Here is a 55,792-nt window from a genome sequence, read left to right on the forward strand (position 1 = left end):
AGGCGCCGGTGGTCTGGGCGGCCACCAGCACCCGCAGTCCGTCGGCGGCGGCCTGGGCGGATTCGGCGTCGGCCCGGGCCGCGCTGCTCAAGGATTGCAGGCGGCCGAAAAGGTCGAGCTCCCAGGCCACTGCCAGGCCCAGGTGATAGCGGCTGCCGGTGCGAATGTGCGAGCTCTGGTTGAGTGCCGCTTCCAGTTGATCGTCCGCCGAGCTGCCATAGCCGGCATCGGCGCTGAGGGCAGTTTGCGGTTGGCCCTGGGCGTCGGCTTCCTGCAGCCATGCGCGGGCTTGCAGCAGGTTCGCCGCCGCCACTTGCAGGTCCCGGTTGTGCATCAGCGCCTGCTCCACGGCGGCGTTCAGCGCCGGGTCGCGGTACAGGGTCCACCACTGGTCCGGGAGTGGGCTGTTGACGTTGGCGGCAGCAGGCAGGGCCGGGCTGGCCGCGGGCGCGCTCCAGCTGGCGCAGCCAGTGAGCGTCGCAAAAAACAAGGCCAGCAGCGACCGTCGATAGAGATCCATGGGGCGCACTCTTGTAAGGGGTGCGGCCACTCTAGAGAGCCGGCCAATCGACCGTCTAACGTGAACTTCCAATCATTTATCTTGAAATGGACATTCTATGGCCAAGGCCGAGGCGCGTGCTGACGCAAGAGTCTAGGGAAGGTGGGGGTTGTCAGTCAGGTGTTGATAATTATTCTCATTGGTGATTATGATATGTTATTACATATTTTTAAGCCCCCTCAGGAGCATCACCATGAAAGTGCTTTCATCCCTCAAAGAAGCCAAGAACCGTCACCGCGACTGCCAGATCGTCAAGCGTCGCGGGCGGATCTACGTGATCTGCAAATCCAACCCGCGCTTCAAGGCGCGCCAGGGCGGGGCGAAAAACAAGAACAAAGGCTGAGTCGTGATCGGGCCCCGGCATTGGCCTCTGGTTAATGAGCCCTTGGTCAATGCCCCGCGCGCCGCTTTCTCGGGGCACCGGCTTGTCGTATGTTTGCGGGCTCTTTCCGACATGGAGGTTTCCCGTGAGCAAATACCGGCCCCTTGGCGACTACTTCAACGCCCTGCGCACCGACTCAGTGACCCTGACCTTCACCGAGATCGAAAACATGCTGGGTTTCGAATTGCCGGACTACACCCAGACCCCGGCCGCCTGGATCAATGACCCCCAGCGGCCCCAGGCCAAGCAATGGCTGGACGCAGGCTTTCGTCGCGAGCGGGTGGATTTTACCCGCCGCGAAGTGTCATTTTTCCGGGCCCAGCCCGGGATACCGAGCCCGGAGGAAGCCGAGCGGGCAGCGGCCGAAGAGGACATCCGTGACCAGGCCCTGGCCGATGAACAGCAGCGTCAGATCGAACAGAACCCCAAGCTTTCTGCCACCGAGAAACAGCGCCTGATCCGCTCCCGTATCGGCCAGGACCTGTTTCGCCAGCGAGCGCTCCAGATCGAGCCGTGCTGTCGGCTGACCGGGGTGACCGCGAAAAACTTCCTCATCGCCAGCCATATCAAGCCCTGGAAAGACTGCAATAACGTCGAGCGTCTCGACGGCGATAACGGGCTGATGCTCGCCCCCCACGTCGACCGGTTATTTGACCGAGGCTGGATTTCGTTCGAAGACAGCGGCGAGTTGCGGGTGTCAGCCCAGGTCGCTGAAGTGCTGGAGGCCTGGCACTTGCCTGGCGACATCACGCCCATGCCGTTCAATCCCCGGCAGGCGGTTTACCTGGCCTACCACCGGCGCGAAGTGTTCAAGCCCTGAGGGCGTCCACAAAAAAGCCCTGGCACTGCAGGGCTTTTTTTTGTGGGCGCGCCGGTGGCCTCAACCGCCTTTGGCACTGACGATGCTCGCCACCTGGCGTGGCTGGCAGTTGAGGTAGGCCGAGGACTTCAGCCAGCGCTGGTCGGGGTACCAGGAAAACATGAACTGGCCGTCCTTGAGCTTGTCGATAACCTGGCGGGCCACTTGCGGGCGCACCGCCGGGCAGCCCTGGCTACGGCCGATGCGGCCCTGGCGCTGGCTCCAGAGCGGGTTCACGTAGTCGGCGGCATGAATCACGATGTCGCGATCACGGGCCCGGTCGTTGAACCCCGGCTCCAGGCCGTCCATGCGCAGCGAATAACCGTGGCTGCCTTCATAGCTTTCCTGGGTGCGGAACAGGCCCAGGCTGGACTGATAGCTGCCCAGGCGATTGGAAAACTGGGTGGCGAAATTTTCCCCGGACTTCTGCCCATGGGCCACCAGGTCGCGCAGCACCAGGGTCTTTTTACGCAGGTCGAAGATCCACAGGCGGCGTGCCGTGGACGGTTGCGAATAGTCGATGACGGCCAGGTGCCGGGCTTGGCGGGCGCCACTGTTGACCGCGCATTGCATGGCGCTCAGGGCGCTTTTCAGGGCCTGTGGATTGAGTTCCGGGGCGGCGTGGGCGAGGCTGTTGAACATCATCGGGCTTGGGCTGCCGACGGCGAACGCAGGGCTGCAGATGGCCCCCAGAATCGTCGCGGCCAGGCCCAGGCGGCGTAGAAAAATCAGCATGGGAAGCGGTCTGTATAGCGGTCGGTAAAAAGAGTCCCTACCATTGCGTTGGCTCCTGACATTCTGTGGTTCCCCCGCCAGCGCTTGCTACGCTTGGCCTGCTGGTTCGCGGCAACGGTTGCCGAGGTTGATCCGTCCTATGACGGCCATGGATTTGGAGTAAAGCAGTTGTTCAAAAAAACCGCATGTTACTTGAGCCTTTGCCTGCTCGCTGCGCCATTGGTCGCGACCGCCGACGAACCGACAGTCGATCCGACCAGCGCCGTGCAGTCGGCATTCACCCAGTTGTCCCTCGCGTGCCCGGCCCTGGCTGTGCAAATGGACGGGCCGACCCGAAGCCTGTTGCAGGCGTTTTACCAGCAGCACAATGATCTTGAAATCTGGTCCGCCGACGGCCGCGTGGCGGCCTTGCAGGCACAATTGCAGCAGTTGGCCGATGACGGCCTCGACCCGGCCAGCTACCCGTTGCCGGCCGATGCGGCGACGCCCGGCGCCTGGTGCGCCGAACTCGATACCAGCCGGCAATATCTCAAGGCCCTGCAGGACCTGCACTACGGCCGTTTGTCGCAGGCGCGTTTCGAGCCGCTGTGGCACGCCAGCCAGGCACCCGCCGAGCGTGAGGCCGAGCTGCTGGCGCTGGCTGCGCCGGGGCTTGCGGACCTTGCCAGCGCATTCCAGCAGGCACGCCCGGGCATCGAGCTTTATCAGCGCTTGCGCCAGCTGTATGCCGAGCAGCGCCAGCAGCCGCTGCCCCAGTGGCAGCCCCTGGCCAGCGGGCCGTTGTTGCGCCCGGATATGCAGGACGCGCGGGTTCCCGCGTTGGCCCAGCGGTTGTTGAGCGAGGGCTACCTGAGCAGCCCCCTGGCCACGGACGATAACGCCTATGGCCCGGAGCTGGTGAACGCGGTCAAGAGTTTCCAGCTCAACCATTCGCTGCAGGCCGACGGGGTGGTCGGGCAGGGCACCTTGAATGAGCTGAACATCAGCCCGGCCGTGCGCCGTGGGCAATTGCGGGTCAACCTTGAGCGGTTCCGCTGGCTGGCCCAGGACCTGGAGCCCGCCAGCCTGCTGGTGAACGTCGCCGCGGCGCAGTTGATCGTGTACCAGGGGGGCGTGCTGGTATGGCAGACCCGGACCCAGGTCGGACGGGCCGAGCGCCAGACACCGCTGCTCAAGTCCCGGGTCACGCGCCTGACCCTGAACCCGACCTGGACCGTGCCGCCGACCATTTTGCGTGAAGACAAGCTGCCGCAGATCCGTCGCGACCAGACCTTCCTCAGTCGGCAAAACCTGCAGGTGCTGGACAGCGAAGGGCACCCCCTGGCCGCGGACCAGATCGACTGGGACAACCCGGGCAATATCCTCTTGCGCCAGGACGCCGGGCCGCGCAACCCGCTGGGGAAAATGGCGGTGCGCTTTCCCAATCCGTTTTCGGTGTACTTGCACGACACCCCGAGCCAGGCGCTGTTCAGCAAAGGGCCGCGGGCCTTCAGCTCGGGCTGTGTGCGGGTCGAGCAGGTCATGCAGTTGCGTGATTGGCTGCTGAGCCCGGCCGAAAAGGCGCGTACCGATGAGTTGCTGGCAACCGGCCTGACTCACGAGTTCCGCCTGGCCAAGCCGATGCCGATCCTGCTCACCTATTGGACGGCGCAGGCCGACAGCTATGGCCAACTGCTGTATGCCCCGGATATCTACGGGCGGGATGCGGCGCTGCTGGCGGCCCTGGGCAGTAAACCCTGAGGGGGCAACTTGCGGAGCGGGGTTGATAACGGGTGTAATGTTGTTTTGGCATCATCCAGTCAATTCATCGCTTCGCAAGGAAACGGACATGAAACTATTTGCACCGACGCTTCTCCTTCTGGTTTGCGCGTCGGCCAGTGCCGCAACAGGGGAGTGGCAATCGGGTTGGGGTCAGGGCAAGACAGAGTTTTACGCGGGGGATGAAAGCACCAGTTACCTGAACTTTGCCTGTGACGCCGACGATGAAATGAGCCCGGTCAGCGGCTCGGCAACCATCGCCGGTCAATCGTTCTACTCCCACAACGACAAGGGCGGCTTCGATGTGATCGTCGACGGCGTCGAGTACAGCAACCCGTTCTACGTTGAGTGCAATGCGTGCTCGGGCTACTTCCCGGAGTTCTGGGCGGCCATGCGCAAGGCGAAAAAAATCGAGCTCAAGGCCGGCGCCCTGACCAGCTCGGTGCCGACCAAAGGCCTGAGCAAATTGCTCAAACCCTACAACTCGAAAGAAAACCCATGCGGCACCGGGGCCTGGTAACGCTCCCCCGAAGCTGATCAGCCCCGCCTAAGTGCGGGGCTTTTTATGGCTCGGCGTCGCACTCGACATCGCCCGCGCCCATATGCTCGAAACCGGTCAGCGTGATCAAGGTTGAGCCCTGTGAACCCTCACCCGGGAGCGATGCTGGCGACGACTCGATTTGCGCGCTCATGATGTTTTCCGGCAGGCCGTCCTCGGGTGTCGCGGAACCTTCGGTATCGGGCAAGCCAAAGGCCCGGCGCACCTGGGCGGCGTCGAGTGTGCCCTTGAGGGTCAGGGTCAGTTGCTGCAATTGGCCGTGTTCCCAGGTCAGCTCGACGTCCGTCGCCAGTGGGTGGACCCTGCTGGCCAGGCGCGGGGGAAACGCCGGGCCTTCGTCGTAGCGATCAGTGTCGTGGCACGGGTCGGTCGGCGCCTGATAATGGCTCAAGGCGCAATTGAAACGCGGGTCGCGATGGCCCAGGGTCTGCTCCAGGTAACAGCCCAACTCGCCAGAACTCATGCGTGGCCAGGCCAGCACATTGAGGTTCGGTGCCTGCAACTCGGCCGCCGGGGCCTGGCCGGAAAAGGCCAGTAGCAAGCCGAGAAGCGTAAGGCGGGGGTGACGGGTGAGCATTTTTCGGGTACCTGGACGGGGGGCTGGGCAGTGGCCAAAAGCAGGCGAGACGATACGCGAGTCCTGAGGGCTTGGTCAGGTCCCCGGAGACAAAAAGCGCATCGTCGCCCTTATCGAGGGCGTCGCCCTGGTTGCGCCGCCTGCGCCCCAGCGATCACCCAGGGTGAAGGCGCAGTTCGGAGTCGCTCAGCAATCCCTTGCGACTGCGCGGCTGCCTGCGGATTGAACCCGCGCCGGCTGGGGTTATTCGCTGAATTGGAAGTCGAGCCAGCGATCCAGTTCGTTGAGGGTGTGGTGAGGCCTGTCGGGGATTCTCTCGAGTTTTGCGGCGATGATGTCTCGGTTTGAATCGGACAGCTCATAGCCGCGGGTTCTAAGGAAGTAATCGATGTAGTCCTCTATTTCCAGTGCCTCGGTGGATGAAACGAACACCTTGCAGAGCGCGCCCTGGTATTGCTTGCCATCGTCACGATTGCCGCCCAACGCATCACCTCTAGGTTCTTGAAAGGGAAGTCGATTCCCTGTTTTAAGTATAGATCTGCCGCGAATTCGCCCAGGGCCCGGGCCCGTAAAAGTCGACGCTGGATCCGCCATTTCATAGGGGGCAAAGCCGTACCGGAAAATGGCTTAAGATCGGCGACCGCTGGAATCACTCCGCTCGACCAAAACAGGACGCGACATCTATGGACAAGGCCTTTTCTCAACTCGGCGAACGTTTGCACAACCGCCGGTTTTCGGTGGCGGACAACACCCAGGGGCTCTCCGGGGCCGGCACGGTGTTTCATTACCTGGTCGAGGGAAATGCCATTTCGAGCACTTACCAGGGCGGCCGGATCCGCCAGGGGCATCAGGTCGGACGGGTGACCGGGCCCGATACCTTTGAGCTTCTTTTTCATTGCCTGACGACGGAGGGCGAGATTCTGGCCGGCTGGTCCCGGGGTACGGTCGGCGTTGATCAGGCCGGGCGCACCACGCTGGCCTTCACCTGGGGTTGGTTGTCGGGTGCGACGGGGGGAGGGGAGTCGAGCTACGTTGAGCTGGTCCCCTGACGGCTGAGAAACGCCTGAACACTCAGGCGTCAGCAACCAGGGCGCACTCGGGGGAGTAGTGCATTTGTGCTATTCCCTACAGCAAAATCGCGGCCCTTGCGTTTGCCCCCAACGTAAACGAGAGCACCCTTTTCGAATGGTCGTCCAAAGACGTGCTGCTGGACGTCTACAAGGGCGGTGGCACGCCAGGTCAGTTGGGTAACGCGCTGCTGGATGCCGCCGGGATGTAACCGCTTGCGCCACAACAAAAAGCCCAGCTTATCGCTTAATGCCAGTCATTAAGGGCAAGCGCTGTCATGGTGGCGAGGGAGCTTGCTCCCGCTGGGTCGCGCAGCGGCCCCAAAAAGGCGACTGCTACGTTTCGGAGCCCCGGCCGGCCCCACGGGAGCAAGCTCCCTCGCCACAGGTAATGTTTCGTTCGCTCTAGCGCTTAACTGATCGGCATTAAGCGTATCGCTGGGCTTTTTGCATCCAGGGCCGGTGCTTGTGACTTCCGAGATGAACCCTCGGGCAGTGTGCCAGGCTCCCTTTTGCCCTCTGCAGGAGGATCCGCCAGCCGGCTTACTTCTTCTTGGCCTGGGCCTCTGCGGCAAGGCACTCAAGGGCAAACTGCTCGGTGTACGTCATCTGAATGGCGCTGGTTTCGCCCTTGACGGTCCTTTCGCCGTCCAGGATGTAGCGAATGCGCTTATCGGTCACGCCAATACGTTTCGCGATCCAGGAAGGTGTCTGCCCGATGCGCGAAATCAGCTTGTCGGCATAGTCGGTGGAGGGGTTATAGCGCTCTGCGTTGGGTGTCATGTGACGTCCGGATAAAGGTGGGTCTGTGATGCGTAGGTGGAGACGGGACACGGTGCGCCATTTTCCGGGTGATGTCGCGGTCTGAATGGAGTTGCGCCGTCGTTCGCCGTGCCTTCGCCGAACCGCGGCGGGAGATTGTTTTTCAGGTAAGGAGCGTAGTATTGGCGCCCGATTGAATAGGAGAACCGCTCTTGCGTCTGATTACCAATGTGGAAAAAGACTCGCAGTCGCACCTGTGTGAGTTGAAAAATCTGTTGTCCGCGTCCGAGCAAATCGTCATTTGCTCAGGCTGGATGAAGGCCTGTGGCTTGTCTCCATTGTTGAAGCACATGAGGGAAGCTATTGGTCGAGGAGCACATATGACGGTGTACACCAATCGTGAGCACACCGAGCGAGCCTGCATCAAGAGTCTGGCCAGTTTGACCGGACTTAAGCACGTCAATGTGCCGCGACCCACCTATCTCCATACAAAGCTTTATTACGGTCGAAGCGGCGACTCGTATCGCGCAATTCTCGGTTCGGCCAACGTCACCTCGGGTGGCCTATGGAAAAACGAAGAGCTTTCTTATTGCGTGAGCGGAAAGGTTACTGATGATGCCCATAGGCAACTAACGGCGTATCTCCAGGGCTTGACCGCATTGGAGTCAAGAGCGTGATGACGCCAATGGCTGCATATGCATAACGGCTTGCCACGAGCCTGCCCCCCACAGTGATGGCTGTGACCAATCAAAGATTTGGTTTTATGATGACCGCCTTTTGATCAGGATGATGACCACCGCCATGGCTAAGCGTAAACGCAAGACACTGCCGAAGGATTTCGATCAGTTGCTGGAGCAGGCCTCGCTTGCCGAGCTGATTGCCGTGTTCGAAGGGTGCGAGCTTGAAGCCACCGGCGGCTACAGCAAGAACACCGCGCTGGGCTTTTACAACTGCCCTGACGCACTGGCCCGCTGGCTGGTGGAGCAGGGCGCAGCTATTGATGCCCGCGACACTTACCAACGCACGCCCCTGCACCATCGCAGTACGAGTTGGATCGGTGGCGTCGATCTGCTGCTGGATCTGGGGGCCGATATCGAGGCCCAGGATTACCAGGGCGACACGCCGCTGCATGCTGCGGCCAAGAGCCACAAGGCCGAGGCCATTGCTGCCCTGATCCGCCGCGGCGCCAATGTCGAGGCCAGGAACCGGCAGGGGCACAGCGTGTTGCATATTGCCCTGGTCACTACGCGCAACGCCGATATCGAGGCGACCGCGAAAATCGCCGAGATTCTGTTGGCTGCAGGCCTGCAACGCGATGACCGCATGCTCGCCGAGGTGGAGCGCATCGGCCGTGAATTCGAGTTTCATCGGGCCTCCTTCAACCCGGACTACCTGGAGGCAACGCAAGCCGGCCTGGCCAGTCTTTATCGCCTGTTCGACGTCACTCCCGTGGCCTCGCGCAAGGTGCATGACGGTCAGTCGGCCATCGTGGTCACGGCCACCGGCTGGTTTGATCAGCATCAGCAATTGTGGGCGCTGCTGATTCCATCCTCCGGCGCGGCGGCGACAGTGCAGGGTGAGGTGATCCGCATCAGTGGCCGTATTTCCCAAGAGATTCACCACAACGGCTCGGCCAACTGGGATGGCGATTTCAAGGCGATGTTGACGGCCCTGGTGGGGCACCTGAGCAGTGCCGTGGCGTTGCCTGCTGCCGAGCTCGCCGAGGCTCGGGCGCTGGCTGCTGCGCTGCGCGGGGGGGACGATGACGCCGAGCAGACCGATCGTCTCTGTGAGCTGGCCGTGCACTGGGTGATTGCCAATCCGCAGCCATTGCCATTGGCGGCGCCTGCCTACAGCAGATAAGGGGGCTCGGGCGGGAATAGGGCCTCGGCGGCGGTTCTAGAACGATGTCGCGATGGCAACGGCCAATTGCCTGTCAGACATCAGGGGCGGCGGGAAGGACGAGCGATAGTAGCGAGAGGCTTGTTCAAACTGCGCCCCACGGATCTCTCCGTCTGAACCAATGAACGCGAGGGCGTCACTCTTTGCCGGCTTGAACAGCTCCGGGATGTACGAGGTGGCCCCTGTGGTGCCTGCAACCACCAAGAACGGAATCGCCGTGGTGATCATGAGAGCGGCCTGGAACGGGTTATTGTTTTCCGCCGCCAGGGCTTGAGTGCTGATGGACGCCAGCAGCGCGACTCCCAAAGGTTTCCATAAGTCCATTCCTCGATGCTTCCGTGTCGTCTGGTTGGGGGCGCCACGATAACAGAGTCGGGCGCTGGCCAGAAACACGGAGCCCGGCACATGGCCGGGCTGGTTGATCGGTGGGGCGCTAGGGCAATTTCACGCGGCCCCGCGCGATGGGCTCAGCCAAAAAGAGCGCGTTGCCATTGTTGTTCACCAATGATGGCGATAGGGCTGCCAGCCTCTCTCAACTCGACCGCTTTCATGATCTTTGTTCCATAGCTGCTATGGCGCCATTGGTCATTTCCAATGCTGCCAACGACCAGATAATGAATTTTCTGACTCACCGCGCCGCCGATGATGCCGCCACGCTCCTGCACCCGTAGCTGGCAGTCTTTTCGCGGCCCATAGGCCATGATTCCAGTGAACACGAACACTCTCCCATCCCAGGCCAGATCCGGTTCGGGGCGATTGAAGGGGAGGTCGTTGGGAGCATTGAAGGTTTGGTCACTGGCCTTCGGCTTTTCGGTACTCAGGCCGGAAAAGCTCTGCAGCAGCCCGATAAGCTCAAGGGATTCTTCGGCATCCAGCACGCCGTCCAGGAGCATGTTGGAGAGCCGTGAATACAGCAGGTTGATCACCGGGTCATCGAGGTGCACGAGGTTGGTTTCAAGCCAGTCCCTGAGGAACAACCCTTCAGCCGTTGAGACCACGCCGTCAGCGGCAAGACCTGCTGCCAGGCCGACGAGGGCGTCAGCTGAGCGCCTGTCTATCCGTGAACCATGGAAGTATTGGCTGCGTTCGAATTCGCTGTGAATGTCGGTCATGTGAACTCCTTTTCTGAATGTCGTGTCGTTGCGACGAAAATCCCTGTAGGGCCAAAACAGAAGCCTATCCAGCCTTGGCCGATGGCCGCCCAGGCGCTTGGTGCTTTCGGGAGTCGACCTGATTGCACCGTTCAATGTCGTCGGGTGATCAGCGGCTATCGGCTCATTTGGCGAGCTGGGATTTGAGCCGCTTCATTGACCAGCGCACCCTCTCTTCCGTACGAGGCGGGCCATCGGGCCATAGAGTGCTCCTTTGCAGCTCCATGTCCAAGGTCTCACCCTCAAAGCGCCCATTGAAGTTCTGAATGAAGGTGTACAGCGCTACCCCTTTTTTGTTGTTGACGACGGTGCGCGACTCGCCTTTCAACTCGTCACCTTTGCGGGTGTAAAGGGCTGGCGCACTGGGCGTTCCGTTATCCCGGGTGTAGTGCTCAAGTCGCTTCAAGACCACGTCCTGGGCGTCCAGGGTGCGCCACCATATGAAATGGCTATCGTCCTGAAACAGCACGTAGACCTGGTAGTCAAATCGATCAGGGACTTCTTTTTCCGCGTACCAGAGCCCATCCGGCACCGGGTGGCTTGGGGCGGCAGCGCAGCCCGAGAGCAGCAAGCCCATTGCGAGCAGGAAGACCAGTTTTTTCATAAAGTCCATTTCAATGTGTGTGGCGGTGAGCGGGTGGCTGGTGTTCAGCTCCGCGCCTGTTCCCGCTGCGGACGTTGAATCATATGAAGGCCTTGAGTGCGGAGCAATTGCCTTTGAGCGCCATGAAAACGCAACCTTTCGCCAACAATCATTCTCAGCAATAGGAAACGGCGGTCACAGCAGGACCGCCGCTTCCAATTCCGCCAAACCCATGCCTCGTCAGCCGGCGCGCATCAGGATCGCCCGCGCGCGGGCGATGACAGGGGCGTCGACCATAAGGCCATCCAGCACGAATACACCTTCGCCCGAGCGGGCGCTTTCGATAATGCGTCGTGCCCACTCGAGCTCTTCCTGATTGGGTTTCAGGGCTTGATGAATGACCTGCACTTGATGGGGGTGGATGCACAGCGCGCCGCCAAACCCCATGTCGCGGGCAGCCTGTACAGCGGCGTGCAACCCCAGGCTGTCGTGTATCGATGGGAATACCCCGTCCAGCGCCGGTTCCAGGCCGGCTGCTCGGGTGGCGAGCAGCACGGCGTAGCGGGCATGGCCGAGGATTGCTTCGGCGCCCTGAGTGCTCGGGCTCAGATTCAGGTCGAGGGCCAGGTCAAGGCTGCCGAATGACAAGCGCTCAACGCTGTTGGCTTCGGAGATTTCGCCGATTCTTGCCAGGCCTTTTGCACTTTCGATAATCGGCCAGATCGGCTTGCCCGTGCGGGCGGCGGCACTGACGTGCGCTGCGCTTTCGGCTTTGGGCAGCAGGATCCCGATGACCCCGGAGTGCTCCTGGCACAGCGCCAGGTCCGCTGCATGTGCCCAGTGCTCCGGTGCATTGACCCGTACCAGAATCTGCGCACCCGGCGTGTCCGCCAGGTAGCGCTGCAGGTGATGTCGGGCCTCGTTTTTGAGGTTTTCCTGCACGGCATCTTCCAAGTCGACAATGACCCGGTCTGCGCCACTGGCAATGGCTTTCGGGATACGTTCCGGGCGAGTCGCCGGTACAAACAACGCTGTTCGCACGATGGCAGTGCTCATGGGCGGTCTCCTTGGCTGAACTGAATCTCGCCCAATTGCGCAACACCGTCTTCATTGCCCGCCCAGACTTGCGCCTGGCCGCTGCCGGTCAAGCAGCCACCGACCTGGAACGTCTGCGGTGCAATCAGCGGGCGGACGCCACGGAAGGTGAACCGCTGCAGACGTGCATTCGGTTGTGCCCGGGTGAAGGCGCGCAAGCTGAGTGTGGCGATCAGGGGGCCGTGCACCACCAGCCCGGGATAACCTTCGGTTTCGGTGACGTAGGGCCAGTCGTAGTGAATCCGATGACCATTGAAGGTCACGGCCGAATAGCGGAACAGCAACGTCGGCGTGGGCTCCACCGACTCCTGCCATTGTCCTTCGGGAAGCCTTTGCGCCGTGCTCAGCCTGGGAGGTGTCGGCTCGCGGTAAACGATGTCCTGGTCATCCCGCAACGCAGGCTGGCCGTCCTGGAAGTATTCATGGCGCACCGTAACGAACAGCAGCGATCCGCTCCGGCCCAGTTTTTCCTCGACGCTGAGAAGAGTCGATACGCAGGTTGCTTGCGCCTCGACCCGCAACGGCTGATAAAACTCGATTCGGCTTCCGGCCCACATCCGATTGCGGTTGTGCGCCGGTGGCAAGAACCCGCCGAGTGCCGGATGACCGTCCCTGCCCAGCTCATTGGCCGGGACCGGCTCCTGAAAAAAGGCCCAGTGCCATAGGGGCGGCAGCGCGTCCCCCGGGCCGGGTGTCGGCTCGCCCAGGGTTGTGGCGATGCGTTTGACCAGGGTGTGACTGATGCGGTCGTGGGTTTCCTGGCGACGACCGATCCAGGCGGAAAAATTGGAGTTGTTCATCTTCATTGCTCCTGTCTGCTTTGCAGGCGAGGTCGGCCACAGGCTGGATCGCGCCGCAAAAGTCATGGGGGCCGCCGGGCGGCTGGGTGTCCGCAGCGCTCAGATCGCTCCGTCCATGCGCATCTGCTGGATGCGTTCGGCTGGCCATCCCAGTTCATTGAGGATCTGTATGGTGTGTTCTCCGAGCGCGGGCACGGCATCCATGCGCGGATCGAATGCGCTGTTGCTGGCCGGTGGCATCAGGCTGGGAATAACCCCGGCCGAGGTGCCGACTTCGCGCCAGCGGTTACGTGCCTTGAGCTGCGGATGATCCCAGACACTCTGCATGTCGTTGACCCGGGCATTGGCGATCTGGGCGTGGTCCAGTCGAGCAATCACGGCGGCGAAATCGAGGTCGGCAAATGCCGCGATGATCAGCTCACGCAACGCGTCGCGGTTGTCGACGCGTTTGAAGTTGGCCGAAAAGCGCGGGTCTTCTGCCAGCTCCGGCTGGAGCAGGACCCTGGCGCAAAACAGCTGCCATTCCCGCTCGTTCTGCAAGCCGAGCATCACGGTGCTGCCGTCGCCGATGGGGAAGGGGCCGTAGGGGTAAATCGTCGCATGGGCGGCGCCTGCGCGCGGTGGAGGGGCTGCGCCTGCAAAGGCGTAATACAGCGGATAGTTCATCCACTCGACCAGGCTTTCGAGCATCGACACATCGATATGGCTGCCTTTGCCGGTTCGCCCGCGTAACAGTAGCGCCGAGAGAATGCCGCTGTAGGCGTACATGCCCGCGGCAATGTCAGCGATCGAGCAGCCGGCCTTGGCCGTTTCCTGGGCGCCGGGGCCGCCCGTCACCGAGAGAAAGCCACCCTCGCTCTGGATGAGCAGGTCGTAGGCTTTTTTGTCCTGATACGGGCCGCCGATGCCATACCCGGAAATGTCACACACAATCAGCTGCGCAAAACGCGGGTGCAGCGCGTCGAACGACAACCCCATTCGCGCCGCCGCACCCGGTGCCAGGTTCTGGACCAGCACATCGGCACCGGCCAATAAATGGTCAAGGACGTCGCTGGCCGCGTCCTGTTTCAGATCCAGGGTCAGGCTTTCTTTGGAGCGGTTGGTCCAGACGAAATGCGAGGCCAAGCCGTTGACGCGCTGGTCATAACCACGGGCAAAGTCGCCGACGCCGGGGCGCTCGACCTTGATCACCCGCGCGCCAAGGTCGGCCAGTTGCCGGGTGCAGAACGGGGCGGCGATCGCATGTTCCAGGCTGACGACGGTGATGCCATCGAGGGGGCGGATGTGTTTGGGCTGACTCATGCTGTTTTGTCTCTCTTGTCATGATCTGCCGGTGCAGGCCATGACGGCGCCGCACCGGGCGTTGCACCAAGCATCAGAAGGAGCGCGGCAACTCCAGCAGGTGTTCGGCCACGTAGGACAGGATCAGGTTGGTGGAAATAGGCGCGACCTGGTACAGGCGGGTTTCGCGGAATTTGCGCTCGACGTCGTACTCGCAGGCAAAGCCGAAACCACCGTGGGTTTGCAGGCAGGCATTGGCTGCTTCCCAGGAGGCTTTCGCTGCCAGGTACTTGGCCATGTTGGCGCTGGCTCCGGCGTTGAGGCCGCGGTCATATTCTTCGCAGGCACGCCAGCGCATCAGGTCAGCCGCTTCGATTTCGATGTGCGCCTCGGCAATCGGGAATTGCACACCCTGGTTCTGCCCGATCGGGCGCCCGAACACCACGCGATCACGGGCATAGGCTGCAGCCTTCTCGATAAACCAGCGGCCATCGCCGATGCATTCGGCGGCGATCAGGGTGCGCTCGGCGTTAAGGCCGTCGAGGATGTAGCGAAAGCCTTGACCTTCTTCGCCAATCAGGCTGTCGGCGGGGATCTCGAGGTTGTCGAAGAACAACTCGTTGGTCTCGTGATTGACCATGTTGGCGATCGGCTGCACGGTCAAACCGTTGCCGATGGCTTCCCGCAGGTCAACCAGGAAAATCGACATGCCTTCGGACTTCTTCTTGACCTCGGCCAACGGTGTGGTGCGGGCCAGCAGGATCATCAAGTCGGAATGCTGAACGCGCGAGATCCAGACTTTCTGCCCATTGATCACATAGTTGTCACCGCGCTTGATGGCGGTGGTCTTGATCTTGGTGGTGTCGGTGCCGGTGGTGGGTTCGGTCACACCCATCGATTGCAGGCGCAGTTCACCGCTGGCGAGTTTTGGCAGGTAGTAACTTTTCTGTGCCTCGCTGCCGTTACGCAGCAGGGTGAACATGTTGTACATCTGCCCGTGAACCGTCCCGGAGTTGCCGCCGCAGCGGTTCACCTCCTCGAGAATCACCGAGGCTTCGGCCAGGCCCAGCCCGGACCCTCCGTACTCGGTGGGGATCATCGCGGCCAGCCACCCGGCGTCGGTCAGGGCTTTGACGAAAGCGTCGGGAAAGCCCTTTTCCTCATCGATCCTGCGCCAGTAAGCGGCATCGAATTCGGCGCACAGGGCGCGCACGCCCTCGCGGATGGCGTTGAGTTCTTCAGCGTTTGGGTCAGTCATTATTGTGCTCCTCGACGCCTCACGCACGGCGGTTGCCCTGCGTAAGGCCGTGCGGTTTACGGCGCTCAGATCGGGTTGAAACCCAGTGCCGCGCGAAAGCGGTTCTTGACGTAGTGGCCATCCCGGGGCGGCAGGACCCGAGGCGGGTTTTCGGCTTTGATCTTGATGGTCGCCAACTTGACGCCGTCGCGCGTGGCGAAGCGCTCGCGCAAAGCGTGAACGCCTGGCATCTCGCGGACCTCGTCGGTCCAGCCAAAACCGCAGGTCTTGGCGACCTGGTCGAGGTTGATACCGAAACCGGCGTGGCTGACTTGCATGCCGGTTTCGCCAAAGTGGCCGTTATCCAGCACGGCGATGGTCAGGTTGGCCGGGCGCTGCAGGGCGACGGTGGCGAGCGCACCGAACCCCATCAGTAATTCGCCGTCACCGGTGATAACGACGACCGACTTGTCGGGTTGGGCATTGGCCAGGCCCAGGCCAACGGTGATGGCGCTGCCCATGGCCGCCCAGAGGTAGTAATTGTGGTCATTGTCGCCGGCCGCCATGACGTCGTAGGACGCCGAACCCAGGCCGGTGACGACCAGCAGGTCCTTGCGGTCGGCCAGCAATGCCTTGACCACTTCGCGGCGGCACAAGCTGTGGTTTGCGCTTACTTGACCCATTTCTTTTCTCCAATCAGGCGCTGGCCGAGCAGCAGGGCAGTGGCGGAGTCGCCGTTGAACGCCATGCTCGCCGCGCCATGCAGCAGCGGCGCGACGTCCGCGGCAACGTCGGCGCGCCAGGTCAAGACGTTCATCAGCTTCAGAGCGGCTTCGGTGGCCTGGCCCATCGGGTTCTGCCAGGCGTTGAACTCGGCCCAGTCACCGCGCATGGTCACCACCATCAACAGCGGAAACCCCGCGCAATTCTGCAGCGCCAGGGTGTTGATGCAGTTGCCGACGCCGCTTGACTGCATCAGCAGTGCACCGCGTTCCCCGCCGAGCCAGGCGCCGGCGAGGTAGCCGATGCCTTCCTCTTCGGTGGTCAGGACCACGGCCTTGATGTCCGGGTCGGCATAGGACATGCGGATGGCCGCGGAGTGACCTGCGTCCGGGACGAAGACCACGTGTTTGACGTTGTGAGACTTGAGCACGCGGAACACGTCTTCCTGCCAGTCATGCCCCACGGTGGTTTCAGCTGCTGTTGTCATGCCAGTCTCCATGCAGTGCTGCTTTTGTGTTTTCACTCATTCTGGGAGAGCGGAGGGCGGGCGACGACTACCGTTTTTGTCTTTGAGATATGCCGGTTTTGTATAGCTCGTCGCGGCCCAAAGCCTGGGGCGATAGCTCTGTGGCATGGGCGCGCAGGGCAAAAACCCGGCATTGGCCGGGTTGCGTGGGGGCGGGGAGGCTTAGCGCAGGTTTTGGCAAAACCTGCCAATGGCGTCGCAGGCCTGGTGCAGCGACGCGTCATCCAGCGCATAGGCGATGCGAATGTAGGGGCCCAGGCCAAATGCGCTGCCCTGCACCACGGCGACGTTCGCCTCGTCGAGCAGGGCCAGGGCGACGTCCTCGTCGGTGCGCAAGGTTCGTCCGGCGGCCGTGGTGCGACCGATCAGGCCGGCACAGCAGGCGAACGCGTAGAAGGCTCCGCCCGGAGCCTCACAGGCAAGCCCCGGAATCTGATTGAGCCGTGACACCATCAGGTCCCGGCGCCGCTGGAAAACAGCCCGGCTCTGGTGGATGAAGTCCTTGGGGCCTGCCAATGCTGCCCGCGCGGCTTGCTGGGAAATCGAACTCGCGCCCGACGTCTGCTGGCCTTGCAGTTTCTCCATGGCGTGCAGCAGCCAGCGCGGCCCGGTGGCGAAGCCGATGCGCCAACCGGTCATGGCGTAGGCCTTGGAGACGCCATTCATGGTCAGCGTACGGGGCATGAGGCGCGGTTCTGCCTGGGCGAGGGTGACAAATGTCTGCTCGTCAAAGATCAGGTGTTCGTAAATATCATCAGCCAGTATCAGCACCTGCGGATTGGTCAGGAGCACCTGGGCCAAGGCCTCAAGCTCGACCCGGCTATAGACCGCACCCGTCGGATTGGAGGGTGAATTGAGGATCAGCCAGCGGGTTCGGTCCGTGATCGCCGCGGCCAGTGCCGCCGGGGTCAGTTTGAAGCCGGTCTCGGCGTTACAGATGACGATCCGGGCTTGGCCGCCGCACAACTCGACCATCTCCGGGTAACTGACCCAATAGGGCGCGGGCACGATGATCTCATCGCCTTCATTGAGGGTGGCGGCCAGGGCGTTGTAGATGACCTGCTTGCCGCCGCTGCAGATCAGGGTGTCCTGCCAGGTGACGTCGAGGCCATTTTCGCGGCGGAATTTATCGGCGACCGCTTCGCGCAACGAACGCACGCCCGCGACCTGGGTATAGCGGGTGTGACCCTCTTCGATGGCCTGGATGGCGGCTTGACGCACATGCTCTGGCGTATCGAAGTCCGGCTCGCCCGCGCACAGGGAAATGATCCTGGCGCCCTGTGCGCGACGTTCCGCCACACGGTCGATGATGCGATAGGTCGCCGACGGCTTGGCGCTGGCCAGGCGCTGGTTGAGGCGTTGCAGGTCGGCGCTCATGCGCGTGTTCTCCACGCGGTCAGGTTCATCAGTTCCAGCGTGGTGCTGCCTTCGATCAGCTTGGCCATCATCTCGGCTTCCTTGAGTGCGCGGGCTTCCCCTTCGGCCAGCGTACGGGCCGCATCGGCCTTGGGAATGATGATCACGCCGTCGTCATCGGCCACCACCAGGTCGCCGACGTCGACCAACGCCCCGTTGAAACTCAAAGGCTTGCCGACCGATGGCGCGCTGGCCTTGACGGTGCCCCTGACCGAGATGCCACGAGCGAACACCGGAAACTGGCGTTTTCTCAGCGCGGCTATATCGCGCACACCGCCGTCGATGACGAGGCCCACGATGCCTGCCGCTTCGGCCGCCACCGTGAGCACTTCACCCCAGTAACCGGCGATGAAACTACCGGTGCCAACCACCAGCACGCTGCCGCGCGGCGCACGCTCCATGGCCAGATGCAGGCTGAGGTTGTCACCCGGCGAACACTCCAGGGGATAGGCGGGGGCAGCGATGAAAGCACCGTCCCAGATGGGCCGGATGGCGCTGTCGACGGCGCAGGGCAAGTGGGAGGTCTCGTACAGCGTCGAACTGCCCAGGACTCGTGCCCGTTCGTGAAAATTCAGGGGGAGGGGGAGATCAGTCATCACACTTTCCTCTGCAAGCTGTGGTAACCCAAGGCAGCCCGGGCTTCTTTCAAGGTTTTTCCTTCGGCGATCAGGGTGCGGATCTCGGCCTCGATCGTTTCGATCTGACGGGCACAAGCCGCCACTTCTTCGGCCCGTGCCCGAGGCACGATCACGACGCCATTGGCATCGGCGATAACGAGGTCGCGCGCGCTGACACGCGCTGTGCCAATGGACACGGGCTGATTGACCGACTGCACCTGGACCCGGTCCTTGCCGGTGCGCATGAAACGGCCCTTGCTGAACATCGGATAACCGTCGCCCAGTGCCTTGCAGACGTCACGGCAGACACCGTCGATGACGGTGGCGGCGATCTGCCGTGTACCGGCGTACTGGGTCATGATGTCGCCCCAGACCGTGCAATCGGTGCGCCCGCCGTTGTCGATGACGACCACATCGCCCGGCGCGACCTCCTCGATAAAGTCGCCCACCGTGCCCGGCGGTGTGCTCGCCGAGACGTACTGCACGGTAAATGCCGGGCCGACAATGACCTGGCTGTAGTTGTCCAAAGGGGCGATGCCCAGGCATTGGCCGGGCAGGCCGAGTTTGTCCAGGGCATCGGAGACACCGGGGGTATCCAGCCCTTGAAACAGTGCCACCAGTGCCAGGTCGTCAGGGCTCATTGAGTGCGCTCCCCATGGATGGCTTCAAACTGGGTGTCATGCATCACTTCGGTCACTGAGCGGCCGCCTCGCACCGCCTCGACCATGCCGTCCTGGCGCTCGGCGATACGCTGACCCAGGTCGATGACCTGCTCGATATGTGCCTGGGGAATGAAGACCGTTCCGCAGGTGTCGGCGATGACGTAATCACCCTCACTGACCTTGACCCCGGCGACGGTGATGGTCACGGCGGCATCGATCTGCACAACCCGATTGCGCGCACTGATCATGGTGACCCCGCGCCCATACACCGGATATCCAATCGCTGCGCTGCCATCGATATCCCGGCTGCAGCCGTCGATCACCGTGCCTCGCACCTGCTTTGCGCTGGCCGCATTGGCCAGGATGTCGCCCCAGCAGGAAATACCCTCGATGCCGCCGGCAATCACCAGGATGCGGTCGTCGCTGTGGATCTGTTCAACCACGGGGGTGATCAGATGGACGGTGGGAGCCGTGTCAGATTTCGCCGCGAGCAACACGGTACTGGCGCGGCCGACGATTTTCGGGCACGGCCAAAGGGGGCGCAGCCCCACGGTTGCGCCGGGCAGGCCGAGAAAGTCGAGCGCGTCGGAAACCGTATTGGTGTCCAGCATTGCCAAGCGTTCGAGTACAGGAGGTGGTGTCATGGAGGAGCCCCTTGGTGACGGAGGCGTCCAGTGTCAGCGCGGCAGTTTGATAGGTATATTACTAATCACGGATCCATTACATACGTTAAACCTATGGAATTGCCATGATCAATTTTCGCTTGATTCGCCATCTGTGGTTGTTCCTGGCGGTGGCCGAGGAACAGAACTTCGGCCGCGCCGCCAAACGTCTGGGCATGTCGCAACCGCCGTTGAGTGAACAGATTCAGGTCCTGGAGCAGGCACTCAAAGTGACGCTGTTCGATCGTTCGCGCCGGGGCGCCAGGCTGACCCCGGTCGGTGCGGCGATTCTGCCGGCCGTGCGCAAGTTCGCCGAGCAACTGGAACGTCTGGAACTGGCGGTGGAAGAAGCGGTGGCGGGGCAGTCCGGGATGCTGACCATCGGGGCGATCTCCACGGCCATGTTCGATGTGTTGCCGGGTTTGATCGAGCAACTGAAAAGCCAATACCCGCACCTCTCGGTGTCGGTGCGGGAAATCGATAGCGTCGAGGCGATTCCGGCGCTGGAGGCGGGGGATATCGATCTGGCCTTTGCCCGCCTCGACGGTGATTTGGGCGCGGCGGTGCAGTCATTGCCGTTGACCGAGGATCGGCTGATGGTGGCGCTGCCCGGCGACCATCCGCTGGCATCACGCAAGCGCATCAGCTTGTCGAGCCTGGCCACCGAGCCGTTGGTGATGTTTTCGCGCAAGGTCAGCCCGGTGTACTTCGACAACCTGATTGCCACCTGCCGCGCCAGCGGTTTTTCTCCACGGGTGCTGCATGAGGTGCGCTCGGTGGCGTCGCAGATCGCGTTTGTCAGTTGCGGCCAGGGCATTGCGCTGGTGCCGGCGTCCCTTAAAAAGCTGGCGCCGGCCAATGTGGTGTTGCGGCCCTTGAGCCAGAAACTCAATGTGGTCACGACCGCCGTAGCCTGGAATGCGTTGCGCCCGAACCCGCTGGTGGAAGCCCTGGTCAGCCAGCTCAGGGCCAGGGACTGATACGTTTGGCCTATGGAAAGGTTCCTGAATCAGGAATGTACAGAAGCCTGCAACTCCCTTGAAATGTGCGGCCGGCTGGCGGCTGCACCGGCTTATACCTCAGTTTTTCGTTCAAGGAGCATCAACGTGTCCCCACCTGAACCCTTCACCCAACTGCGATTACCCATGGCGGTGGACGGTGTCCAGCTTGATATTTCCACCCTCTACCGGCCCGGCCCGTTGGCGCCGATAGTCTTCTTGCACGGCTTTGGCTCGACCAAGGAGGACTATGCCGACATCGTCCAGCACCGGGCTTTTGCCGGGCATCCGTTTGTCGCCTACGACGCACCGGGTTGCGGTGAAAGCACCTGCGAGGACCTGTCGAAAATTTCCATCCCGTTTCTGCTGCAGACCGCCACGCAGGTGCTGGCGCATTTCGCGATCGAGCGTTTCCATCTGGTGGGGCATTCGATGGGTGGGTTGACCGCGTTGATGCTGGCTCACCAGTTTCCGGAGCGTGTGCTGAGCTTTGTCGATATCGAAGGCAACATTGCCCCTGAAGACTGCTTCCTCAGCCGTCAGATCGTTGATTATCCGGCGGATGATCCCGAGGTGTTTTTCTCCGCGTTCATCGAGCGTACCCGCCAGGCCCCGGCGTACGCGAGCGCGCTGTATTCGGCCAGCCTGCGGCACAAGGTTCGAGCAGGAGCGGTGCGAGGGATTTTCCAGTCGATGGTCGATCTGTCCGATCAGGCCAACCTGATGGACAAGTTTCTCGGGCTGCACTGCCCGCGCCTGTTCATGTACGGAGAGCAAAACGCCGCATTGTCCTATCTGCCCCATATCCAGGCTCAGGGGGTGCGCTTGGCGCCCATCGCCGACTGTGGCCATTTCCCGATGTACTCCAACCCGATTGCGATGTGGCAACAGATCGCCGATTTTCATCACAGCCATTTCGGTTGATTACCGCTGCTGAAGGCGCTGTTGCCGAGGAGAAAAAGGGCCCATCAAAGGGCCCTGGCCAGGGTTGAGTTCAGATCCTTGCCGCGTGTGGCTTCGCGTAGCCCTTCAAGCCCGTGCGCTCTTCGATTTCACCTGTGCCGCTGATGTATCCGTATCGCGACAGGTTCGGCATCAACATGGCGGCAATAAAGGTGATGCTGACCACGGCGGCGACGTAGAAGAAGAAATACTCTTCGATACCCTGGGCGCGCAGCGACAGTGCGACGTATTCCGCGGTGCCGCCGAACGCGGCATTGCCCACGGCGTAGGGAAAACCCACACCCAGGGCGCGTACCGCCGGCGGGAACAGTTCCGCTTTGACGATGCCGGCGATAGGGGTGTAGAGCGACGCGATCGCCAAACCGCCGAAGACCAGCAAAAACGCGGTAAAGGGGTTGCTGACCGATTGCAGCGAGTAAAGCAGCGGGATCACCAGCAGCATGGCCAGGCCAGAGAACATCAGCATGTGCGTCTTGATGCCGACACGGTCCGCCAGCAGCCCGAAGAGCGGCTGGCAGAACATGAAACCAATCAGCGCCGCGGTCATGATGAAGCTCACGATCTGCGGGCTGAAACCGGCGGAGATCACCAGGAATTTCTGCATGTAGGTGGTGAAGGTATAAAAGTACAGCGACCCGCCAATGGTGAAGGCCACCACCAGCGCAACCGCGCGTTTGTGCTTGAACATGCCGCGCAGCGAGCCGGCGTCCTTGCGCTTCATGTCTTTCTGGTTGGCCGTTTCATGCATGGCCCGACGCAGGTAGACCACCACGATCGAACTCAGGGCACCGATGAAAAACGGGATGCGCCAGCCCCATTCACGCAGCTCTTCCCCTGTCAGGGTCTGCTGCAGAATGACCACGGTCATCAGGGCCAGCAGCTGTCCGGCGATGATGGTGAAGTATTGAAAGGAACCATAAAAACAGCGGCGACCGGGCGTCGCGATTTCACTGATGTAGGTGGCGCCTGTGCCGTATTCAGCCCCCACGGACAAGCCCTGGATCAACCTGGCTATCACCAGCATCACTGGTGCGGCGACCCCGATGGTTTCGTAGGTGGGCATGATCGCAATCAGCAAGGAGCCGGCGCACATCATGAATACCGAAATAATCATCGACACCTTGCGTCCGCGAGTGTCGGCAATCCAGCCAAAGATCCAGCCGCCGAGCGGGCGCATGAAAAAGCCGACCGCAAAGACACCGGCCGTGGCCAGGAGCTGGCTGGTGGTGTCACCTTTGGGGAAAAACGCAGCCGCAAAGTAAATGGCGGTGTAGGCGTAAATGAAAAAGTCGTACCACTCCACCAGATTGCCCGAGCAGGCACCCATGATGGCTTTGACGCGATTCGGCGTTTTTGCAAGATCGGTTCTTGGGGTGTGTGGGGTTGGCGCTGAAGGTGTTGCAGACATGCTATTCACCCTTTCTTCAAGGCGAGACCTGACCGGGCGCGCGAGGATACGTGCCGGACGTTGCTGGCTGGTGGTAGGGCGATGCGTTAGTGCAGGGGCACCCACCCACTGGCTGTCGAGACACCCGTAGGCAGGGAGTGGGACGTGGGAGAGGTAGCGGTAACGACGGCGTGAACAATCATGGCGTGAGTCCTCGAATCTTATTCTTGTAGTGGGTCGGTCACGCTGGGTGCCGACGTTGATTGCACGCTACCGCAGAGCGAGGAGGCTAATAAGCGGGGAGCCAGCCTAACTGATATAGCGAAATTCTATAGCTTGGCGTGCGGCCCCGGCAGGCCGGGGTATACAGCGCTCCTGCCGCCTGAACGTCCAAGGAGTGCGCGGGCTCCATGGCATTGCCGCGGGTGCCGATGGGATTACACTTACCTGACTGTCGACGCACGTGGCGTCGAGTCTGTCTTCGAATGGGCCAGTCATGGATGTCGTTCAACTCAAAACACTGATTCATGTCGCAGAGCTTGGAAGCCTGAGCAAGGCTTCCGACCGGCTCCACATTGCCCAACCGGCGTTGAGTCGACAAATCAGAATGCTGGAAAAAGAGCTCGGCACCTACTTGTTCGATCGGCACGGGCGCGGGATGGAAATTACCGACGCCGGCCGCGAGGTTCTGGCTCATGCCACGCGAATCATGGAGGAGATGGAGTCCATCCGCAGTTCAGTGCTGGGCGGCAAATCGTCGTTTCGCGGCACGGTGGTGATCGGCACCACGCCGACGGTTGCAGAGATCATCACCGTGCCACTGGTGCGCAAGATCAAGGACGCTCATCCGAATCTGGCGGTGCGATTTTCTTCGGCCTTCAGCGGCTACCTGCTGGACTGGATTCAACGCGGTGAGCTGGAGCTGGCGATTTCCTACGATCCACAACCGCTGCACACGCTGCGCATCGTGCCGGTGATGATGGAAAACCTGCTGCTGGTCGGTCCGGCCAGTGCGCACTTGCGGATTGATACGCCGGTCTCGTTTCAGTCCCTGGCCGAGCAACAACTGGTACTGCCCAGCCCACGCCACGGTCTTCGAGTGATTCTCGACACCTGCGCCCGTGACGTGGGGATCAAACTGAAGACCAGCGTCGAAGCCGATTCCTTCGGGGCCATGATTGAACTGGTGCGCAATGGCTTCGGCTTGACCGCGTTACCGTTGGCCTCGATTTACGCGCAGGTCGAGGCCGGTGTTCTCAGTGCTGCGCCCCTGGTCGACCCGATCCCCATGCGCAAGCTGGTGCAGGTATTTGCGGCAGACAGGCGGGTCAGCCCGGCCGCCAAATTTGTCGGCGAAGCGTTTATCGAGATCGCCGCCGACCTGGTCAACCGCAAGATCTGGGCCGGGCATCTGCTCTGAGTGATCTGCAGCCCTGCGCTATGGATCGCCCTTCTGCAGGGGCAGGGGTATTGATTGACTGCCGCGCTCTGTGCCCAGACACACCGAGCGCCAAGGCGTCTCTCTAACGGGTTCTCTGATAGCATTCGCCAGGTTTCAACCTACTCGTGAAGGTATGCAGGTGATGGCTATTCTCTATCCACCTCGATCTCTGCCGAAGAAAGAACGCTTCGACTACTGGAGTGAGGTGGTGTGTTCCACCTATGGCAAGACCACAAACCGCAGGTTGTCCGACACCCCCTTCGACGGTTGTCTCAGCGCCACCACCCTCGGTGATGTTTTACTGACGCACATCAGATCGGCCCCCATCGAGTACGAGCGCAAGCAGGTCGAGGTGGGGGATGACCATTTCTTTCTTTGCCTCACCCTGAGTACCGAAGCCGAGCTGGAGCAGCGCGGACGTCGGTCAGTGCAGGGACGCGGCGATATCGTGCTGTTCAACAGCGCCGAATCCTACCGGTGTCGTTTCCCCCGTGGAGACGACCAGATAGTCATTTCGATTCCCCGCGAGCGGCTGATCAATCACCTGCCCAGACCCGAAGCCCTGGTCAGTCGTACCCTTGCCAGCCATTCGGCCTTTGGCAGATTGGCGGGCAACATGATGGTTGAAGTGCTCAATGCGGGCTCCCAGCAACCACGGGCCGGCGAGCGGTTGAGCGGCGCGTTGCTGGAGGTGATTGCCACTGCCTTCGAAGGCGCATTCGACCCTACCGACATGGGGCACTCCAGCCGTCATGACGCACTATTGATGAAAGCGAAAGACTTTCTGCTGGCCAATCTGGATAACACGGCGCTGGACCTGGCGGCTATCGCCCACGCCATTCATGTCTCGCCGCGTGCCCTCAGCCGCCTGTTCGCGATGGAGGGGACCACCGCCACCCGCTGGCTGTGGCAACAACGACTTCTGGCCTGCCGGACGGCGCTGATGAAGGGGCCACAGCGCAGCATCAGTGAAGTTGCGCTGAGCTTCGGTTTCACCAACATGGCGCACTTCAGTCGCGCCTTCAGAGCCGCTTTTGGCGTCTCGCCAAGCGTGTTCTCGAAAAGTCGCTGACAGTCTGGCCGGCCAGACGCAGTGTGTGGCCCGTTCAGCAAAGCGCCCGGCGTCTCCCGTTGTCACTATGAATGCCATTGGATCGCCTGAATCTTCAGGCCTCCGCATGGTTGATGAGAGTGGGAGAGGGTCAATGAAAGCCTTGGTATTGAAACAGTCCGGTCGCCCCGCGCAGATGGTTCTAGAGGAGCGAAGCAAGCCTGTCGCACAACCTGGATTCACACTCGTGCGCATGCACGCCGCCACCGTGAACCCATTGTCCAGTCAGATTCGCGCAGGCCTCTACGACACGGTTCCGATGCCGATTGTGCTGAGCAACGATGGCGCCGGGATCGTCGAGCACAGCAGCCGTTTTCAACCCGGCACACGGGTGGCGATCTATGGTGGCAGCCAGCTCGGCATCAGTGAGGATGGCTTGCAGCAGGAATGGGTCCTGGTCGAGGACAAACGCATTATCGAATTGCCGGGGAGCCTCAGTCTCGATGAAGGCGCCGCGTTGCCGATCAATTACCTCACGGCTTATCAAGCGTTGCGCCGGGTGGGCCAATTGCAAGCGGGCCAGACCGTGCTCATTTCCGGCGCATCCGGTTCGCTGGGCAATGCGTTGATCCAGACCGCGCGGGCTTTGCAGGCAACGGTGATCGGTGTGGTTTCGTCTGCGCAGAAAGCATTGCGGGCCAAAGAGGCGGGCGCCCATCGGGTGATTGATCTGTCCTGCGAAAACCTGCTTGAAACCGTCCTGGCGCTGACCGATGGCCAAGGCGTCGATCTGGCATTCGATGGTGTGGGCGGCAGCTTGCTCGGACAGCTGGTGCGCTCCGTGGGTACTCGTGGGGCAGTGGTCTCAATCGGCTTCGCAGGTGGCACAACCGCCGAACTGGATCTCGTCGACGTGGTGGTCTATGAGAAGCGGCTGCTGGGCTATGACGCTCACCTGGAGACCGAAGACGATATCGATCACGCGCTGAAAGCGATCATGGCGTTTGTGGCCGATGGTCTGCTGCGTCCGCACATCGACAGCACCTTCGCTTTGGAACAGTTCGACCAGGCTTATGCCCGCCTGGAATCGCGCCAGGCCACCGGCACCGTTCTTCTTCGTCTCTGACCCAACCGCCCGCCCACAGGAACCTGACCATGAATGCTTCGGATGATAAAACCTTGAGGTTGCTGTTTCCCCAATGGCAGGGTGGCAACAATCCGCCCTATCACTTGGGTGCGCAGTTGTTGTCGTGGTTGGCGCCTGAACACAACGGACCGGTCGCCGAGGTGGCGGTAACCGTACCGAGCGACGAGCCGCTACTGATTGAGCAGGGCATTCGCGGGCGCAGTGCCTTACTGCGCCAGATGCACAGCGCCCGCGCGATCATCGATGAGCATGCACCGGACCGGATAGTCATACTCGGCGGCGATTGTCTGGTGGACCTTGCCCCATTTGCGTACCTCAATGAGCGCTACGGGGGGGACCTTGCCGTGCTCTGGGTCGATGCGCATCCCGACGTGTTGACACCTCGGGATTTCCCCAACGCCCATGCCATGGTGCTTGGCAATCTGCTGGGCGAAGGCGATGCGGACTTTGCTGGTGCGGTCAGGCGTCCGCTCAAACCGGCGAACGTGATGTATGCAGGGCTTATGGACACACTGCCCATGGAAACTGCGTTGATCGAGCGATTGGGCCTGCAGCATGCGAGCCCTGCACAACTGGCGCACAGCAGCGAGCCGGTGCTGCAGTGGTTCCGCGCAACTGGCGCTAGGCACCTGGCCATCCATCTTGATCTGGATGTGCTGGACCCCAACGGCTTTCGCTCACTGCTGTTCGCCAATCCGCAAGCGCCTGCTGGGGCTTTCGACGGGGTCGCCCAAGGCAGGATGCCGATCTCCCACGTTGTGCGCCTGCTGAGCGATATCGCCGGTGTTGCCGATGTCGTTGGCATCGGCATCGTCGAGCACTTGCCTTGGGATGCGCTTGCATTGAAAAACATGCTGGCGCGCCTTCCGCTGCTCGGCTCTGGGGTGTGATGCGGCCTACTTCACCACGCAAACCAAGGATTGATCGTTCTGCGCCTTTTTCAGGGCGCTCGTAGCTCAAGAACGCCTGCCGACTCTGGGCTATAAGGCGCTGGATCAAGATGAAAACCGGAGCGCAGCGAAGTGCTCCGGTAGCCTGTCGGCAAAAAGGGCGGGGCAGAGCAGCGTTCAAACCGCGCTGTGGGCGGCGATGTTGCAATATTGCCCTTTGAAATACAGCAATGGCTGCGTAGCAGCAGCTTGCTGCAGGTTTAACGCCTTCACTTCACCAATCACGATCAGGTGATCACCCGCGGCGTGTTCGGCGTGAATTTCGCAATCGAGCCAGTGCAGGCTACCGGCAAGGATCGGATTACCCAGCGGCGATTGCTGCCATTCGACCCCGTGCCACTTGTCCGTGCCTCGCCGAGCGAACTGATTGGAAATCCCGACCTGCTCACCCGACAGGATATTGACGACGAATCGACCTGCCTGGCGGATTTTGGGATAGCTGGCCGAGCTGGACATGACGCTGAACGACACCAGCGGCGGGCTCATCGACACGCTATAGAACGACTGGCAAGTGAAGCCAATCGGTTCGCCATCAAGGTGTGAAGTAATCACCGTGATACCGGATGCGTAGTGCCCAAGCGCTTCGCGAAAGTCCAATGGCTCGATAGCAGTGCCAGGAAGTGACATGGTAGATCCTAAATAGTGGGTGCAACTCGCAAGTGCCAAGGAAGGCCTGAAGCCGCTCGGTAATTCTTCCAGAGCGCTTCAAGCCTCCCTGTACACCCGCTCCGACTCTGGCTCAGTACTTGTTCGTGAGTTCTCTGCGGACAATTTCTGCGCCTGCACTTAAGGCATTCAGCTTACCCCGTGCGACTCGGCGAGATAACGGAGCCATGCCACAGTTGGTGCAAGGGTAGAGCTTGTCGGCGTCTACAAACTGAAGTGCTTTGCGGAGGGTATTGGCAACTTCTTCGGGTGTTTCAATGGTGTTGGATGCCACATCAATGGCCCCGACCATCACCTTTTTACCGCGAATGAGTTCGATGAGATCCATCGGCACATGCGAGTTGTGACATTCCAGTGAAACGATATCGATGCTGGATTTTTGCAACTTGGGGAAAGCCTCTTCATATTGTCGCCACTCTGACCCCAGAGTCTTTTTCCAATCGGTATTGGCTTTGATGCCATAGCCGTAGCAAATATGAACAGCCGTCTCACATTTGAGGCCTTCAATTGCCCGTTCCAGGGTGGCCACCCCCCAGTCGTTCACCTCATCAAAGAAAACGTTAAAGGCGGGTTCATCAAATTGGATGATGTCAACACCGGCAGCCTCTAATTCCCTGGCTTCCTGATTGAGGATCTTGGCAAATTCCCAAGCCAGTTTTTCGCGACTTTTATAATGATTGTCATAAAGCGTATCGATCATCGTCATGGGGCCTGGCAGCGCCCATTTAATGGGTTGCTTGGTCTGCTGACGCAGGAACTTGGCATCTTCAACAAAAACGGGCTTTTGCCGAGTTACAGCACCCACTACCGTGGGTACGCTGGCATCATAGCGATCCCGAATTCTAACGGTCTCGCGTTTCTCAAAGTCAACGCCGCTGAGGTGCTCAATAAACGTAGTTACAAAATGTTGGCGCGTTTGTTCACCATCGCTGACAATATCGATGCCGGCTTGTTGTTGTTCTTGCAATGCCAAACGCAAGGCGTCCTGTTTACCTTCAATCAATTCTTCATCTTGCAACTTCCACGGCGACCAGAGTGTCTCGGGTTGTGCAAGCCAGGAGGGTTTGGGCAAGCTGCCGGCAGTGGAGGTAGGTAATAGTTTGTTCATGATAAATGGCCTTGTGATTTTGATGAGTCAAAGCGCGTAATTGGCAGACCACTGTTCTAGAACAGACTGGTAGGGTTTGATGAAGTTTTCCTCAACAAACTTCCCCTGCTCAATAGCCAGTCGGTTACGTTCTTCTCGATCATAAACAATCAGCGTTAATGAATAATCCTGATGTTTCAAGCTTGGCTGATAGGATTTTCCGGCCGCTGAATTCGCATTGTAAATCTCAGGGCGGTAAATCTTTTGGAAGGTGTCCATCGTGCTGATGGTGCTGATAAGCTCAAGATTGGTGTAATCACTCAGCAAATCGCCTGAAAAGTAAAAGGCCAAAGGCGCAACACTGTTTGCAGGCATGAAGTAGCGAACCTTCAAGCCCATTTTCTTGAAGTAGTCATCAGTCAAGGAATACTCATCTTGCTGGTATTCAATGCCCAAGACAGGATGCTGGTTTTCAGTCCTGTGATAGGTCTTGCTGCTCGAAACGCTCAGGCATATGACCGGCGGCTTATTGAAGTGGTCTTTGTAGGTTTTTGAGTTTACGAAGCTCTTGAATAGTTTTGCATGCAGATCTCCAAAATTATCCGGAGTGCTGAATTCTGGCTGGTCTTTGTTGTGCCCCAACAGCAGCACGCTAAAGTCATAATCTCGCACGTAAGAGGAGAAGTTATTGCCTATGATGCCCTCAAAGCGCTCGTTGGTCTTTCGGTCAACGATATTTGTTTTCAATATTTCAATCAGGGGGATGGCGTTGCCGCTGCTTTCAACATCGATATCCATCTCAACGGAAATGATTTCAAGTTCGACCGTATAACGGTCGCCTTTGGGGTTGTCCCAATGCGCCAAGGCATTGAAGCGGTTGTCAATCATCCTTAAGGTGTTGCGCAAGTTCTCTTGGCGGCTGTTGCCTCTGGCCAAGTTGGCAAAGTTGGTGGTGATGCGCGTATTTTCGGAGGGGTGATAATTCTCGTCGAAATAAATGCTTTTAATGGTAAATGTAAAATCTTTGCTCATTATAATCTTGCGCCTTGATATCTGAGGTAAAGCCTTGATTTGTATGGTGGTTTTTCGGGCTTTTTACTCGGTGATATTTGTAATATCTGTCATTAGGACGTATTTTATGCTGAGCCATTGCTTGAGTGAAAATGAATTGATTTCACTGAATCGTTAGCCATATTCATGATGTGCTGTGCGGCCAGTCGTAAAGTCCCTGTCATGCAGTATTAATTGAGTCGCGCTGGCTTTCGCAGAGGCCGTTTCATTTAAGAGCTGTTCACCAAGACCCTTGAAACCAGTCGCTCAGCAGAACTTCGAGTCGCGCCAGGGCCGTAATGCCAAGGACGCTCGGCCGGCGAACGGCTTGAAGGGGAGGGGGCAGATTTTATTGCCTGGCACTGGCTGGAGTGGATTTAACCAGCCCTGGCGACTAGATGAGCATGGGAAGTGACTTGGCAGTGGCCGAGTTTGAATAGGATCTGTTGATTGAGTGCACGAACACCGGGATTGTCCGTGCGTTAGCTCAAGGAGCAAAACTCGGGAGGCGTGAGTCGTTGACCCAACGTCAATAAACTGCAAGTGTTGCAGTTATTGGAGCTTGGCATATATAAAAGAGACTAAAAGCTTGGGGGAACATAAGGAATATTTTGGCACTTGCCATGAAATATCTCCCCATTCTGAATTTTGAAAAGCACTATTTTTCTGGCTTTATTCACCGTTGCTTCAAGCGTGCAGTCGGAACTATGACCGACTTTCTCGTAATACTCGGTATAGGTCAAACCGTTCGCTCCCGGTGTCACGGAAGTGCCGGCTGCTTCAGTGGTCGACCACTGCGAAGATTTGTACCACGTCATTACGACCAGTGTGCCTGCGTTAGGGTCTTGCGTTGCCTTCATCGTGTCGGGCCGGCCAAAAAAATTCAGCGCCTCTTGGGCGTCGCGACCTTCCCAACGATTTTGAGCAATGACGGAGCAGCCACTGCTGATCGTTATGCCCGACACTGCCAGTATTAAAGAAAGCGCTTTAATCCATTTGTTGTTCATGGCGTTTAACTTACCTGGACGTTGCGGAGGGTGGGTTATCTAGCATCTGTTCCAACTCTTCCATTGGGCTCTTTGGCGGTGCTTGTAACTCCGTGATCATCCCAAGCATTTTCATTTGATCAAACTTGCCCAATGACAGCATGCCGTTGAAGACTCGATCCTGGGGGTTACATACAAAGGCAAAGGTATATAAAAGCGCCTGGTCATCCAGCGTGTGCCATTCATTGGAGACTTTCAACTCCCGGCGTGCGTTGCTCGTTCGCTCGATTGATGTTCCTTTGAGAAAACGGGCTCTGTGCTTGGAGCACTGGACTTCAACTGAATAGACATCCGCCAATGGCTTGGCTGGATCCGCAAACACCTGGTTAACGTTTACTGACTGAAACCCATCCGCCGCTTGACTCCGTGGCGTCATGGAAGTGAGGTCAGCCACAAACATGATGTTGTTTTTGCCCGTGCCTGTGCTAAAGACACTCCACCAGTCGCCAATGGGATTCGCTTTGTCAGCGATCGCTGAAGTGGAGGCCGTCAGCAGCAATGTGAGGCTCATGACGCACTTACTTAATCTCGAAAATTCTGACATGCCGTGTCGTGCCTCCTGCAATATAAATTTGATATCCATTTACATGGAGAAACCAAGTCATCACGCTAAAAATAGAGCCCGTCTACTCAGTGGCTTGCCCTGGCGAGAGCTTCTGCTCAGCACTGCGCTGCCATGCTCGTAGCAGTTGGCGATAAGGTTAAAGATCAAATCAGCCATCACCAGCTTCGAGCATTGCCCCCCCCCCAAACAAACGCCGCTAGTGATGCTGCGTAATCCGTTGGAGCGTCAAATTGGCAGCAGTAATCGGAACTATGATTGTCGCAGGCGCGAAGGGTCAATTAGCACAAATGTGCTATTCCAAGCGCTTGAGTCACGCTGAAAAAGACTTCTCGATCTTGTGAAATACCCACCACGCACAAACGGAACAGGGGGCGTGCTCGACTAGGGGTTTTTGGTTTCGACGGTCCCAAAGGCAGGCCCTCGCACCTGGCCGAGGTCTGGGGGGCTGTCTACCGCAATGGACGTCATAGAAAGCGGGGGGAGGAGCGGGGTGTTAGGGAGGTCGCGCCTTGAACACCGGCACGGATACAAAAGTCGACCGAATAAAACTCATTTAAATCAACCAATTAAGTGTTTTTCAAACATTCGGGATACAAAACATTTCAAAACTCCCGTGTACAGGTGCGGAATCCCAAGCGTAATTTCACCCTCAAGCTGTGCGGTCAACGCTGTTAGGTCTGCAATGGAATTCAGCCTGTAGCATCCCGGATTTTCATGCCTTCACCGGGGTTGCACCTACAACAATAGAGGGAGCTATCCGTGAACTGCATTTTCTGTGCAATCGCCAAGAAAGAATCACCGGCTGCCGTTGTCTACGAAGACGAGCAGTGCCTGGCATTTCTCTCCATCCAGCCGATTACTCCTGGCCATGTCCTGGTCATTCCCAAGGCCCACGCAAGCGGCCTGGGTGATATCCCTCCTGAAACCTGTGGCCACATGATGCGTGTGGGTCAACGGGTGGCGGCCGCCCTGCGTGAAAGCGGCTTGAGCCTCAATGAACAACCTTGTGAAGGTATCAACCTACTGCTGTGCGATGGCGCTGTGGCCGGGCAAACCGTGGGGCACGCCCATCTGCATGTGCTGGCCCGGTTTGTCGGTGACGGTTTCAACCTGGGGCATGCGGACCTTCCACTCGCTACGCCCCAGGTGTTGGGCGAGCGCGCGGAACAGATCCGTCGAGCCTTGACCTCGCTGCTACCGGTTTAACTGCACGTTTCTTTAGTTTAAAGGCACGCCCGCAATAAAAGGGTGGGGTGCCTTGCTGTGCGCAGTCAGTCAATCATCAACTTGTAGGCATCTACGCAAGGAGGCGAAGCTATGTATTGTACTGTGGAAACTTAAGTTGCGCTGGGCTGAACTAAATACTACAGATCACAACAAGAAGGGGGTTCTCATGCCGTCACTCGCCAGTAATAAGGCTGCCTTGCCTTCGGCAAGTATGCAGTTGGTAAAAGATGATTCAGCCGGATCGGCCATCTACAGTTTCTATGATTCAGTACTTCAAGACTTGTGCCAGTCGGACAAGGTTAAAGTCAGGCAGGTGGTGACTCCTGCACAGTTTATCGAGCTGTCTCGTGCCCGCAGTCGGTTGTACGGGCAACGAAAGATTTATTACAAAACGCTGTTTGGTAACTCGGTCGACGAAAGCGTCTGCCTGGATGAATACGATTCCCGCTCTTACGTGTTTGCCTTTTATTATGACGGTGAAATTATCGGCACTCAGCGTATTACGCCGTTCCCTCACGAGTCGGGCGAATTCATCAGCCATGAACAGCTGGTGCAGTTCTCCGGGCCCAATTACGAGAGTGAGTGCGTCGAACTCTCGCGACTGATTGTCGACAAGCATTCCCCGGTCAAGAACGTGGTCAACGGATTGGCCATGACCGGCGCGTCGCTGGTGGCCCTGGAAGGTGGCTACAAAACTTTCATCACCTATGTAAAACCACGGCTTGCGCCGAAATTTGACAGCTTCGTCTTTGATCAGGACGGCATTTTCTTTCAAATCAAGGCCCGCGGCGATCACTACTACGCCCTGTACAAAGGCGAGCTGTTGCCGTCGGTCACGCCCTTTTTCGGCTTGCAAAGCTGCCCCGCAGACCTGAAGGACATTGATGACTTGATGCGCTACACCTTGGCCGCCCGTAACGCGATGCATTCACTGGCGGTATGAGCATCCCAAAATAACGACAACATTGAGGTTGATCCAAGATGGAAGCCAGGAACAAAGAAGTGGTTATCGAGTTTTACGAGCGCATGTTTGGCCAGCGTGAACTGGCGGTCGCCGATACGTTGATTGCCGAGGAATATGTACAACACAATAACGTATTTATTCCGCCGCGCCGGGAAGGCTTCAAGACCTACTTCACCCAGTTCTTCAAGACGTTTCCCGAGTCGGGAACCAGTATTGAACGGGTCTGTGCGGAAGGCGATTATGTCTTCCTGTATGCCAAACATTGGGCCAAGCACAAGTTCTTCACGGTGAATTACAAGGTGATCGATATTTATCGTGTGGAAAACGGTGTGCTGATGGAACACTGGGACACTATCGAAGGCTTGGGGTTCTTCTCCAAATTCATCTACATCATTAAGTCCGTGTTGCGCCTGTAAGTCGGCGTTCGCCTGAAATTATAAAAATGCTTCATAAGCGATTTATCAACCCGCCAAGGAAGAGAGTGAGATGACTGAAGTAACCGAGTTTCGCAAAGAGCTGAAAGCCGTCTGTGATGCCGAATGGGAAAAGATCAAGGTCGGCCGTTTTTTCCAGATGATGAAGCGTCCCGAGTTGCAGCGTGAGCTCTACATCAAGTCGATTGTTCAGGTGTATCACTACACCAAGAACAACGCGATCAACCAAGCGGTGGCGTGCTGGAACCAGGACCACAAAAAGGTCGGCTTGCTGCGCTTTGCGATGAAGCATGCGCTGGAAGAACTGGGCCATGAAAACATGGCGTACAACGACCTGATCGCCATTGGCGTCGACAAGTCCGAGTTCGAAAAACCAATGCTGCCGGCCACCGAGGCGTTCTACGGCTACCTGGATTTCGTCTCTGTGTGCCGCGGCATCATTCCACGGCTGGGCTACAGCTTCTGGGCCGAAGACTGCTACGAGCACCTCGAGCCATTGATGGACGTGTGCAAAAACCACCTCAAGCTGACCGATAAAGAACTGACCTTCTTTGTCGCCCACGCGATCATCGACGAGAAGCACTCCGAGCAAGTCAACGCCGCCATCGACCGCTGGGTCGAGACCGATGAAGAAAAAGAGGCGGTCAAACAAGTCGCACGCACCACGGTTTACTTGATGGGCAAGATCCTCGAGTCGGTCGCCGACGAGTTCTAAGCCTTGGCAACAGGCGTCCTCACGCACCCCGCTGCGTGAGGACTTTTTGACATGGCGTGCACAACAATAAAAACGATCGGTTGGTCACGGCGCTTGTCGAACCGCCTGGCTGCCACGGTCAATCCACTAGGAGGTGCCATGAGTAGCAATAGCGACATGATTACCTGGGGCATGATGCTGCGCAAAATCCCCTCGATCACCCGGGCCATTCCTCGGCTCGTCAGGGGAGTCAAAGCGTCCAAGCTCAAGGTCGATCAGCCCTGCGGCCTGGGTTGGGCCTTCGAACAGGCGGTTGCACGCAACCCTCAAGGGCCGGCGCTGCTCTACAAGGACAATCGTTTCAGTTATGAACAGGTCAACCAGTGGGCCAACCGTTTCGCCCATTACTTATTGGCCCGTGGCCTGAAAAAAGGCGACGTGGTCGGCATCTTTATTGAGAATCGCCCGGAATTGCTGGTCAGCGTGCTGGCCGTCAGCAAGATCGGCGGTATCTGCGCCATGCTCAACACCTCGCAGACCAAAAACGTCCTGATCCACAGTTTGAACCTGGTCAATCCCTCGGCGATTATCGTCGGCGAAGAGTTGGTGCAGTCCTTTGACGCGGTGCGTAACGACGTTGCCATCGATGAACTGAGCACGTTCTTCCTGGCTGACACCGACACCACCCGCGATGCGGGCATCGCGCCCGAGGGTTACGTCAACCTGTCCCGGGTCAGCGAAGAGCATTCCACCGCCAATCCGGCGAGCACCCAGCAGGTCTACTTCGACGACGCTTGCTTCTACATTTACACCTCCGGCACCACCGGTTTGCCCAAGGCCGGGGTGTTCAAGCACGGGCGCTGGATGAAAGCCTACGGCAGCTTCGGCATGATCGCCCTGGATATGCGTCCTGATGACATCGTTTATTGCACCTTACCGCTCTATCACGGCACCGGGCTGTGCGTGAGCTGGGGCTCGGCATTGGCCGGCGCTTCGGGTTTCGCCATCCGCCGCAAATTCAGCGCCAGTCAGTTCTGGGATGACGCGCGCAAATTCAAGGCCACCACCATTTGCTACGTCGGTGAGTTGTGTCGCTACCTGATCGACCAGCCTCCGGCTAGCAACGATGGCGACAACCCGGTGGTGAAGATGATTGGCAACGGCCTGCGCCCAGGCGTGTGGATCGACTTCAAGACACGCTTCAACATCGAGCGGGTCTGCGAGTTGTATGCCGCCAGTGACGGCAACATCGGCTTTACCAACATCCTCAATTTCGACAACACCATCGGCTTTGCGCTCAATACTTGGTCGCTGGTGGAGTACGAACACGACACCGGTGAGCCGCGGCGCGGTGCGAACGGTTTCATGCAGAAAGTCGGCAAGGGTGGCCAAGGCTTGTTGCTGGCCAAGATCGACGACAACGCCCCGTTCGACGGTTACACCGATCCGGAGAAGAACAAAAAAGTGGTGCTGTACGACGTTTTCGAAAAGGGCGATCGCTACTTCAACAGCGGCGACTTGATTCGCGATATCGGCTTTGGCCACGCCCAATTCGTCGACCGCCTGGGGGACACCTACCGCTGGAAGGGTGAAAACGTTTCCACCACCGAAGTCGAAAACATCATGGTGCAACACCCCCACATCGCCGAAGCCGTGGCCTACGGTGTGGAAATCAAAAACACCAACGGTCGCGCCGGGATGGCCGCCATCACCCCATCGGCGCCGCTGGAACAACTGGATTTTTGCGACCTGCTGCGTTTCGTCAAAAGCCAGATGCCGCACTACGCGGTGCCGATGTTCCTGCGTATCAAGACCTGCATGGAAACCACCGGCACGTTCAAATACCAGAAAACCAAGCTGAAGACCGAAGCCTTCGACCCCAGTCAGACCGGCGAAGACCCGGTCTACGCCTGGCTACCGGGCACCGAAACCTACGTACGCGTGACTGAGCAGGTGCTGCAGGACATTCACGGCGGCAAGTTCCGCTATTGAAGGGCAACTGCGCGAGAGTCAACCCACAAGGCCCGCATCAATAGGTAATGCTGCTCACTCAAGCGGAGCAGCATTACTGGATGCCTGGCCAGGAAGAGGTTAGATTCAGCCCCCCAAGGATGAAACACACCGGTGGAGTGGATTTTTGCGCAAACTGATTGTTGTGCTTGTGCTCGGTTTTCCGTGCAGTTTTCCAGCCATTGCTGGTGATGGCAGGGCGGTCGAAGTCTCGACCTTTGGAGCGATTGTTTCATCGAGTCTTGCTGTGACTCTTTTCCCCGTTACCCTGACCGAAGACAGTCAAGAAAGTAGCCGGAATAGTTCAAACAGAGGCGATCGAAAGATCCTTGCCGCGCACAATGATGCTGCAGCTTTCGTCGCGAGTGATGGAGCTATTAGAGGCGCAAACCTGGAGGCTGCATTCGAAGTTTTACGGACTCAGAACGCGATGGGTACCGTCAGCGACATCGCGCTGGCGGAAGCCGTTCTGGTTTACGAACTGCGCTAGAAGAATGAAGTTTCGATGACGGGTAGCCAGCCCGCGCTGGTATCCATTTCCCACACGTTGGTGCTGGTTCTGAACACTCGCCGACGGCCCCTTTCTCTTCTACCAGCTGCGCTGCCATCTGACCGACCATTCCCTCTGGATCGACCATGGTGCTTACGACGCGGTCAATCGCGCGGGTTTGGCAAAAAATTTGCTAGTGTTTATCCGCGTGACAATAAGACGGCTTTCAAGAGCATGACCTTTAAAAAGGGCGCGGATATCCATGACGAATGCTACGCCAGCCATCAAACTCAGCACACTCAGGCAAATTGCCCCCTACCTGAGTATGCGCGGGGTGTCGCCACTGGAGTTCTTTCGGCGCTTCGGTATTTCCCCGCATGTTTTTCAAAACCCTGAAGCTTGGGTATCGCGAGCGGCGTGCTTTCATATCGCCAATGAAATGGCTGCCGTCGCACAGGACCCCTTCGGCGGTGCGATGATCGGGCACCTGACCGATGTGCGCTCAACCGGCATGTGGGGCGAGTTGATATTGGGCTCGACCAACCTCGCTCAGGCGTGTGCAGCGGCGGCGGTCCATACGAACCTGGTGCATCAGGGAAGCGAAGTAAAAATTGTCACCGAAGGCCGTACGGCGAAACTGATCCAACAGTTTACCGGGCCCTATGGGGCTGATCCGAAGCAGGTCATTTTCGGCACTCTAGCGGTGCTTAGAAAAGTGCCGCTCATGTCCGGCGCGCCTGGCGCTATACGGGTGCATCTAAAAAACTCGAGAGAGCGAGGCGACGAGGCGCTTGAAGAGTACCTGGGCCCGAACCTGGTCATGAACGCTGAGTACAACATGATCGAATTTGATCGTGAGTTGCTCGAAATTCCCCTGCAACCTATTCGAGATGTTGCCTGGAAAACCACCCAGGCCTTGAGGTCGACTGCTGACACCGCTGACGTGCTCGTCCAGCAGATCGCGAATCAGGAGCTTTCCAAACTTGCCACTATTTCAAGAAAGATAGGGCTGTCTGCTCGAACCCTGCAGCGGCGCCTCGAACATTGCGGCATCGACTTCGACGCTTTACGTGACGAGACCCGTCGCAGTGAAGCCCTTCAGTTGATTGCCTGCGGCAGATACAGCGCAACCGAAATTGCCTATATGGTCGGCTACAGCGATCCCGCGCACTTTACGCGCGCCTTCAAGCGTTGGACGGGAAGCCCGCCGTCTCACTATCGCGCCCTCTTGAAGCAAGACCGCAACATCCTCGTCTAACCCCTCTCCCAAAAAATGGGCCTCTTTGTGCGGCGGCCTGCTCGTGCGCGCTCGCATTGCTTTTGGCACCAAATGGCAAGTTTGCGCCAAGGCGTTCTTATACAGTCAAAAAATCAACGCCAACTAATAAAACCAAGAGGTTTAAATGTCCCATTCATCCACGGCCTGCATTCTTGCCATGGCGCTGGTCGCTGTTGGAAGCGCGAACGCTCAGTCATCGCCAGAGGCGGCGATACCGGTGGGTGTCGATAACTTTGTCCGTGCCGAGTCCGACCTCTACTTGGGAAAAATGGTGGCGACTGGCAGTTTGGGCCGGTTTGTTCATAGCCGCGAAGCGGTACCCATCGACGCCCAGAATGTGGTCCGGATGAATCGGGACACACTCTATTCGTCAGCCGTGTTCGATCTTGATGCAGGCCCGGTCACGATCACCTTGCCAGAGTCTGGCGGGCGCTTCATATCGATGGCGGTGATCAATGAAGATCACTACGTCCCCTTCGTAACTTACGGCGCCGGGCGTCAGACACTGACGAAAGAGGCAGTCGGCACACGCTATGTATTTGTTGCTGTGCGCACGTTCTTCGATCCCGCAGATCGCAACGACCTGGAAAAGGTACATGCACTGCAGGATGCAATCACGGTCAGCCAGGCTGGGGTGGGGGCGTTTGTCGTACCCAAGTGGGACCAGGCGAGCCAGACAAAGGTACGTGAGGCCCTGGAGGTCCTGGGTTCGACGATTCCTGACTACAACCAGTCCTTTGGCCCCAAGGGCTCGGTCAATCCAATCCATCACTTGATCGGCACTGCAACGGGGTGGGGCGGGAACCCAGCCAAGGACGCCATCTACCTCGGCGGCGTGATGCCTGAGAACGATGGGAAAACCGTTTACCGGCTCAACGTCGGCGATGTTCCGGTCAATAGTTTTTGGTCGGTCAGTGTTTATAACGCCGACGGTTATTTCCAGAAGAACCCCTATGACGCCTATTCGTTGAACAACCTCACCGCCAAAAAAAGTGCGGATGGCTCGATTGTTATCCAGTTCGGTGGTTGCGACGGGAGGATCGCAAATTGCCTGCCTACGCCACCTGGCTGGAACTACACAGTCAGGCTTTATCAGCCGAGCGAACAAATACTCAATGGCCAATGGAGCTTCCCGAAGCCGCAGCCCGTCGCACGCTGATTCATGACGCCTGGCTTTTACAACTCGGCGCAAACGCCAATCAAGACGTTTTGTTTACACCAAAGGAAGGAAACGATGACCACCATCGGCGGTTCAAACTTTTTCAACTATCCAGCGACGCTCATGATAAGTGCGACCCTTGCATGTGCGACGGTGTTGCCTGCTCACGCAGACGATTCAGCTGAGCCCTCCGTGACCGTGGGTGGCGGACTCGCCGTTGGCCCGCTGTACGAAGGTTCCTCGCACTACGCCACGTTCCCGTCGCTGAAGCTCAAAGCGGTTTTGCCTACCGAAAACTGGGGCAAGTTCACCGCCGCCTTCCCGGACGGGCTGCGCTGGGACTTGCCCGGGTTGTCGCCTTTCGGAATCGCCCTGTTGCTGGGTTACGACCAGGGACGCAAGGAAAAAATCCACACTCTGGGCGGTCGTGATGACTACCTCAAGGGCATGGGCAACCTGGATAGCACCGCTCTTGTTGGAGCGGAAGCGTATTGGGTGCTGCCGGCCGGTCGTCTGTTTGTTCGTGGCCTGCAAGCCAGCCAGAGCCGCGATTACGGTGGCGAGAGCCTGGGGCGTACTGCGTTCCTGGAAGCCGGTTTCGCCACTGCCTACGCGCTGTCTTCAACATTGACCCTGGACTCGACGCTCTACGGCACCTGGAGCAATGAGAAAGACATGATGGCGCGCTTCGGCGTCACCGCCCAACAAGCTGCGCGCACCGGTTTCGACGAATACCACCCGGGTGGCGGCATGCGTGACGTGACCTTGAAGCTGGGCCTCACGTGGCAATGGCAACCACAGTTGGCCCTGGAAGGCGGGATCAAGACCTACGCTCTGGTCTCCGATGCCCGCAACAGCCCGCTGACGGGTGAAAACGTGGGCGCAGGCGCCTATCTGAATGCCCTTTACCGGTTTTGATCAGGGAACACTCGATGAAAACAGTACATAAGCAGTTGGGGCTGGCCAGCCTGCTCTGGTCGGGACTGGTGCTTGCCGATGACGCTGCCACAAAGGTTACCGACCCTCACTTCAAGCTGGCCCCGGGTTATCTGAACACGGCAGACTTGCCGCTGCGCCTGGCGTTGCTGGGCGCCCCACCCAAGCCCGACTCTGCGGCGTTTGCACGGGATGAGGAGGCTCGGCGAGCAGCATTGTCGCTACGCGGTACGGCGCGGGAAACACTCGCCGCGGCGGATGCGGAGCTGTCATTTCCGGGCCCGGCCAAGGCATTCTCCTGCGCGATGGGCACCCCGATCACCGAGAAAAGTACACCGCATCTCTACACCCTGATGCAGCGCACCCTGACCGATGCGGGAGGCTCCACCTATGCCGGGAAAAATGCCTACAACCGCACCCGCCCCTTCGTGGCGCACAACGAAGGAACCTGTCGCAAAGACATGGAGCCGCTGCTACGCACCGATGGTTCCTGGCCTTCCGGGCACTCCGCAGCCGGTTGGGCCTGGGGCCTGTTGCTGGCCGAGATTCAACCTGAACGTGCAACCGAGTTGATGACCCGCGGGTTGTCCTTTGGCCAGAGCCGAATCATCTGCGACGCACACTGGCAGAGCGACGTCGATGCAGGCCGCATCATGGGCGCTGCGACGGTAGCAAGCTTGCATGGCAATCCGGCGTTCCTGGCGGATCTGGCGGCCGCGAAGGCAGAGGTCAAGGCCGCACAAAAAGCCGGTTTGAAGCCTACAGAGGACTGTGCGGCCGAGGGCGTGGCGCTCTCGCTGACTCAGCACTGATCGGGGGAAGCACCATCATGAGCAGTGACAACCCTCCCTCGGCCCTGCTGCGAAAGCATGCACGTCTGGCATTACTGGTTAGCGCCTGTATCTGCGTCGGGCCCGCCATGGCGGCAGACAACGATGACTGGACGTTCAACGGCGGACCTTATGTATGGGGCGCCGGCATTCGTGGACACGTGGGTCATAGCAGCACTGGAACCCAGTTCATAAAATCCGATTTCTCCGATATCGCCAAGACGGTCGATATGTCGGTGATGCTGATGGGGGAGGCGCGTCGGGGCCCCTACAGCGTGCTCGCCGACCTGATGTACATCGACACCGACACCCGCAACCGCTTGCCTGGGGGCGCCAAACTTGAGGTGCAAAGCAAGACAGCTTCCGGGTTTCTGGGGGGCGGCTATACGGTGTTGGGCGATGAAACCCGTCGACTGGACGTCGCCGGTGGCGTACGCGTCTGGTACAGCGGGACCACCCTCAGCTTCCATGGTGGACCGCTTGGTGGCTTATCGGGCTCTGATAATGCGACATGGGCAGACGCCATGGCGGGCCTGCGTGGGCACTATGCCGTGAACGATCGATTCTGGTTGTCGTCCTGGGGGATGGCAGGCGCCGGGCAGTCTCGGGAGGACTGGGATCTGGCCGCGCTGGCAGGCTGGGAGTTTTTGCCCGGCTTCTCGGCGGTGGCCGGTTACCGGGCGATGGGGGTGAATTATCGCCATGATGGCTTCGTCTACGACATCGTCCAGAAGGGGCCTTTGCTGGGGATCAGTGGGCGCTTCTGAAGCCTTATACCGTTTTGATTTCACTCGAAAGGACTGTCGCGGAGACCCGGTATATGGTTCAACGATTCAATCACCACCGTGAATGGATGGCAGCGCTTGATAAGTACGAGAAACTTCTGTTTGAAAACCCCCGTCTCCGCTGGGAAGAGCTGCCGGGCGATCAGCACACCCGTATGGCGCTCGGATTGTACAAGCTCAAGTGTTTCGCCGAGCGGATGCTCGAAGGCGGTACGGCAATCTGGGCCAGACTGGAGGCCATGGACCAGGTTCGGCTGTATTTGATTAGCGAGCATCACTGGACCCTGCATGACGTGCGGCAGATACAGGACGAAGAGGATTTTGTGTTCCTGCTTCATGATGAACTGGAACAGATGAAGCTGACCGAGCAAGAGGCTGAACCTGTCCGGCTGTGGACGGATCATCTTGGGACACGGGCGGAGTACCAGCAGCACTACCGGGATTGCGCTTCATAGTGGCTCTCGGTATTGCCACTCGTGCCAGTAGCAAATCCTGCGCGCCTCCCCGGCAGCCCTGCTGTCGCGGGTGGCATCATTCTGCCGGCCAAGAATTGTCTCGTATGCGCCAGCGACTCAACGAAGCGAGGATAAGGCCGCAGATTCAATGCTGTGTTTAGCTTTGGCGACGCTGAGCCCACTCGGCAAGCCCGCGCCATTCTTGGCCGCCAGGATTTCGGCCATCACGCTGACGGCGATTTCTGCAGGCGTCTTGCTGCCAATGTAGAGGCCGATCGGCCCGTGCAGGCGCTCAAGCGACGCCTCGGTCTCACCAAAATGCTCGATCAGGCGTTCGCGGCGCAGCTGGCTGTTGCGCCGCGAGCCAATGGCACCGATGTAGAACGCTGGGCCGTGGAGGGCTTCGAGCAGGGCCAGATCATCGAGTTTGGGGTCATGGCTCAACGCAACGATGCAGGTGCGCAGATCCACCGCGAAGTCCCGGACCACGTCATCCGGCATGCCAACGATGCGTTCCACGCCGTCTACCGCCCAGGTCTCGATGTACTCGGGACGCGGATCGCACACCGCCACCTTGAAACCATTGAACAACGCCATGGTGGCCAGATACTCGGCCAGCGCGCCGGCACCGATCATGAGCATCCGATAGCCCGGCCCCAGGGTATTGAGCATCTGCGCGCCATCGAAGCTGAATTGTTCCGGCGTTGCGGTGGACTCAAGTGCGACCTGACCGGTCGCCAGCGCCAGGCGACGACGAACCAGTTGCCCGGCGTCCAGCTGCACCAGCAGCGCATCAAGAGACTGCCACGACGGGTTGAACTCAAGGATCAGTTCAAGCGTGCCGCCGCAGGGCAGGCCGAAGCGATGCGCCTCATCGGCGCTGACGCCATAGCGCACCACTTCCGGCGTGCCGTCGTGAAAACCGTGGCCGCCATGGGCCGTGGTATGGCGATGGATCAGATCGTCTTCGATGCAGCCGCCGGACACGCTGCCCACCACGCGACCGTCGCCACGCAGCGCCATCATCGACCCGGTCGGGCGTGGCGAAGAACCCCAGGTGCGCGCCACCGTGGCGAGCAACACACGCTCGCCGGCGGCGAGCCAGTCCCGCGCGGTGCGCAGAACCAGCAAGTCGATGCTTTCCATCAAGGTCTCCTCTTAGCGCATGTGCAGGATGATCGGGCTGCTGCTGGCCGGGTCGGTGTGTTCACGCAGTTTGCCCACCGTCTGCGCATCAACCGCAGTGCCCTGATTGCCCCAGGTGCCGCGCATGAAAGTCAGGACTTCGGCGATCTGCTGATCCGACAACTGCTCACGGAAGGCCGGCATGCGATAAGCGTCCGGCACACCGGCAGCCACGACACGCAGTGAACCATTCAGGGTGATGTTGATCGCCGAAGCGCTCTCCTTGGCCAGTGCCGAGGTGGCGCCCGCCAGCGGCGGCATCCATTCAGACTGACCCTTGCCGTCCAGGCCGTGACACGAGGCACAGCGCGTCTCGTAGGCGTGGGCACCAGGGGAATTCAGCCGCGTCGCTGCCGAGACTGCTTGATACTGCCAAGGCTGCCCGTCGCGCTGGCGGTCGCCGGGCAACGACTTCAGATAGCGGGCAATGGCCGTCAGATCGTCATCGCTCATGAATTGCGTGGAGTTGTTGAAGGCTTCGGTCATCGAGCCGTAGACCACCGCATGTTGGTTGCGACCGGTCTTGAGGAACTGCACGATCTCCGGCTCGCTCCAGCGACCCAGGCCGGTGTTGTGATCATCCCGCAGGCTCGGCGCGTACCAGCCATCGAGCAAGGCCCCCGCGAGGAACGGCGTGCCGGATTCATCCAGTGCCTTTTCGTTGAACGCCAGGCCTCGCGGCGTATGGCAACTGCCGCAGTGCCCGGCACCCTGCACGAGATACGCGCCACGGTTCCACACCTCATCCTGCGCCGGTTTGGCCACATAAGGCTTGGCGTCGACAAACACACCGTTCCACAGTGCAATCGGCCAGCGCAGGTTAAGGGGCCACGGGATCGTACTCGGGATGTTCGCCTGTTTCACCGGCGCCACGCCTTTCATGAAGAACGCATACAGCGCACGAACATCGTCGTCACTGAGCTTGGCGTAGGACGGGTAGGGCATCGCCGGATACAGACGGCGACTCTCGGGTGCCACGCCGTGGCGCACGGCACGGTCGAAATCCGCCAGGCTGTAGTGGCCGATGCCGGTTTGCGTGTCCGGGGTGATATTGGTCGCGTGGATCGCGCCCAGCGGCGTGGCCATTTCCAGCCCGCCAGCGAATGGCGCGCCGCCCGGCACGCTGTGGCAGGCCACGCAATCGCTGAGCCGGGCGACGTATTCGCCCCGGGCGACCAGTGCCGGGTCGATGTCGGCCACGGCGATCGGTTGGTTTTCAAGGGGCGAGACAGGCTCGCGAGTGACGTACCAGGCCAGCAGGCCTGCCGCGACCAGGCACGGCACTGCGAGCCAGCCAGCGGTTCTTGCGAATCGGCGGTTATTCATGGACGCTCCGGCGCTGATCAGGTGAAGGTGTGTCGGCTCATGGGCAGGCTGCGTACCCGCTGGCCGGTTAGCGTTGCCACCGCATTGGCGACGGCGGGCGCTACGGCAGGCAACGGCGGTTCACCGATGCCGCCCATTTTTTCCCCGCTCTCGACCACACGCACGTGTACCCGGGCCATCCGCGCAGGCGGCAGGATCGGATACAAGTCGTAATTGCGCGCCCGGGGTTTGCCGTCAATCCACACTGACTCCTCCACCAGCGTCTGCGACAGCCCCAGCGCCACCGCGCCATTGACCTGAGCTTCGACAATCGCCGGATTGACGATGCTGCCCGGGTCAATCGCCTGCCAGATGTCGTGCACCTTGACCTGGCCGTTCTCGATGGACACCTCGGCGATCACCGCAGTCTCCGTACCGAACGGCGAGGCCATGGCCACGCCGCGCGCACGTCGGCTGCCATCCTCGGCGGTAAACGGCCCGCGTTTCCAGCCGCCCGACAGCTCACCCACTGCCTGCAGCAACGTGGTCAGCCGTTTGTTGTCGCGCAGCAAATGCAGGCGTAGGTCGAATGGGTCCTTGCCACCCTTGTCGGCCAGTTCATCAAGGAACGATTCATAGAAGAAGTCGTTGAGGGAGTTGCCCACCGAACGCCAGTAACCGAGCATGGCCGGCCCTTTGACGTAGATCTGCGCGATGCGCTTGTTGGGGATCGCATAGGACTTGCCCGACAACCCTTCAAGCGCCGTCGGATCGAGCTTTTCACCTTGCTTGCCAGCGAGGGCTTCGGTCGGGCCTTCGGTGGCACTGATCGCTTCGATTGCCAGCGGCCAGCCGTCGCTGTCCAGCGCGGCGCGGAAATTCACTGCGGCAACGGGGCGCAGCACATCACGCAGGAACTCTTCCTCGCGACTCCAAATCAGTTTGACCGGACGGCCAACCGCCTTGGACAGCGCGATCGCCTGAGGGTAGGGGCTGGCCGAGTCGTAGAGAAAATGCCGGCCGAAGAACCCGCCCAGCAACGGCGAATGCAAGGTGATGCGCGACGGATCCAGGCCCGTGCGTTTGGCGATGTCGGCACGGAACATGTCCGGCGCCTGATTCGGCAACCAGACTTCTAGCGAACCGTCCGGATTGAATCGGGCCAGTGCAGAAGGCGGCTCCAGTTGGCCGTGATTCAAGTATTGGTTGTGGTAAGTGGCGTCGATCCGGGTCTTGCTCCCCTTGAGAATCGAAGCCACGTCGCCTTCATGTTCATCATCTTTGGCCGGGCCTTTATCTTCAGCGAGGCGCTTGAACCAGGCATCGCTGGAAAAGTTGGCGGGCATCGGCCGCACTGTGCTGTCGAGCGTTGGCTCTTGCCAGTCGACCTGGATCGCCTCGACTGCACGTTTGGCGTGCCACCAGCGCTCGGCGACCACGGCCACGGCGCCCGGCAGACGATGCACGGAATGCACGCCCTTCATCGCCTTGACCTGGTCTTCGTTGCGCAGGTTGCCCACCGTCATTCCCAGGCGCGGGGCATGTTGCACCGCAGCATGCAGCATGCCGTCGACCTTCAGATCGATGGTGTAAAGCGCCTTGCCCGTGGATTTGTCGTAGGCATCGACGCGCTTCACCGGTTTGCCGATCCAGCGGAACGTGCTCGGATCACGCAGTTGCACGGAGGCAGGATCGGGAACCGGCAGATCCATCGCGCGCTCGGCCAGTTCACCGTAGGCCAGCGAGCGGCCCGACTTGGCATGCACGACTTTGCCTGGCTCGGTGCTCAACTCGTTCACGGACACCCCAAGCTGCTGCGCGCCCGCCTGCAACAGCATGGCGCGGGCAAGGGCGCCGAGGCGGCGCATGACCGGGTAACTCATGCGCACCGACATGCTGCCGCCGGTGATGCGCATGCCGTTCTCCATCACCACATAGGCCTCGCCGGGCGGGGCGGCCTCGACCAGAAAGGTCGCCGGGTCGGCATCCAGTTCTTCACCGACGATCTGCGCCATTGCGGTGAACGTACCTTGTCCGCCTTCCATGAAGGGGCAGAGCAGGCGCACGCGGTTGTCCGGGCGGATCTCGAGAAACGCCGGGACCTGCGTGCCGCGCTCGGCCGTCGCCGTTGCTGCTGCAGCTTGCACGCGTGTCGCACCCAGTGGCAGGCCGAAGCCGAGGACCAGTGCACCGACGGCGGTGCCGGCCAGAAAACGTCTGCGCGAAACATTGATCGGTTCGTGCAGGTCCAGGGCCGAGGCTTGCTGTGAAGGGTCGATATGAACGTTCATCACGCGTCTCCCTTGCCGGCAAGTTCATGCACGGCGGCATGAATGGCGTTGTAAGTGCCGCAGCGGCAGAGGTTGACCATCGCCGCCTCGATCTGCGCATCACTGGGTGTGGGGTTGTGCTTGAGCAGCGCGGTGGCGGCCATGACTTGCCCGGACTGACAGTAGCCACACTGGGCGACCTGCAGATCGACCCAGGTCGAGACCACCCGTTTGCCCACTGCATCGGTTTCGATGGCCTCAATGGTGGTGACCTCGCGGCCGACCACCCCAGCCACCGGCGTGACGCAGGAGCGCACGACGTTGCCGTCCACCAGCACCGAGCAGGCGCCGCATTGCGCCAGGCCGCAGCCGTACTTGGTCCCGGTCATGCCCAAGTCATCGCGGATCACCCACAGCAAGGGCGTATCGGCGTCGGCATCGACCTGATAGGTCTTCTGGTTGATTCGAAGTTCCATGGTTCACCCGCTTGATCATCGGTTGACGTGCATTGTTATGAACGGTGACACGCGGCGAGGCGCATCACCGGTGAAGCTGGTTTTTGTTCAGTTCGCGGCGCTGCCGAGTGCTTCTGGCGCGTATGGCTGCCCGCGTAGAAGCGCAATGTCCCGACTCGGCGCGGTGCCGAACAGCCGGCCATATTCGCGACTGAACTGCGAGGGGCTTTCATACCCGACAGCGAACGCTGCCCGCGAGACGTCCAGGTGCTCCATCAACATTAGTCGACGAGCCTCGTTCAGACGCAGCCATTTCTGATACTGCAACGGGCTCATGCCGGTGAGCTGGCGGAAATGGTGGTGAAAGGTCGGGGCGCTCATCTGCACCCGCGCCGCCAGATCGTCGATGCGCAGGGCATCGGTGTAATTGACCTTGAGCCAGTCAATGGCCTTGGCGATGCGATAACCCTGACCATCGACCGCAGTGATTTGTCGCAGCCGCGCGCCTTGATCGGTATGGAGCAACCGATAGTGGATTTCTCGCAGAACCAGCGGCGCCAGAACCGGGATTGCCTCGGGTTCATCCAGCAATGCCAGCAGGCGATCGAGCGCGCCCTCCAGAGCAGCAGACAGGCTGCCAATCCCGGCGCCCGTCCCCGTTGATTGCTGGCGTTTTGCAAGCAAACCGCTCTTGGTGATGACCTCGGCAAGCATGCTGACATCCAGTTTCAGTACGAGACCGACACAGGGCTGTTCGGGGCTGGCAAGCACCACTTCGGAGTTGGCGGGCAGGTCCAGCGAGGTGACCAGAAACCGTGAAGGGTCGTAGTTGTAGCCCTCACCACCGACCCACAGGCGCTTTTCGCCGCGACCGACGAGAATCAGGCTGGGTTCTACCATGCACACGGCGGGCGGCGCCGGCTGGTCGCGACGAAACAGCGACAGCCCGGGGATGGCCGTGGCGAAGTCACCCGGTACGCTCACGCGCGGGTCAATGTTCAACGCCAAAGGCGATTCATGGCGCAGATGGGGATCGATCATGTCGGGTCACTCCTGTTGATCGAACTCTAATCCGCGCCAGAGACGTTTCCTATCCATCACCCTGCATCCCCAGAGGATCAGGCAAGCATTCAAGAGGAATGCACTGGGGAAGGGCCGGATTGACCGGGAGAATGTGTCTATCTGTTACGGGGGCAGTGCCCGGATGGGCGACAAACTGCTGGCCCCTGCGCATCACACCCCCAGGTTTTTTGCACCACAGGTAGTTCCCATGACCTTTCCTTCTACAGAAAAACGCGGCTGGAGCGCCGTGCTGGCCATGTCGTTGGCCGCCTTCGCCCTGGTCGCTTCAGAATTCATGCCCGTTAGCCTGCTGACGCCCATCGCGGCAGACCTGCACATCACCGAAGGCCAGGCAGGGCAGGGTATCTCCGTGTCCGGTGCCTGTGCATTGATCACCAGCCTGCTGATTGCCTCGGTGGCCGCTCGCGTCGAACGCAAGAAGTTGCTGCTGGGCCTGACCCTGCTGATGATCGTCTCCGGTACGGTCGTCGCGTTCGCGCCGGGCTATCCCTCATTCATGTTTGGGCGTGCCCTGATCGGGATCGCGATCGGTGGTTTCTGGTCATTGTCGGCGGCGACTGCAATGCGCCTGGTGCAGCCTGATCAGGTGTCCCGGGCGCTGGCCATCGTCAATGGCGGCAACGCTCTGGCGACGGTCATCGCCGCGCCGGCGGGTAGTTTCCTTGGCGCGTTGATCGGCTGGCGCGGGGCATTTTTCTGTGTGGTCCCGGTCGCAGCGCTTGCCGCCGTGTGGCTGCTGATAAGCCTTCCGTCCTTCAAAACCGAGCGCCAGGCAGGCAGCGGCAATGTTCTGCGGCTGATGAAACAGTCGCCAGTCGCCTTGGGAATGGTCGCCGTCAGCGTATTTTTCATGGGCCAGTTCATGCTGTTCACCTACCTGCGGCCATTTCTTGAGGGCGTGACTGGCGTCAGTGTCTCAACCTTGTCGTTCATGCTGCTGGGGCTGGGACTGGCAGGTTTTATCGGCACCTTTCTGATCGAAAGGTTTATGGGCCGCGGCCTCTACCGCACCTTGAGCGTCATCCCGCTGATCATGGCGGCCATCGCCCTGGCGTTGGTCAGCTTCGGCAAATCACCGGTACTGACCGCCGTGTTGCTCGGACTCTGGGGACTGGTTGCGACGGCCGCACCGGTCGGCTGGTGGACCTGGCTGGCGCAAACGCTTCCGGATGATGCGGAAGCCGGAGGCGGCTTGCTTGTGGCCATTGTTCAACTGGCGATTGCCGGAGGCGCGATCATTGGCGGTCTGGCCTTTGACCTGAGCGGTTACAAAGCCACATTCGAACTCAGTGCCGCGGTGCTGGTTGCCGCGTCAGTGCTTGCCTGGCTGGCGGGTCGCAATGCCACGCACGTTCAGCTTGTCGAGTCGAACGCGACGGCGTGACGTGATCAGCCGTCTCTTCGCGCATGGGTTTTCTACGGCTCAAGCATCAAACTGCGCCAAACGATCACTGGCGGTTCAACCAGCACAACGTCCGGTTGCTGTGCTTGCTGTGTTTGCGATTCTGGCGAGGTCACCTCGGATGATGCCTGCTGAGGCGGTGAAAGTTGCTCAGCCTGTACGGTTCGCTCATCTGCAGGTGGCGTCGTCATTTGAGTGTAACAACGACCTTGCCCTTGGCTCGTCCCTGCTCGACGTATTTCAACGCCTCTGCCGTTGATTCAAAGGTGAAGGAGCGATCAACCACAGGGTTGATGATTGCGTCCTCAACGAGCGCGGTGATTTGTTGCAGCTGAGCGCCATTGGCCCGCATGAACACGAACGCGTAGCTGACGTCCTGCTTTCGCGCTTTGCGACGAATGCCAAGGCTCAGCAGACGCATGACTTGCTGCAATGGCCAGGACAACCTTTGCTCGCGCGCGAACTGTGCAGTGGGTGGGCCGGAGATGGAAATGAGCTGGCCGCCGGGCTTGAGAACCTTGAGTGACTTCTCCAGGACATCGGCGCCGAGGCTGTTCAACACCACGTCGTAGCCGTGCAAGACACTCTCGAAGTCCTGCTGTGTGTAGTCGATCACGGTATCGGCCCCGAGTGCCTTCACCCATTCGACATTCGTGGTGCTGGTGGTGGTCGCGACAAAGGCGCCGAGGTGTTTGGCGAGCTGGATAGCGACGGTGCCGACGCCGCCGGAGCCAGCGTGAATCAGCACTTTCTGGCCCTTTTTCAGCTGGGCGGTTTCCACCAGCACTTGCCAGGCGGTCAGTGCCACCAAAGGGAGGGACGCGGCTTGTGCCATGGTGGTATTGGCGGGTTTGCGCGCGACCGCGTTTTGGTCCACGGCGATCAGTTCGGCAAACGTTCCGATTCGCGCTTCAGGCGGGCGAGCGTAGACCTCGTCTCCCGGCTTGAACCCGGTCACCTGCGCGCCAATTTGAACCACGACGCCCGCCAGGTCATTGCCCAGTATCAGCGGAAATGCATAGGGCAGGATCAGTTTGAATTCGCCTGTGCTGATCTTCGAATCAAGCAGGTTGACGCTGCTGGCGTGTACCTCAATCAATACGTCGTGGGCGCCCACTTCAGGGGCGGGCACTTCGCCAATGCGCCCGGTGTTCTTGCCATAGCGATCAATTAGAAATGCCTTCATCGTAGTGCGGCTCTTGTCGGTGGTGAGGAGGGGCGCCGGTGCGTTGCGGTGTTGCTGTGTCGCGAGCTCAGGCATCGAGGAACGCCCGTGCCTTGGCCACAAAATCAGCGTAGTGCTGGAAGATGCCGCCGTGGCCGGCGTCTTCATAAATCACCAGTTGTGCGTTGGGGATACGCTTGGCCAGCTCAGACGAGTTAACGCTGGGGACCATGATGTCGTTGTCGCCGTTGACGATCAGCGTCGGCATGCGCAAGCGCCCGAGGTTTTGAGGTGACTGCTTGCCCCACGCGGTTATGGCTTTCAACTGCCGCAGGAACGCGCTGGGCGTCGGGCCTTTGTCGCGATTGTTTTTGCGTGCTTTCAAGCGCTGCAAATACTGCGAGGCGGCTCGGCGGCCATTGGTCGTCGACGTGAAGAACAGGTAGAACTTGGGGTCGCGCAGGGTCAGCAAACCTTTGAGCATCAATGGCCACGACACCGATCCGACCTTGTCGATACCGCTGCCGCCTGCCGGCCCGGTGCCGGTGAGAATCAAGCGCCGGACCAATTCTGGCGCTTTCAGAGCGATACCTTGAGCAACGAAACCACCCAGTGAAAAACCGAGCACATCGACGGTCTCGAAACCCAGCGCGCGAATCAGTTGAATGGCATCGTCTGCCATCTCACCGACAGTCAGTGGCGCGGCTCCACCAGAGCCGCCAATACCGCGATAGTCGGTAGCAATGACGCGTCGTGTTTGTGCCAGGCCATCGATGATCGCGGGATCGAAGTTGTCCAGCACCGCGCCCCAATGGTTGAACAGCACAAGGGGCGCGCCGATCATGGGGCCGATGTCGCGGTAGGCGAAGCGAACGCCGTTGACCGTGATCGACTGGTTCGCCGCGTCGATGAACGCTGTCGGCGAGTCCGCGCGGTTATTGGTATGGGTTGAATTCATTGCTACTCCGGACAACGGGCCGAATTCGATGTTGTGTCTTGCGCCAGCATCGAATCCGGCGCGAATGCTCGCTACCAAAAGATCACTGTTGCGTCTGGTAGCGCTGGGCAACCGCAGCCTGGCGGATTTGCCCCAGCAGGCCCTGACGTGCGCTCTGCAGGTCATCCCAGCGTTCAGCTTCGTGCAGCGGCGGGATCGTCACCGGTTCGCGACGGTCGAAACCGACCAGTGCCGCATCCACCAGATCGGCCACTTCCATGATTTCGTTCAAGGTGTTGATGTCGATGCCGGAGCGATCCCAGATCTCCGTGCGGGTGGCGGCCGGCAGCACGGCCTGCACGTAGACGCCCAGCGGCGAAAGTTCCAGGCTCAGGCCCTGGGAAAGGAACAGCACAAATGCCTTGGTCGCGCCGTAGACCGACATGCCGAACTCTGGAGCAAGACCCACCACCGAACCGATGTTGATGATCGCGCCTTCGCCGGCTTTGGCCAGGCGTGGGGCAATGGCGCTGGCCAGACGCACCAGCGCTGTGGTGTTGAGGGCAACCAGTTGCGCGACGCTGTCGGTGCTTTGGTCAATAAAGCTACCCGATAGCGCGGCGCCAGCGTTATTGACGAGGATGCCGATGCGGGCGTCTGCACGCAGGCGGGTTTCAATGCTTGTCAGATCGCCGAGTCGGGTCAGGTCCGCTGCAATGACTTCGATGGTGACGCCGTGTTCGTTGCGCAATTGGGCCGCCAGTGCATCCAGACGTGTCTGGTCGCGGGCAACCAGTACCAGGTCGTGGCCGCGTTGCGCGAAGCGCTCGGCGTAGACGGCGCCAATGCCGGTGGAGGCGCCAGTGATGAGAACAGCGGGGCGGGTGCTCATGGGTTATCTCTCTTTCAGGATGTGTGAAACACAAAGCGCGATCACTGATCGCTCAGTTTGCGGTGGCGCTCGATTGAGCCAACGTCGGGTAGTCGATGTAGCCTGCTGCACCGCCGCCATAGAGTGTGGCGGGATCGAAAGCGGACAACGGCGCGCCACGTTTGAGACGCTCGACCAGATCCGGATTGCCAATGAACGGGCGGCCGAATGCGATCAGATCGACCTGGTCTTCGGCGAGCCTTGAAGTTGCCAGGTCCAGGTCGTAGCCGTTGTTGGCGATGTAGGTGTTTTTGAAGCGCTGGCGCAGGGCGCCGAAATCGAATGGCGCCACGTCACGCGGGCCACCGGTCGCACCTTCGACCACGTGCAGATAAACCACGCCGAGGGCGTCGAGTTGTTCGACGACGTAATCGAATTGCGCCTGCGGATCACTGGTGGATACGCCATTGGCCGGCGACACCGGAGACAAGCGCACACCTGTGCGATCCGCGCCGATTTCATTGACGACTGCCGCCGTCACTTCGAGCAACAGACGCGCCCGATTTTCAATCGAGCCGCCGTAGGCATCGGTACGCGAATTGGCGCTGTCCTTGAGGAACTGATCCAGCAAATAGCCGTTTGCGCCATGAATCTCCACGCCGTCGAATCCGGCGGCGACAGCGTTTGCCGCGGCCTGGCGGAAATTGGAGACGATCCCAGGCAGTTCGCTGATGTCCAGCGCGCGCGGCTCGGAGACGTCTTCAAACCGATTGTTGACGAATACTTTGGTGGCGGCGCGCAGCGCAGAAGGGGCCACGGGGGCGGCCCCGTTTTCTTGCAGATCAACGTGCGACACGCGGCCGACGTGCCACAGCTGCAGAAAGATTTTTCCGCCCTCGGCGTGGACGGCATCGGTCACGGTGCGCCAGCCGTCTATTTGCGCCTGCGTGTAGATCCCGGGGGTGTCCTGATAGCCCTGACCCTGTTGTGAAATCTGCGTGGCTTCGCTGATCAGCAAGCCTGCGCTGGCCCGTTGGCTGTAATAAGTGGCCGCGAACTCGCTGGGGATAAAGCCCTGGCCGGCGCGGTTACGTGTCAGCGGCGCGAGGACGACGCGGTTCGACAGCGTGAGGGCGCCAAGTGTGTAAGGGGTGAACAGATTTTGGTCGGTCATCTGGTATTTCTTCCGTGCCCGTTGTTGGAGGTCGGTGATTCGTGAAATTAGGATGATGATCTAAATCTAAACTGTCAACGACTTTGATTATGAGCGACATCTATGTATGATTGGGCGCATGATTTCCCAGTGGACACGAGGTATTGCAGGTGAGAGTGACCAAGGCCCAGGCGCAGGCCAATCGAGCGCACATCGTCGAGACGGCTTCTGAGTTGTTTCGTGAGCGTGGCTTTGATGGCGTAGGTGTGTCGGATCTCATGGCGGCTGCCGGATTCACCCACGGAGGTTTCTACAAGCACTTCGGTTCGAAGGCCGACCTGATGGCCGAAGCCGCTGCCTGCAGTCTTGCCACGTCGCTGGCAGGAGCCCAAGCGCTGGATGTTCCCGGCTTTATCGACGTCTATGTGAACAGGGCACA

At 59.8% G+C, this 55,792-nt stretch carries 60 protein-coding genes (1 of these 60 cut by a window edge); 27 read left to right on the plus strand and 33 right to left on the minus strand.

What is annotated here, in order from left to right; all coding sequences use genetic code 11:
* Positions 1-520 (minus strand): TolC family protein (locus tag CF161_RS14480; protein ID WP_020297336.1); only part of this gene is annotated, 520 nt, incomplete at its 3' end.
* A 232-nt stretch (positions 521-752) separates the two neighbouring features.
* On the opposite strand from CF161_RS14480, the gene ykgO reads away from it, so the two are divergent.
* Together ykgO and CF161_RS31810 are read left to right on the plus strand one after the other, a co-directional pair.
* Positions 753-902 (plus strand): type B 50S ribosomal protein L36, encoded by a 150-nt coding sequence (gene ykgO, locus CF161_RS14485; RefSeq protein ID WP_020297337.1) that lies wholly within the window; start codon positions 753-755, stop codon positions 900-902.
* A gap of 124 nt (positions 903-1,026) precedes the next feature.
* Positions 1,027-1,761, plus strand: coding sequence for an HNH endonuclease (locus CF161_RS31810; RefSeq protein ID WP_020297338.1), 735 nt, complete (start codon positions 1,027-1,029; stop codon positions 1,759-1,761).
* A gap of 60 nt (positions 1,762-1,821) precedes the next feature.
* Here the strand turns inward: CF161_RS31810 and CF161_RS14495 are convergent, their stop codons facing one another.
* Positions 1,822-2,535: a murein L,D-transpeptidase catalytic domain family protein gene (locus CF161_RS14495; RefSeq protein ID WP_020297339.1), complete on the minus strand. Its 714-nt coding sequence runs from the start codon at positions 2,533-2,535 to the stop codon at positions 1,822-1,824.
* Positions 2,536-2,703: 168 nt separating this feature from the next.
* Here CF161_RS14495 and CF161_RS14500 point away from each other — a divergent pair, with 168 nt between their 5' ends.
* Positions 2,704-4,275, plus strand: a complete 1,572-nt coding sequence (locus CF161_RS14500) for a murein L,D-transpeptidase (RefSeq protein WP_020297340.1) — start codon at positions 2,704-2,706, stop codon at positions 4,273-4,275.
* Between the two features lie 88 nt (positions 4,276-4,363).
* Entirely contained in the window at positions 4,364-4,813 is a 450-nt protein-coding gene (locus CF161_RS14505; protein ID WP_020297341.1) for a hypothetical protein, read from the plus strand.
* A gap of 43 nt (positions 4,814-4,856) precedes the next feature.
* On the opposite strand, the gene CF161_RS14510 is transcribed toward CF161_RS14505, so the two are convergent.
* Positions 4,857-5,429 (minus strand): hypothetical protein, encoded by a 573-nt coding sequence (locus CF161_RS14510; protein ID WP_020297342.1) that lies wholly within the window; start codon positions 5,427-5,429, stop codon positions 4,857-4,859.
* A gap of 243 nt (positions 5,430-5,672) precedes the next feature.
* Entirely contained in the window at positions 5,673-5,912 is a 240-nt protein-coding gene (locus CF161_RS14515) for a hypothetical protein (RefSeq protein WP_020297343.1), read from the minus strand.
* A gap of 200 nt (positions 5,913-6,112) precedes the next feature.
* On the opposite strand from CF161_RS14515, the gene CF161_RS14520 reads away from it, so the two are divergent.
* A complete protein-coding gene (locus CF161_RS14520) occupies positions 6,113-6,478 on the plus strand; it encodes a hypothetical protein (protein WP_020297344.1) in 366 nt (121 codons plus the stop codon).
* Between the two features lie 561 nt (positions 6,479-7,039).
* On the opposite strand, the gene CF161_RS14525 is transcribed toward CF161_RS14520, so the two are convergent.
* Entirely contained in the window at positions 7,040-7,279 is a 240-nt protein-coding gene (locus CF161_RS14525; protein WP_020297345.1) for a hypothetical protein, read from the minus strand.
* Between the two features lie 191 nt (positions 7,280-7,470).
* Between CF161_RS14525 and CF161_RS32250 the strand changes: the two genes are divergently transcribed.
* Positions 7,471-7,935 carry a phospholipase D-like domain-containing protein gene (locus CF161_RS32250; RefSeq protein ID WP_156882686.1) on the plus strand — a complete coding sequence of 155 codons (465 nt, stop codon included), beginning with the start codon at positions 7,471-7,473 and terminating at the stop codon, positions 7,933-7,935.
* 124 nt (positions 7,936-8,059) lie between these two features.
* Positions 8,060-9,121: an ankyrin repeat domain-containing protein gene (locus CF161_RS14530; protein ID WP_043229494.1), complete on the plus strand. Its 1,062-nt coding sequence runs from the start codon at positions 8,060-8,062 to the stop codon at positions 9,119-9,121.
* A 36-nt stretch (positions 9,122-9,157) separates the two neighbouring features.
* On the opposite strand, the gene CF161_RS14535 is transcribed toward CF161_RS14530, so the two are convergent.
* The 13 genes from CF161_RS14535 to CF161_RS14595 all read right to left on the minus strand — a co-directional run bounded on the left by CF161_RS14535 (position 9,158) and on the right by CF161_RS14595 (position 19,895).
* Positions 9,158-9,484, minus strand: a complete 327-nt coding sequence (locus tag CF161_RS14535) for a DUF2388 domain-containing protein (RefSeq protein ID WP_020297347.1) — start codon at positions 9,482-9,484, stop codon at positions 9,158-9,160.
* 143 nt (positions 9,485-9,627) lie between these two features.
* Positions 9,628-10,272, minus strand: a complete 645-nt coding sequence (locus CF161_RS14540) for a BRCT domain-containing protein (RefSeq protein WP_020297348.1) — start codon at positions 10,270-10,272, stop codon at positions 9,628-9,630.
* Between the two features lie 163 nt (positions 10,273-10,435).
* A complete protein-coding gene (locus CF161_RS14545) occupies positions 10,436-10,915 on the minus strand; it encodes a hypothetical protein (protein ID WP_020297349.1) in 480 nt (159 codons plus the stop codon).
* A 219-nt stretch (positions 10,916-11,134) separates the two neighbouring features.
* Positions 11,135-11,950: a CoA ester lyase gene (locus CF161_RS14550; protein WP_020297350.1), complete on the minus strand. Its 816-nt coding sequence runs from the start codon at positions 11,948-11,950 to the stop codon at positions 11,135-11,137.
* Positions 11,947-12,789: a MaoC family dehydratase N-terminal domain-containing protein gene (locus tag CF161_RS14555; RefSeq protein WP_020297351.1), complete on the minus strand. Its 843-nt coding sequence runs from the start codon at positions 12,787-12,789 to the stop codon at positions 11,947-11,949. The genes CF161_RS14550 and CF161_RS14555 overlap by 4 nt, the downstream gene beginning before the upstream one ends.
* A gap of 99 nt (positions 12,790-12,888) precedes the next feature.
* A complete protein-coding gene (locus CF161_RS14560) occupies positions 12,889-14,091 on the minus strand; it encodes a CaiB/BaiF CoA-transferase family protein (RefSeq protein ID WP_020297352.1) in 1,203 nt (400 codons plus the stop codon).
* Positions 14,092-14,164: 73 nt separating this feature from the next.
* The gene (locus CF161_RS14565) at positions 14,165-15,328 is read right to left on the minus strand and encodes an acyl-CoA dehydrogenase family protein (protein WP_020297353.1); all 1,164 of its coding nucleotides are present in this window, start codon (positions 15,326-15,328) and stop codon (positions 14,165-14,167) included.
* Positions 15,329-15,393: 65 nt separating this feature from the next.
* On the minus strand, positions 15,394-15,990 hold the full coding sequence (locus CF161_RS14570) for a thiamine pyrophosphate-dependent enzyme (RefSeq protein WP_020297354.1): 597 nt from the start codon (positions 15,988-15,990) through the stop codon (positions 15,394-15,396).
* Entirely contained in the window at positions 15,978-16,517 is a 540-nt protein-coding gene (locus CF161_RS14575) for a thiamine pyrophosphate-binding protein (protein WP_020297355.1), read from the minus strand. Before CF161_RS14575 ends, CF161_RS14570 begins: the two co-directional genes overlap by 13 nt.
* Before the next feature lie 201 nt (positions 16,518-16,718).
* A complete protein-coding gene (locus CF161_RS14580) occupies positions 16,719-17,933 on the minus strand; it encodes a pyridoxal phosphate-dependent aminotransferase (RefSeq protein ID WP_020297356.1) in 1,215 nt (404 codons plus the stop codon).
* On the minus strand, positions 17,930-18,568 hold the full coding sequence (locus CF161_RS14585; RefSeq protein WP_020297357.1) for an RraA family protein: 639 nt from the start codon (positions 18,566-18,568) through the stop codon (positions 17,930-17,932). The genes CF161_RS14580 and CF161_RS14585 overlap by 4 nt, the downstream gene beginning before the upstream one ends.
* The gene (locus tag CF161_RS14590; protein ID WP_020297358.1) at positions 18,568-19,230 is read right to left on the minus strand and encodes an RraA family protein; all 663 of its coding nucleotides are present in this window, start codon (positions 19,228-19,230) and stop codon (positions 18,568-18,570) included. The genes CF161_RS14585 and CF161_RS14590 overlap by 1 nt, the downstream gene beginning before the upstream one ends.
* Positions 19,227-19,895, minus strand: coding sequence for an RraA family protein (locus CF161_RS14595; protein ID WP_043229466.1), 669 nt, complete (start codon positions 19,893-19,895; stop codon positions 19,227-19,229). Before CF161_RS14595 ends, CF161_RS14590 begins: the two co-directional genes overlap by 4 nt.
* 104 nt (positions 19,896-19,999) lie before the next feature.
* Here CF161_RS14595 and CF161_RS14600 point away from each other — a divergent pair, with 104 nt between their 5' ends.
* Both CF161_RS14600 and CF161_RS14605 read left to right on the plus strand, forming a co-directional pair.
* Positions 20,000-20,893: a LysR family transcriptional regulator gene (locus CF161_RS14600; protein ID WP_020297360.1), complete on the plus strand. Its 894-nt coding sequence runs from the start codon at positions 20,000-20,002 to the stop codon at positions 20,891-20,893.
* A gap of 126 nt (positions 20,894-21,019) precedes the next feature.
* A complete protein-coding gene (locus CF161_RS14605) occupies positions 21,020-21,835 on the plus strand; it encodes an alpha/beta fold hydrolase (RefSeq protein ID WP_043229468.1) in 816 nt (271 codons plus the stop codon).
* Positions 21,836-21,905: 70 nt separating this feature from the next.
* On the opposite strand, the gene CF161_RS14610 is transcribed toward CF161_RS14605, so the two are convergent.
* Positions 21,906-23,282 (minus strand): MFS family transporter, encoded by a 1,377-nt coding sequence (locus tag CF161_RS14610; RefSeq protein WP_043229471.1) that lies wholly within the window; start codon positions 23,280-23,282, stop codon positions 21,906-21,908.
* A gap of 475 nt (positions 23,283-23,757) precedes the next feature.
* Here CF161_RS14610 and CF161_RS14615 point away from each other — a divergent pair, with 475 nt between their 5' ends.
* From CF161_RS14615 to CF161_RS14630, 4 genes are all read left to right on the plus strand, one after another.
* Positions 23,758-24,681, plus strand: a complete 924-nt coding sequence (locus CF161_RS14615) for a LysR substrate-binding domain-containing protein (protein WP_043229473.1) — start codon at positions 23,758-23,760, stop codon at positions 24,679-24,681.
* Positions 24,682-24,844: 163 nt separating this feature from the next.
* A complete protein-coding gene (locus CF161_RS14620; RefSeq protein WP_043229497.1) occupies positions 24,845-25,774 on the plus strand; it encodes a helix-turn-helix domain-containing protein in 930 nt (309 codons plus the stop codon).
* 133 nt (positions 25,775-25,907) lie between these two features.
* A complete protein-coding gene (locus CF161_RS14625) occupies positions 25,908-26,879 on the plus strand; it encodes a zinc-binding alcohol dehydrogenase family protein (RefSeq protein ID WP_084471719.1) in 972 nt (323 codons plus the stop codon).
* Positions 26,880-26,908: 29 nt separating this feature from the next.
* A complete protein-coding gene (locus CF161_RS14630; protein WP_020297366.1) occupies positions 26,909-27,790 on the plus strand; it encodes an arginase family protein in 882 nt (293 codons plus the stop codon).
* A 177-nt stretch (positions 27,791-27,967) separates the two neighbouring features.
* Here CF161_RS14630 and CF161_RS14635 read toward each other — a convergent pair whose 3' ends face one another.
* The 5 genes from CF161_RS14635 to CF161_RS14650 all read right to left on the minus strand — a co-directional run bounded on the left by CF161_RS14635 (position 27,968) and on the right by CF161_RS14650 (position 32,210).
* The gene (locus CF161_RS14635; protein ID WP_043229479.1) at positions 27,968-28,477 is read right to left on the minus strand and encodes a flavin reductase family protein; all 510 of its coding nucleotides are present in this window, start codon (positions 28,475-28,477) and stop codon (positions 27,968-27,970) included.
* A 112-nt stretch (positions 28,478-28,589) separates the two neighbouring features.
* Positions 28,590-29,624, minus strand: a complete 1,035-nt coding sequence (locus CF161_RS14640; RefSeq protein ID WP_020297368.1) for a methionine synthase — start codon at positions 29,622-29,624, stop codon at positions 28,590-28,592.
* A gap of 27 nt (positions 29,625-29,651) precedes the next feature.
* On the minus strand, positions 29,652-30,635 hold the full coding sequence (locus CF161_RS14645; RefSeq protein WP_020297369.1) for a DUF1852 domain-containing protein: 984 nt from the start codon (positions 30,633-30,635) through the stop codon (positions 29,652-29,654).
* A 599-nt stretch (positions 30,636-31,234) separates the two neighbouring features.
* Entirely contained in the window at positions 31,235-31,660 is a 426-nt protein-coding gene (locus CF161_RS32255) for a hypothetical protein (RefSeq protein WP_084471720.1), read from the minus strand.
* A 10-nt stretch (positions 31,661-31,670) separates the two neighbouring features.
* The gene (locus CF161_RS14650; RefSeq protein ID WP_156882687.1) at positions 31,671-32,210 is read right to left on the minus strand and encodes a hypothetical protein; all 540 of its coding nucleotides are present in this window, start codon (positions 32,208-32,210) and stop codon (positions 31,671-31,673) included.
* Between the two features lie 813 nt (positions 32,211-33,023).
* Between CF161_RS14650 and CF161_RS14655 the strand changes: the two genes are divergently transcribed.
* The 12 genes from CF161_RS14655 (at position 33,024) to CF161_RS14705 (ending at position 43,527) form a co-directional block, all read left to right on the plus strand.
* Positions 33,024-33,470 (plus strand): HIT family protein, encoded by a 447-nt coding sequence (locus CF161_RS14655; RefSeq protein WP_020297371.1) that lies wholly within the window; start codon positions 33,024-33,026, stop codon positions 33,468-33,470.
* A gap of 187 nt (positions 33,471-33,657) precedes the next feature.
* Entirely contained in the window at positions 33,658-34,434 is a 777-nt protein-coding gene (locus CF161_RS14660) for a hypothetical protein (RefSeq protein WP_256206385.1), read from the plus strand.
* 38 nt (positions 34,435-34,472) lie between these two features.
* Positions 34,473-34,871, plus strand: coding sequence for an ester cyclase (locus tag CF161_RS14665; RefSeq protein WP_020297373.1), 399 nt, complete (start codon positions 34,473-34,475; stop codon positions 34,869-34,871).
* Between the two features lie 70 nt (positions 34,872-34,941).
* The gene (locus tag CF161_RS14670) at positions 34,942-35,604 is read left to right on the plus strand and encodes an iron-containing redox enzyme family protein (protein WP_020297374.1); all 663 of its coding nucleotides are present in this window, start codon (positions 34,942-34,944) and stop codon (positions 35,602-35,604) included.
* A gap of 138 nt (positions 35,605-35,742) precedes the next feature.
* A complete protein-coding gene (locus CF161_RS14675) occupies positions 35,743-37,575 on the plus strand; it encodes a long-chain-acyl-CoA synthetase (RefSeq protein ID WP_043229482.1) in 1,833 nt (610 codons plus the stop codon).
* A gap of 145 nt (positions 37,576-37,720) precedes the next feature.
* A complete protein-coding gene (locus CF161_RS32260) occupies positions 37,721-38,083 on the plus strand; it encodes a DUF2388 domain-containing protein (protein WP_256206386.1) in 363 nt (120 codons plus the stop codon).
* Positions 38,084-38,345: 262 nt separating this feature from the next.
* Positions 38,346-39,341, plus strand: coding sequence for an AraC family transcriptional regulator (locus CF161_RS14680; protein WP_020297376.1), 996 nt, complete (start codon positions 38,346-38,348; stop codon positions 39,339-39,341).
* Positions 39,342-39,486: 145 nt separating this feature from the next.
* Positions 39,487-40,521, plus strand: coding sequence for a DUF1254 domain-containing protein (locus CF161_RS14685; RefSeq protein WP_020297377.1), 1,035 nt, complete (start codon positions 39,487-39,489; stop codon positions 40,519-40,521).
* 75 nt (positions 40,522-40,596) lie between these two features.
* A complete protein-coding gene (locus tag CF161_RS14690) occupies positions 40,597-41,439 on the plus strand; it encodes a MipA/OmpV family protein (RefSeq protein WP_020297378.1) in 843 nt (280 codons plus the stop codon).
* Between the two features lie 14 nt (positions 41,440-41,453).
* The gene (locus CF161_RS14695) at positions 41,454-42,269 is read left to right on the plus strand and encodes a phosphatase PAP2 family protein (protein ID WP_020297379.1); all 816 of its coding nucleotides are present in this window, start codon (positions 41,454-41,456) and stop codon (positions 42,267-42,269) included.
* 17 nt (positions 42,270-42,286) lie between these two features.
* Positions 42,287-43,054: a hypothetical protein gene (locus CF161_RS14700; RefSeq protein ID WP_020297380.1), complete on the plus strand. Its 768-nt coding sequence runs from the start codon at positions 42,287-42,289 to the stop codon at positions 43,052-43,054.
* 53 nt (positions 43,055-43,107) lie between these two features.
* Positions 43,108-43,527 (plus strand): hypothetical protein, encoded by a 420-nt coding sequence (locus tag CF161_RS14705; protein ID WP_020297381.1) that lies wholly within the window; start codon positions 43,108-43,110, stop codon positions 43,525-43,527.
* A gap of 117 nt (positions 43,528-43,644) precedes the next feature.
* On the opposite strand, the gene CF161_RS14710 is transcribed toward CF161_RS14705, so the two are convergent.
* The 5 genes from CF161_RS14710 to CF161_RS14730 all read right to left on the minus strand — a co-directional run bounded on the left by CF161_RS14710 (position 43,645) and on the right by CF161_RS14730 (position 49,783).
* Positions 43,645-44,673, minus strand: a complete 1,029-nt coding sequence (locus CF161_RS14710) for an XdhC family protein (protein ID WP_020297382.1) — start codon at positions 44,671-44,673, stop codon at positions 43,645-43,647.
* 12 nt (positions 44,674-44,685) lie between these two features.
* On the minus strand, positions 44,686-46,038 hold the full coding sequence (locus tag CF161_RS14715; RefSeq protein WP_043229486.1) for a cytochrome c: 1,353 nt from the start codon (positions 46,036-46,038) through the stop codon (positions 44,686-44,688).
* A gap of 17 nt (positions 46,039-46,055) precedes the next feature.
* On the minus strand, positions 46,056-48,308 hold the full coding sequence (locus tag CF161_RS14720; RefSeq protein ID WP_020297384.1) for a xanthine dehydrogenase family protein molybdopterin-binding subunit: 2,253 nt from the start codon (positions 48,306-48,308) through the stop codon (positions 46,056-46,058).
* Positions 48,308-48,763: a (2Fe-2S)-binding protein gene (locus CF161_RS14725; RefSeq protein WP_020297385.1), complete on the minus strand. Its 456-nt coding sequence runs from the start codon at positions 48,761-48,763 to the stop codon at positions 48,308-48,310. The genes CF161_RS14720 and CF161_RS14725 overlap by 1 nt, the downstream gene beginning before the upstream one ends.
* 87 nt (positions 48,764-48,850) lie before the next feature.
* Complete coding sequence (locus tag CF161_RS14730; protein WP_020297386.1) at positions 48,851-49,783, minus strand: AraC family transcriptional regulator; 933 nt, start codon at positions 49,781-49,783, stop codon at positions 48,851-48,853.
* Positions 49,784-50,012: 229 nt separating this feature from the next.
* Here CF161_RS14730 and CF161_RS14735 point away from each other — a divergent pair, with 229 nt between their 5' ends.
* On the plus strand, positions 50,013-51,209 hold the full coding sequence (locus CF161_RS14735) for an MFS transporter (protein ID WP_020297387.1): 1,197 nt from the start codon (positions 50,013-50,015) through the stop codon (positions 51,207-51,209).
* A 205-nt stretch (positions 51,210-51,414) separates the two neighbouring features.
* Here CF161_RS14735 and CF161_RS14740 read toward each other — a convergent pair whose 3' ends face one another.
* The 4 genes from CF161_RS14740 to CF161_RS14755 form a co-directional block, all read right to left on the minus strand.
* A complete protein-coding gene (locus CF161_RS14740; RefSeq protein WP_020297388.1) occupies positions 51,415-52,413 on the minus strand; it encodes an NADP-dependent oxidoreductase in 999 nt (332 codons plus the stop codon).
* A 67-nt stretch (positions 52,414-52,480) separates the two neighbouring features.
* A complete protein-coding gene (locus tag CF161_RS14745; RefSeq protein WP_020297389.1) occupies positions 52,481-53,350 on the minus strand; it encodes an alpha/beta fold hydrolase in 870 nt (289 codons plus the stop codon).
* Between the two features lie 82 nt (positions 53,351-53,432).
* Complete coding sequence (locus tag CF161_RS14750; RefSeq protein ID WP_020297390.1) at positions 53,433-54,221, minus strand: SDR family oxidoreductase; 789 nt, start codon at positions 54,219-54,221, stop codon at positions 53,433-53,435.
* A gap of 52 nt (positions 54,222-54,273) precedes the next feature.
* Positions 54,274-55,374, minus strand: coding sequence for an alkene reductase (locus CF161_RS14755; RefSeq protein ID WP_020297391.1), 1,101 nt, complete (start codon positions 55,372-55,374; stop codon positions 54,274-54,276).
* A 149-nt stretch (positions 55,375-55,523) separates the two neighbouring features.
* Between CF161_RS14755 and CF161_RS14760 the strand changes: the two genes are divergently transcribed.
* On the plus strand, positions 55,524-55,792 hold the 5' portion of the coding sequence (locus tag CF161_RS14760) for a TetR/AcrR family transcriptional regulator (protein WP_177326777.1). 319 nt of this gene lie beyond the right edge of the window; 269 of the gene's 588 nt are visible here — the first part of the coding sequence; its start codon is at positions 55,524-55,526; its stop codon lies off the right edge, out of view.

It is taken from the genome of Pseudomonas sp. CF161, assembly GCF_000416215.1.
In the GTDB taxonomy this organism is placed as follows: Bacteria; Pseudomonadota; Gammaproteobacteria; order Pseudomonadales; family Pseudomonadaceae; genus Aquipseudomonas.

Excerpts from the sequence above, each read along its gene's own strand:
- ykgO (WP_020297337.1), top strand. The coding sequence starts at position 753 with ATGAAAGTGCTTTCATCCCTCAAAGAAGCCAAGAACCGTCACCGCGAC.
- CF161_RS14495 (WP_020297339.1), bottom strand. The coding sequence starts at position 2,535 with ATGCTGATTTTTCTACGCCGCCTGGGCCTGGCCGCGACGATTCTGGGG.
- CF161_RS14505 (WP_020297341.1), top strand. The coding sequence starts at position 4,364 with ATGAAACTATTTGCACCGACGCTTCTCCTTCTGGTTTGCGCGTCGGCC.
- CF161_RS14510 (WP_020297342.1), bottom strand. The coding sequence starts at position 5,429 with ATGCTCACCCGTCACCCCCGCCTTACGCTTCTCGGCTTGCTACTGGCC.
- CF161_RS14520 (WP_020297344.1), top strand. The coding sequence starts at position 6,113 with ATGGACAAGGCCTTTTCTCAACTCGGCGAACGTTTGCACAACCGCCGG.
- CF161_RS14525 (WP_020297345.1), bottom strand. The coding sequence starts at position 7,279 with ATGACACCCAACGCAGAGCGCTATAACCCCTCCACCGACTATGCCGAC.
- CF161_RS14530 (WP_043229494.1), top strand. The coding sequence starts at position 8,060 with ATGGCTAAGCGTAAACGCAAGACACTGCCGAAGGATTTCGATCAGTTG.
- CF161_RS14535 (WP_020297347.1), bottom strand. The coding sequence starts at position 9,484 with ATGGACTTATGGAAACCTTTGGGAGTCGCGCTGCTGGCGTCCATCAGC.
- CF161_RS14540 (WP_020297348.1), bottom strand. The coding sequence starts at position 10,272 with ATGACCGACATTCACAGCGAATTCGAACGCAGCCAATACTTCCATGGT.
- CF161_RS14545 (WP_020297349.1), bottom strand. The coding sequence starts at position 10,915 with ATGAAAAAACTGGTCTTCCTGCTCGCAATGGGCTTGCTGCTCTCGGGC.
- CF161_RS14550 (WP_020297350.1), bottom strand. The coding sequence starts at position 11,950 with ATGAGCACTGCCATCGTGCGAACAGCGTTGTTTGTACCGGCGACTCGC.
- CF161_RS14555 (WP_020297351.1), bottom strand. The coding sequence starts at position 12,789 with ATGAACAACTCCAATTTTTCCGCCTGGATCGGTCGTCGCCAGGAAACC.
- CF161_RS14560 (WP_020297352.1), bottom strand. The coding sequence starts at position 14,091 with ATGAGTCAGCCCAAACACATCCGCCCCCTCGATGGCATCACCGTCGTC.
- CF161_RS14565 (WP_020297353.1), bottom strand. The coding sequence starts at position 15,328 with ATGACTGACCCAAACGCTGAAGAACTCAACGCCATCCGCGAGGGCGTG.
- CF161_RS14570 (WP_020297354.1), bottom strand. The coding sequence starts at position 15,990 with ATGGGTCAAGTAAGCGCAAACCACAGCTTGTGCCGCCGCGAAGTGGTC.
- CF161_RS14575 (WP_020297355.1), bottom strand. The coding sequence starts at position 16,517 with ATGACAACAGCAGCTGAAACCACCGTGGGGCATGACTGGCAGGAAGAC.
- CF161_RS14580 (WP_020297356.1), bottom strand. The coding sequence starts at position 17,933 with ATGAGCGCCGACCTGCAACGCCTCAACCAGCGCCTGGCCAGCGCCAAG.
- CF161_RS14585 (WP_020297357.1), bottom strand. The coding sequence starts at position 18,568 with ATGACTGATCTCCCCCTCCCCCTGAATTTTCACGAACGGGCACGAGTC.
- CF161_RS14590 (WP_020297358.1), bottom strand. The coding sequence starts at position 19,230 with ATGAGCCCTGACGACCTGGCACTGGTGGCACTGTTTCAAGGGCTGGAT.
- CF161_RS14595 (WP_043229466.1), bottom strand. The coding sequence starts at position 19,895 with ATGACACCACCTCCTGTACTCGAACGCTTGGCAATGCTGGACACCAAT.
- CF161_RS14600 (WP_020297360.1), top strand. The coding sequence starts at position 20,000 with ATGATCAATTTTCGCTTGATTCGCCATCTGTGGTTGTTCCTGGCGGTG.
- CF161_RS14610 (WP_043229471.1), bottom strand. The coding sequence starts at position 23,282 with ATGTCTGCAACACCTTCAGCGCCAACCCCACACACCCCAAGAACCGAT.
- CF161_RS14615 (WP_043229473.1), top strand. The coding sequence starts at position 23,758 with ATGGATGTCGTTCAACTCAAAACACTGATTCATGTCGCAGAGCTTGGA.
- CF161_RS14620 (WP_043229497.1), top strand. The coding sequence starts at position 24,845 with ATGGCTATTCTCTATCCACCTCGATCTCTGCCGAAGAAAGAACGCTTC.
- CF161_RS14625 (WP_084471719.1), top strand. The coding sequence starts at position 25,908 with ATGAAAGCCTTGGTATTGAAACAGTCCGGTCGCCCCGCGCAGATGGTT.
- CF161_RS14630 (WP_020297366.1), top strand. The coding sequence starts at position 26,909 with ATGAATGCTTCGGATGATAAAACCTTGAGGTTGCTGTTTCCCCAATGG.
- CF161_RS14635 (WP_043229479.1), bottom strand. The coding sequence starts at position 28,477 with ATGTCACTTCCTGGCACTGCTATCGAGCCATTGGACTTTCGCGAAGCG.
- CF161_RS14640 (WP_020297368.1), bottom strand. The coding sequence starts at position 29,624 with ATGAACAAACTATTACCTACCTCCACTGCCGGCAGCTTGCCCAAACCC.
- CF161_RS14645 (WP_020297369.1), bottom strand. The coding sequence starts at position 30,635 with ATGAGCAAAGATTTTACATTTACCATTAAAAGCATTTATTTCGACGAG.
- CF161_RS32255 (WP_084471720.1), bottom strand. The coding sequence starts at position 31,660 with ATGAACAACAAATGGATTAAAGCGCTTTCTTTAATACTGGCAGTGTCG.
- CF161_RS14650 (WP_156882687.1), bottom strand. The coding sequence starts at position 32,210 with ATGAGCCTCACATTGCTGCTGACGGCCTCCACTTCAGCGATCGCTGAC.
- CF161_RS14660 (WP_256206385.1), top strand. The coding sequence starts at position 33,658 with ATGCCGTCACTCGCCAGTAATAAGGCTGCCTTGCCTTCGGCAAGTATG.
- CF161_RS14665 (WP_020297373.1), top strand. The coding sequence starts at position 34,473 with ATGGAAGCCAGGAACAAAGAAGTGGTTATCGAGTTTTACGAGCGCATG.
- CF161_RS14670 (WP_020297374.1), top strand. The coding sequence starts at position 34,942 with ATGACTGAAGTAACCGAGTTTCGCAAAGAGCTGAAAGCCGTCTGTGAT.
- CF161_RS14675 (WP_043229482.1), top strand. The coding sequence starts at position 35,743 with ATGAGTAGCAATAGCGACATGATTACCTGGGGCATGATGCTGCGCAAA.
- CF161_RS14680 (WP_020297376.1), top strand. The coding sequence starts at position 38,346 with ATGACGAATGCTACGCCAGCCATCAAACTCAGCACACTCAGGCAAATT.
- CF161_RS14685 (WP_020297377.1), top strand. The coding sequence starts at position 39,487 with ATGTCCCATTCATCCACGGCCTGCATTCTTGCCATGGCGCTGGTCGCT.
- CF161_RS14690 (WP_020297378.1), top strand. The coding sequence starts at position 40,597 with ATGACCACCATCGGCGGTTCAAACTTTTTCAACTATCCAGCGACGCTC.
- CF161_RS14695 (WP_020297379.1), top strand. The coding sequence starts at position 41,454 with ATGAAAACAGTACATAAGCAGTTGGGGCTGGCCAGCCTGCTCTGGTCG.
- CF161_RS14700 (WP_020297380.1), top strand. The coding sequence starts at position 42,287 with ATGAGCAGTGACAACCCTCCCTCGGCCCTGCTGCGAAAGCATGCACGT.
- CF161_RS14705 (WP_020297381.1), top strand. The coding sequence starts at position 43,108 with ATGGTTCAACGATTCAATCACCACCGTGAATGGATGGCAGCGCTTGAT.
- CF161_RS14710 (WP_020297382.1), bottom strand. The coding sequence starts at position 44,673 with ATGGAAAGCATCGACTTGCTGGTTCTGCGCACCGCGCGGGACTGGCTC.
- CF161_RS14715 (WP_043229486.1), bottom strand. The coding sequence starts at position 46,038 with ATGAATAACCGCCGATTCGCAAGAACCGCTGGCTGGCTCGCAGTGCCG.
- CF161_RS14720 (WP_020297384.1), bottom strand. The coding sequence starts at position 48,308 with ATGAACGTTCATATCGACCCTTCACAGCAAGCCTCGGCCCTGGACCTG.
- CF161_RS14725 (WP_020297385.1), bottom strand. The coding sequence starts at position 48,763 with ATGGAACTTCGAATCAACCAGAAGACCTATCAGGTCGATGCCGACGCC.
- CF161_RS14730 (WP_020297386.1), bottom strand. The coding sequence starts at position 49,783 with ATGATCGATCCCCATCTGCGCCATGAATCGCCTTTGGCGTTGAACATT.
- CF161_RS14735 (WP_020297387.1), top strand. The coding sequence starts at position 50,013 with ATGACCTTTCCTTCTACAGAAAAACGCGGCTGGAGCGCCGTGCTGGCC.
- CF161_RS14740 (WP_020297388.1), bottom strand. The coding sequence starts at position 52,413 with ATGAAGGCATTTCTAATTGATCGCTATGGCAAGAACACCGGGCGCATT.
- CF161_RS14745 (WP_020297389.1), bottom strand. The coding sequence starts at position 53,350 with ATGAATTCAACCCATACCAATAACCGCGCGGACTCGCCGACAGCGTTC.
- CF161_RS14750 (WP_020297390.1), bottom strand. The coding sequence starts at position 54,221 with ATGAGCACCCGCCCCGCTGTTCTCATCACTGGCGCCTCCACCGGCATT.
- CF161_RS14755 (WP_020297391.1), bottom strand. The coding sequence starts at position 55,374 with ATGACCGACCAAAATCTGTTCACCCCTTACACACTTGGCGCCCTCACG.